This window comes from Stenotrophomonas sp. SMYL8 (genome assembly GCF_036320065.1).
Taxonomy (GTDB): Bacteria; Pseudomonadota; Gammaproteobacteria; order Xanthomonadales; family Xanthomonadaceae; genus Stenotrophomonas; species Stenotrophomonas maltophilia_A.
The window spans coordinates 67,947-125,617 of record NZ_JAWIRR010000012.1; the positions used below are offsets into that span (position 1 = coordinate 67,947).

39 protein-coding genes (2 of these 39 cut by a window edge) are annotated in these 57,671 nt (G+C 68.0%); 9 read left to right on the forward strand and 30 right to left on the reverse strand.

The annotated features are described in order from the left end of the window. Together V3B25_RS11625 and V3B25_RS11630 are read left to right on the forward strand one after the other, a co-directional pair. On the forward strand, positions 1-320 hold the 3' portion of the coding sequence (locus V3B25_RS11625; RefSeq protein WP_262083098.1) for an NCS2 family permease. It extends 997 nt beyond the left edge of the window; the window shows 320 of its 1,317 coding nt (coding positions 998-1,317); the start codon falls outside the window, past its left edge; its stop codon occupies positions 318-320. Positions 321-402: 82 nt separating this feature from the next. Continuing rightward, positions 403-1,407, forward strand: a complete 1,005-nt coding sequence (locus tag V3B25_RS11630; RefSeq protein WP_193391275.1) for a DUF4434 domain-containing protein — start codon at positions 403-405, stop codon at positions 1,405-1,407. On the opposite strand, the gene V3B25_RS11635 is transcribed toward V3B25_RS11630, so the two are convergent. The 8 genes from V3B25_RS11635 to V3B25_RS11670 all read right to left on the reverse strand — a co-directional run bounded on the left by V3B25_RS11635 (position 1,401) and on the right by V3B25_RS11670 (position 15,061). Next, positions 1,401-4,223, reverse strand: a complete 2,823-nt coding sequence (locus V3B25_RS11635) for a hypothetical protein (protein WP_329810698.1) — start codon at positions 4,221-4,223, stop codon at positions 1,401-1,403. The genes V3B25_RS11630 and V3B25_RS11635 overlap by 7 nt on opposite strands. Next, positions 4,220-6,367 carry a glycosyl transferase family protein gene (locus V3B25_RS11640; protein WP_329810699.1) on the reverse strand — a complete coding sequence of 716 codons (2,148 nt, stop codon included), beginning with the start codon at positions 6,365-6,367 and terminating at the stop codon, positions 4,220-4,222. The genes V3B25_RS11635 and V3B25_RS11640 overlap by 4 nt, the downstream gene beginning before the upstream one ends. A 6-nt stretch (positions 6,368-6,373) precedes the next feature. Next, positions 6,374-8,575 carry a hypothetical protein gene (locus V3B25_RS11645; RefSeq protein ID WP_329810700.1) on the reverse strand — a complete coding sequence of 734 codons (2,202 nt, stop codon included), beginning with the start codon at positions 8,573-8,575 and terminating at the stop codon, positions 6,374-6,376. Further along, positions 8,572-9,756 carry a UDP-N-acetylglucosamine 2-epimerase (non-hydrolyzing) gene (gene wecB / locus V3B25_RS11650; protein ID WP_049424979.1) on the reverse strand — a complete coding sequence of 395 codons (1,185 nt, stop codon included), beginning with the start codon at positions 9,754-9,756 and terminating at the stop codon, positions 8,572-8,574. Before wecB ends, V3B25_RS11645 begins: the two co-directional genes overlap by 4 nt. 266 nt (positions 9,757-10,022) lie before the next feature. Next, the gene (locus tag V3B25_RS11655) at positions 10,023-11,060 is read right to left on the reverse strand and encodes a fimbrial protein (protein ID WP_049424977.1); all 1,038 of its coding nucleotides are present in this window, start codon (positions 11,058-11,060) and stop codon (positions 10,023-10,025) included. Then, the gene (locus tag V3B25_RS11660; protein WP_329810710.1) at positions 11,051-13,615 is read right to left on the reverse strand and encodes a fimbria/pilus outer membrane usher protein; all 2,565 of its coding nucleotides are present in this window, start codon (positions 13,613-13,615) and stop codon (positions 11,051-11,053) included. The genes V3B25_RS11655 and V3B25_RS11660 overlap by 10 nt, the downstream gene beginning before the upstream one ends. Before the next feature lie 92 nt (positions 13,616-13,707). Next, the gene (locus tag V3B25_RS11665; RefSeq protein ID WP_032128056.1) at positions 13,708-14,436 is read right to left on the reverse strand and encodes a molecular chaperone; all 729 of its coding nucleotides are present in this window, start codon (positions 14,434-14,436) and stop codon (positions 13,708-13,710) included. A gap of 85 nt (positions 14,437-14,521) precedes the next feature. Beyond that, positions 14,522-15,061: a fimbrial protein gene (locus V3B25_RS11670; RefSeq protein WP_032128057.1), complete on the reverse strand. Its 540-nt coding sequence runs from the start codon at positions 15,059-15,061 to the stop codon at positions 14,522-14,524. 459 nt (positions 15,062-15,520) lie between these two features. On the opposite strand from V3B25_RS11670, the gene V3B25_RS11675 reads away from it, so the two are divergent. Further along, positions 15,521-15,886: a hypothetical protein gene (locus V3B25_RS11675; RefSeq protein ID WP_014645902.1), complete on the forward strand. Its 366-nt coding sequence runs from the start codon at positions 15,521-15,523 to the stop codon at positions 15,884-15,886. A gap of 10 nt (positions 15,887-15,896) precedes the next feature. Here the strand turns inward: V3B25_RS11675 and pncB are convergent, their stop codons facing one another. The 17 genes from pncB to purL all read right to left on the reverse strand — a co-directional run bounded on the left by pncB (position 15,897) and on the right by purL (position 43,922). Beyond that, complete coding sequence (pncB, locus tag V3B25_RS11680) at positions 15,897-17,075, reverse strand: nicotinate phosphoribosyltransferase (RefSeq protein WP_329810701.1); 1,179 nt, start codon at positions 17,073-17,075, stop codon at positions 15,897-15,899. A 108-nt stretch (positions 17,076-17,183) separates the two neighbouring features. Next, positions 17,184-18,023: a glycosyltransferase family 2 protein gene (locus V3B25_RS11685; protein WP_049398157.1), complete on the reverse strand. Its 840-nt coding sequence runs from the start codon at positions 18,021-18,023 to the stop codon at positions 17,184-17,186. Beyond that, a complete protein-coding gene (locus V3B25_RS11690; RefSeq protein ID WP_329810702.1) occupies positions 18,020-18,874 on the reverse strand; it encodes a glycosyltransferase in 855 nt (284 codons plus the stop codon). The genes V3B25_RS11685 and V3B25_RS11690 overlap by 4 nt, the downstream gene beginning before the upstream one ends. Positions 18,875-19,573: 699 nt before the next feature. Continuing rightward, the gene (gspD, locus tag V3B25_RS11695; protein ID WP_049424967.1) at positions 19,574-21,775 is read right to left on the reverse strand and encodes a type II secretion system secretin GspD; all 2,202 of its coding nucleotides are present in this window, start codon (positions 21,773-21,775) and stop codon (positions 19,574-19,576) included. A gap of 9 nt (positions 21,776-21,784) precedes the next feature. Next, a complete protein-coding gene (locus V3B25_RS11700) occupies positions 21,785-22,579 on the reverse strand; it encodes a hypothetical protein (protein ID WP_032130126.1) in 795 nt (264 codons plus the stop codon). Continuing rightward, positions 22,569-23,288: a type II secretion system protein GspM gene (gene gspM / locus V3B25_RS11705; RefSeq protein ID WP_201118164.1), complete on the reverse strand. Its 720-nt coding sequence runs from the start codon at positions 23,286-23,288 to the stop codon at positions 22,569-22,571. Before gspM ends, V3B25_RS11700 begins: the two co-directional genes overlap by 11 nt. Next, positions 23,263-24,408 (reverse strand): PilN domain-containing protein, encoded by a 1,146-nt coding sequence (locus V3B25_RS11710; protein WP_032130128.1) that lies wholly within the window; start codon positions 24,406-24,408, stop codon positions 23,263-23,265. The genes gspM and V3B25_RS11710 overlap by 26 nt, the downstream gene beginning before the upstream one ends. Further along, positions 24,405-25,268, reverse strand: a complete 864-nt coding sequence (locus V3B25_RS11715) for a general secretion pathway protein GspK (protein WP_049424963.1) — start codon at positions 25,266-25,268, stop codon at positions 24,405-24,407. The genes V3B25_RS11710 and V3B25_RS11715 overlap by 4 nt, the downstream gene beginning before the upstream one ends. Beyond that, on the reverse strand, positions 25,265-25,897 hold the full coding sequence (locus V3B25_RS11720) for a type II secretion system protein J (RefSeq protein WP_049424961.1): 633 nt from the start codon (positions 25,895-25,897) through the stop codon (positions 25,265-25,267). The genes V3B25_RS11715 and V3B25_RS11720 overlap by 4 nt, the downstream gene beginning before the upstream one ends. After that, positions 25,894-26,313, reverse strand: a complete 420-nt coding sequence (locus V3B25_RS11725; RefSeq protein WP_032130131.1) for a prepilin-type N-terminal cleavage/methylation domain-containing protein — start codon at positions 26,311-26,313, stop codon at positions 25,894-25,896. Before V3B25_RS11725 ends, V3B25_RS11720 begins: the two co-directional genes overlap by 4 nt. After that, the gene (locus V3B25_RS11730; RefSeq protein WP_032130132.1) at positions 26,310-26,804 is read right to left on the reverse strand and encodes a GspH/FimT family pseudopilin; all 495 of its coding nucleotides are present in this window, start codon (positions 26,802-26,804) and stop codon (positions 26,310-26,312) included. Before V3B25_RS11730 ends, V3B25_RS11725 begins: the two co-directional genes overlap by 4 nt. Positions 26,805-26,810: 6 nt before the next feature. Then, on the reverse strand, positions 26,811-27,254 hold the full coding sequence (gene gspG / locus V3B25_RS11735) for a type II secretion system major pseudopilin GspG (RefSeq protein ID WP_004142831.1): 444 nt from the start codon (positions 27,252-27,254) through the stop codon (positions 26,811-26,813). A 49-nt stretch (positions 27,255-27,303) separates the two neighbouring features. Further along, positions 27,304-28,524, reverse strand: a complete 1,221-nt coding sequence (locus V3B25_RS11740) for a type II secretion system F family protein (protein WP_110711005.1) — start codon at positions 28,522-28,524, stop codon at positions 27,304-27,306. A 24-nt stretch (positions 28,525-28,548) separates the two neighbouring features. After that, the gene (gene gspE / locus V3B25_RS11745) at positions 28,549-30,273 is read right to left on the reverse strand and encodes a type II secretion system ATPase GspE (RefSeq protein WP_032130134.1); all 1,725 of its coding nucleotides are present in this window, start codon (positions 30,271-30,273) and stop codon (positions 28,549-28,551) included. Between the two features lie 136 nt (positions 30,274-30,409). Further along, positions 30,410-32,263, reverse strand: coding sequence for a S8 family peptidase (locus tag V3B25_RS11750; protein ID WP_049424952.1), 1,854 nt, complete (start codon positions 32,261-32,263; stop codon positions 30,410-30,412). A 157-nt stretch (positions 32,264-32,420) separates the two neighbouring features. After that, positions 32,421-39,599: an ESPR-type extended signal peptide-containing protein gene (locus tag V3B25_RS11755; RefSeq protein WP_329810703.1), complete on the reverse strand. Its 7,179-nt coding sequence runs from the start codon at positions 39,597-39,599 to the stop codon at positions 32,421-32,423. Positions 39,600-40,037: 438 nt separating this feature from the next. Next, complete coding sequence (purL, locus tag V3B25_RS11760; RefSeq protein WP_329810704.1) at positions 40,038-43,922, reverse strand: phosphoribosylformylglycinamidine synthase; 3,885 nt, start codon at positions 43,920-43,922, stop codon at positions 40,038-40,040. A gap of 838 nt (positions 43,923-44,760) precedes the next feature. Between purL and V3B25_RS11765 the strand changes: the two genes are divergently transcribed. Next, a complete protein-coding gene (locus V3B25_RS11765; protein WP_329810705.1) occupies positions 44,761-46,860 on the forward strand; it encodes a glycosyl hydrolase family 18 protein in 2,100 nt (699 codons plus the stop codon). An 82-nt stretch (positions 46,861-46,942) separates the two neighbouring features. On the opposite strand, the gene V3B25_RS11770 is transcribed toward V3B25_RS11765, so the two are convergent. Beyond that, positions 46,943-47,728 carry a DsbC family protein gene (locus V3B25_RS11770; protein ID WP_132809150.1) on the reverse strand — a complete coding sequence of 262 codons (786 nt, stop codon included), beginning with the start codon at positions 47,726-47,728 and terminating at the stop codon, positions 46,943-46,945. A gap of 100 nt (positions 47,729-47,828) precedes the next feature. Continuing rightward, positions 47,829-48,806: a site-specific tyrosine recombinase XerD gene (gene xerD, locus V3B25_RS11775; RefSeq protein WP_329810706.1), complete on the reverse strand. Its 978-nt coding sequence runs from the start codon at positions 48,804-48,806 to the stop codon at positions 47,829-47,831. 56 nt (positions 48,807-48,862) lie between these two features. On the opposite strand from xerD, the gene V3B25_RS11780 reads away from it, so the two are divergent. After that, on the forward strand, positions 48,863-49,354 hold the full coding sequence (locus V3B25_RS11780; RefSeq protein WP_329810707.1) for an RDD family protein: 492 nt from the start codon (positions 48,863-48,865) through the stop codon (positions 49,352-49,354). A 54-nt stretch (positions 49,355-49,408) separates the two neighbouring features. On the opposite strand, the gene V3B25_RS11785 is transcribed toward V3B25_RS11780, so the two are convergent. Genes V3B25_RS11785 through lptF form a run of 3 tightly spaced genes read right to left on the reverse strand, consistent with a single transcriptional unit; the run spans position 49,409 to position 52,521 of the window. Beyond that, positions 49,409-50,281: a hypothetical protein gene (locus V3B25_RS11785; protein WP_049461828.1), complete on the reverse strand. Its 873-nt coding sequence runs from the start codon at positions 50,279-50,281 to the stop codon at positions 49,409-49,411. Between the two features lie 54 nt (positions 50,282-50,335). After that, positions 50,336-51,442, reverse strand: a complete 1,107-nt coding sequence (gene lptG / locus V3B25_RS11790; protein ID WP_049424937.1) for an LPS export ABC transporter permease LptG — start codon at positions 51,440-51,442, stop codon at positions 50,336-50,338. Further along, positions 51,439-52,521: an LPS export ABC transporter permease LptF gene (lptF, locus tag V3B25_RS11795; RefSeq protein ID WP_032128008.1), complete on the reverse strand. Its 1,083-nt coding sequence runs from the start codon at positions 52,519-52,521 to the stop codon at positions 51,439-51,441. The genes lptG and lptF overlap by 4 nt, the downstream gene beginning before the upstream one ends. A 104-nt stretch (positions 52,522-52,625) precedes the next feature. On the opposite strand from lptF, the gene V3B25_RS11800 reads away from it, so the two are divergent. From V3B25_RS11800 to V3B25_RS11815, 4 genes are all read left to right on the forward strand, one after another. Next, on the forward strand, positions 52,626-54,104 hold the full coding sequence (locus V3B25_RS11800; protein WP_329810708.1) for a leucyl aminopeptidase: 1,479 nt from the start codon (positions 52,626-52,628) through the stop codon (positions 54,102-54,104). An 81-nt stretch (positions 54,105-54,185) separates the two neighbouring features. Then, entirely contained in the window at positions 54,186-54,611 is a 426-nt protein-coding gene (locus tag V3B25_RS11805; RefSeq protein ID WP_049400292.1) for a DNA polymerase III subunit chi, read from the forward strand. A gap of 19 nt (positions 54,612-54,630) precedes the next feature. Further along, positions 54,631-54,822, forward strand: coding sequence for a YqaE/Pmp3 family membrane protein (locus tag V3B25_RS11810; protein WP_012510005.1), 192 nt, complete (start codon positions 54,631-54,633; stop codon positions 54,820-54,822). Between the two features lie 33 nt (positions 54,823-54,855). Next, positions 54,856-57,671, forward strand: partial view of a valine--tRNA ligase gene (locus tag V3B25_RS11815; RefSeq protein WP_201118152.1) — the 5' portion only. Its footprint extends 13 nt past the window's final position; 2,816 of the gene's 2,829 nt are visible here — the first part of the coding sequence; its start codon is at positions 54,856-54,858; its stop codon lies beyond the right edge, outside the window.

The following is a 57,671-nucleotide window of genomic DNA, read 5'->3' on the forward strand; positions in this document are numbered from 1 at the left end:
CGGCACTGTTCCTGGCCGCGCTGCTGTTCTCGCCGCTGGCGGCGATGGTGCCCAGCTATGCCACTGCGCCAGCACTGCTGTTCGTGGCCGGGCTGATGCTGCGTGAGCTGGTGGAAGTGGACTGGAGCGACCTGACCGAATCGGTGCCGGCCGCGCTGTGTGCGCTGGCGATGCCGTTCACCTACTCCATCGCCAATGGCCTGGCGTTCGGCTTCATCGCCTATGCCGCACTGAAGGCCGGTACCGGGCGCTGGCGCGAAGTGCATCCGGCGGTGTGGCTGGTGGCGGTGCTGTTCACCCTGCGCTATGCGTTGGAATAAGCGGTAGGTGATGCCGGCCAGCGGCCGGCACTACCGGGCGGTGGTTCACCTGCCGCGCACGGTGCTCTGGGATGATGCGGGCATGGTTCGGCCTGACCTTCCCGCGGATCCGTCTTCGCCGTTGCGCCGCCGGTTGCTGCGCGCGGCAGTGCTGGCACCGCTGGCCGCTGCGCTGACCACCCTGCCCGGCTGCTCGTTGCCGGTGCAGGTCGATGGCACCTTCCTGCAGCCGTGGCGCAGCCACCTGCAGTGGGGCCTGGCCGACTGGCAGCGATCCTTGAAGCTTGCACGTACGCTGAGCTGCCGGCAGCTGGTACTGCAGTGGACCGGCATCGTCGGCGGCAGCGATGGCGACTGGTCGTTGCCGGACAGCAGCCTGCGGCAGCTGTTCACCGCCGCCAGCGAGAACGACATCCGCATCCGTGTCGGCCTGCCCTTCCAGCAACGCTGGTGGCAGGCCATTGGTGCCGACGATGCCACGCTGCAGGCCTTCCTGGCCGACAGCCTGGCGCACGCACGCCAGTGGTTGGCACAGGCGTCCTGGGCGCAGCAACCCGCCTTCGGGGGCTGGTACCTGCCCTACGAACTGGAGCAGTACCACTGGGCCGATCCGGCACGCCAGCAGTGGCTGGCACAGTGGCTGCACGGCCTGGTACAGGCCACCAGCGCACGCGGCGGTGACTGTGCGATCTCCTGTTACTTCAGCCGCCTGCAGACCGATGGCAACCTGATCACGCTGTGGCAGGCGGTACTCGCGCACGCGGCCGTGCGGCCCATGGTGCAGGACGGCGTGGGGGTGGCCGGCGCCGGCAACGTGCAGCAGCTGCAACCGCTGCTCGATCATTTCCACGCACACGGCATCGGTTTCGATGCGATCGTTGAACTGTTCCGCGAACTGCCCGGCGGCCCTGCCGACGGCAGCGGATTCAAGGGCGAAACGGCCGATGCCGCGCGCATCCAGCGGCAGCTGGCCTGGGCACGCGACAGCGGTGCGCAGCACGTGCTGGTCTATGCGCTGGAGCCGTGGCTGACCCAGGACACGCCGCAGGCCGCGGCGCTGCGACGACGCTGGGGCCTGCCTCAGTAGTAGAGAATGGCGGTGGCGAACAGGCCCTTGGCGCGCTGCGTATCACCGCCGCCGATCGCAAAGCGGTACTGCACGGTCAGATCCAGGTAGGAACGCGGCGTGTTGTAGTGGTCCTCGCGGAACCAGTAGCGCACGCCGACGCCAGGCCCTGCGCCAAGTGACCAGCTGCGCTGCGTATCGTTGAGCGCGAACGACTGCGCCGGGAACGGCGGATAACGGATGTCGCGCACGCGCGAGCGCTGGTCCAGCCAATCGGCGCCAACCACGACATAGGGTGTGACCACCCAGTGCGTCTGCCCGGCACCGAAACGGAAGCTGCGCCCGGCGCGCAGTTCACCGGCAGCGAACCACTGTTCGCGATGCAGGCGCCCGTTGGCGTCGCCGATCCGCCGCACCGGCGTGCCGTTGGCATCGAGCGCGTCGAGGGTGAAGGTGGCACCGTTGTCGTCCCAGGTATATCCCCCCTGCGCATAGCCACTGACCATCCACCACTGGTGCACATCGGTGCGCAGATCGGTGCCGTGGTAATAGCCGTAGGTCAGGTAGGACATCCATCCACCGGAACCGCTGGCCAAGCGGTAGCGCGCCAGCGTGCTGGCTTCCAGTGGCCGGTTCAGGGCCAGCTGCAGGCGGCACTGCACCGCTGCCGATGCGGGGTAGACCTCGCCCTGGCGGGTGGCACTGCCCAGGAACTGGCGGCGCTCGATGCCGGCGCTCAAACCGGTCTGGCCAAAGGCGTAGCGCAGGCCGAACGAGGCGATGGTGGACGGCCAGCCGGTGGTCGAGCGCGAATGACTGAGGCGCTCGGCGCGTGCACGCGCATCCGGCGTTGATTCGCCGGTGCACGGATCCACCGCACGGATCGACTCGTAGGTGCCGCCCTCGTCGTACAGCGTGTTGAGCAGGCGTGCGTAGAGCTCCAGCGTGCCATGCTGGTCGTTGAAGGCCGGGAGCCGCCAGAACGCCTCCAGCGCACTGAACACCGAATCGCCGGGCGTACTGATCGCCGCACCGCCGACATTGGTTGCGGCCTGGCGCGCACCCCGGAAACCCGCCGAGGCGACCACGCCCCACTCGCGTGAATAGTTGGCGATGGCATTGCGTACGTTGTAGCGCTGATGCTCATCCAGCGGCAGCTCACCGACGTCGGCGCGGTCGATGGCGCTACGCAGCAGTGACACCGCCTGTGGATGATCGCCGTTGGCTGCGCTGGCGTAGGCCTGGTCGAGCACCACGCTTTTCGGTGCCTTGCCCGTGGCCTCGGCGGCACGGAAGTCGGCCAGTGCGCGCGCCGGTTCGTCGGCCTTCTGGTTGAGGTAGCCGCGTTGCATCAGCGCCCCCGCGTCATCAGGACGCTGCGCCAGTGCCGCATCCAGGCGCTGCCGTGCTTCGTCCTGCTGTGCGCGGTTGCCCGCTGCCAGCGTGGTGGTCAGCAGGGCTTGCAGGTTCGCGTCGTCCGGTGCGAGTTGCACGGCCTGCCGTGCCTCACCGATGGCATCGGTGTAATCCTGGCGCGCGTAGGCAGCATAGGCACGCTGTGCGGCACCGCCGTCGCCCTGCAGGTCGGCCGGCATCAACTCGCAGACATTGCCTGTGTCGCCCGACTGGCAGTGCTGGAACGGCGCCGGATAGGTCTGCGCGCTCATACGCGGAAGCTCGCGACTGGAGCGGATCGCCCGGCTGCGTTGCTCGATGCCCTGCTGCAGAAGCTGCCGTGTCCGTGCATCGCCTTCAGCTGGCGGTACCGCCGCCTGCAACGGTGCCAGCAGTGCAGCAGCGCGTACCCGATCACCTGCGGCCAGTGCCGCATCCACCGCCAGCAGTCGCACGTTGCGCTGCTGCGCGGTTGATCCCGGCGTGGCAAGCGCGGCGTCGAAATCTTCATTGGCCCGCAACGTGCTGCCCTGGCGCTGGCGCAGGTAACCGCGCATGACCCGTGCATTGAGGTCGTTGGCATCTACCTGCAATGCCTGATCAGCACTGTGCTCAGCGTCGGCCAGCTGATCGCCCTGCAGCTGCGCGGTGATCAATAGCAGCCGGTATGAAGCCACGTCGGGGGCCAGTTCCACGGCAGCGTGTGCCTGCTCAATGGCGGCGGCATCCTCGCCTCCGGACAGCGATTGATAGGCCTGCTGGGTCTGCAGCAGGGCGCGTTGGCGACCCAGTGCCACGCGCCGCGCGCGCAGCGCCTCGGCATTCGGTGCACCCAGCTGCAGCGCGGTGCCGATGGCGGCGTCGGCCTGTTCGGGCTGTTGCTGTGCCTCCAGTGCCGCCACCCACAGCAGGGCCCATGCGCCCTGTTTCGGCTGCTGCCGGAACGCCTGCTCGGCCTTGCTGGCGGCGATGCCCATCTGCCCGGCGCCGTAGGCCGCATAGGCTTCGGTTGCCAGCATGTAGGCCTGCCGGTTGTTGCGGTCGGCCGCTGTTGCGGGTGCACGCGGTACCGCTGCGCTACGCGCCGCACCTGTGGCCGTCCTGGGCGCAGCGGCGGCCAGCGCCGGCAAGGCCGGATCCTTCATCCCCGCGTCCAGCGCACGCCGCGCCTGCTGCTGCGCTTCTGCACCCCGCCCCAGTTTCTGCAGCGCATAGATCTGCAGCAGGCGCAGCCGCACCACGTCCGGGCGCAGCCGGATCGCTTCAGTGGACTGCTGGTAGGCCGCGGAGTAGTCACCACGCTCATAGGCGGCAAACGCCTGTTCGGCGATACGGTAGGCAGCTCCAGACAATGGCAGCTGCGCATCGGCCTGGGCCTGTACCGATACGCTGGCCGTGGCCAACGCGACGGCAATGACGGTGGACAGCAGCGTGGTCTTCATGCCGGCAAGGCTCCGGGAGGCGGTGACTGCAGCGCGGCCGCACGTCGACGCTGCTCCTGCATGGCCTGGGCCACGGCCTCCTCGGTGGTGATGCCCTGCTTGACCAGGTAATCGCCGATGCGGCCGTCGCGCTGCGGCATGTAGTCGTCCAGTGCGATCTCGAAGCGCGCGTGGTCGATCAGGCGCATCTCCACCAGCAGGTCGCCCAGCAAGGGCACGTTGTCCAGGTGCCACTGCCGGTCGCCACCGATCAGGCGCAGGCCCGCGTTGATTTCGCTTTCGCGGGCGATGCTCTGTTCGACGTGCTCGCTGCGGGTTTCCTGCTTCAGCAGCGCCAACGCCTCTTCGGGCAATGGGCTGGCGACGGCCAGCCGCAGGGTGCCTTGCTGGCGCGGTGGCAGCGGCAGCATGCGCCATTGCACGCAGGCATCGGCACTGACCGGGAACTGGCAGGCGCGCAGGTAGTCCACGTCGATGACCGCGCGTGGCAGGTCGCCCTGGAAGGCGATCGCCTCGGCCAGCGTTTCATCATCCAGCCAGCCCTGGGTGAGCAGGATGCGGCCCAACGGCTGCTGGCGGCCTGCCTGCTGCTGATCCAGCGCCTGCTGCAGGCGTTCGGGTTCCACCGCCTGCCAGGTGCTCAACAGCTCACCGAGCTGCTTGCGGGTCTGCACCAGCTGCGCCGCATCCGGGAAGTCGTGCATGGTCTTGTCCCAGACCATGCGCTTGCCGAACAGCAGGTAGGCCAGGAACACCTTCCACGCGCGTGGGGTGGCCATGAAATTGATCATGTTGCCGACCACCATGCGCGGGATCGACATCAGCGCATGCTCCCAGCCATACAGCCGGTTGACGAAGTAGAAGCGCTGCACGACGCGGGTGGCCAGCGCCGCCGTGGTCAGCAGCGCCACGTTCATCTGCCAGGTACCGGCCTGGAACACGCTGGGAAACTGCATCGTCCACAGCCCGGTCATCTTCAACAGCCAGAACAGCAGCAGCTGCAGGAAGATGACGTAGGCGATGATGCTGACGAACGAGGTGATGATGCCCTTGCGGTCGCGCGCCAGCAGGTACTTGGTGGCCAGCGAGCCGCGCCAGCCCAGCGACTCCCAGCTCTGCAGGCCGATGCCCAGCACCCACCGCGCCTTCTGCCGGTACGATGCGCGGAAGTTGTCGGGGAAGTACTCGCGCACGCACAGCGCCATCTGCTGGGTGCGCTCGCGTACCGGGCCCCAGCCGAACCAGGACGGGCGACGCACGCGGAACTGCACCGGGAAGCGCGCGAAGATCGACTGCATCCCCATCGCCGCCAGCCGCGCACCGACGTCGTAGTCCTCGGTGAGGCTGTCGGTGTTGAAGGGCTGGTTGTCGGTCTGCGCGCTCAGTGCCAGCAGCGCGCGCCGCGAGAAGCAGGTGCCGACGCCCGCCGACGGCACCATGCCGGAAACACTTTCACGCACCACCAGATCCTTGGCATGCCATTCGGCAAACTCGTCCATGTAGACGCCGGCCACCAGTTCGTACCACTCGCGGTCCAGCGAGGTGACCGGCAACTGGATCATGTCCTTGCGCGGCAGCAGGTAGTTGTAGAAGCGCAGTTCCATCGGGTGCAGCACGTCCTCGCTGTCGTGCAGGATCACCCCGGCGAACTCGATGTCGTGGCGTTTCTCGTAATCGAAGATGGCCAGGATCAGCCAGTTCAGGCAGTCGGCCTTGCTGGTCGGCCCGTCATGCGGCACTTCCACGCGGCGCAGGCGCTTGTAGCGGCGGCGCATGCGCTCCACTTCGTCGATGGTCTGCTGGTCGTTGGGATAGGTGCCGACGAACACCACGTACTCACGGTAGTCGAGCACGTTGATCATGTTCTCCACCATCTGCGCGATGACGTCGTACTCCATCCACGCCGGCACCATGATCGCCAGCGGCTGTTGCGGCCGCTGCATCAGGTCTTCCTGGGTCAGCGGCCGGTACGCCTCGCGACGCTTGATGGTGAGCGCCCGCCAGCTCTCGCGCACCCAGTACCAGACATCGATGAACAGGTCATCGAGGCTGGAGATCAGGATCAGCACGGCCACCGCCGCCGCCGTGGTTTCCAGGGCAGCGTAGTAGTTGGCCAGCTGGATGTTCCAGAACAGACCGTCCACGGTGGATCAGTGCCCTGTGTTGGCGGACTTGCGGCGGCGCACCTGGGTAACGCGGGCGGCCAGCAGCGCGAACACGATCACGCCGACCAGCAGCAGCAACCAGACCATGTGCCGTTCCCACTTCGATTGCGGATTGCCGTCCTGTGCGATACGCGTGCCATAGGGATCCTGGCGGTCGAATTCGCGCACGGCATCACTGCCGTCGAGCACGGCGAGATCGCCGCGCAGCAGCCGGAACGGCGCGCCGAACGACGGTGCCTGCGCACCGAGGTCGCTGTAGAGCACGCCCAGCTGGCCACCGGACGACACCACCTGCACCACGGCAGCACGATCCAGCCCGCTGACATCCAGCAGCGGCTGCGGCGTGCCGCCGATCAGCAGACGACCGTCCTTCAGGCCGGCCACATCGACACCCGATGGCGCCACACCGAACGCCAGCCACGGTGCGCCCGGGCTGACCGCCGCACCGGCATCGACCACCTTCAGTTCCGACGCCTCCGGCGAGGCACCCACTGCACTGGCCACCGCAATCACCTTGCGCAGCGATGCCGGTGCATCCTGCAGCCACGTGGCCGGCACGAACACCTGGTTGCCGCGCGACAGCTGACTGCTGGCGCCGACGAAATCACTGCCCAGCGACCGCTTGGCCAGGGTCAGGTGGCTGCTGGGCAGGATCGAGACCGGATAGGCGGTGGCCGGATCGTGGCAATAAGGTCGTGCCGGCTGGCGCAGGAAGCTGACGCGGATCTCGTTGCGCGCCGACAGCGCGTAGGCCGGCACCTTGGCCACCAGCCGTTGCGGCTGGCCATTGGCCGACAGCACCTTGCCGCCCAGCAGGTAATCGTTGAAATGGATCGTGGCCACCGCGCCCTGCCCGGCGGCGTTGGGCGCCGCCGAGACATCGATCACCACTTCCTCGGGCAGGCGCCCATCGGCCGACAGCACGCCGAGGTCGAAGGTGGCACTGCGGTCCGCGCGGGTGACCACATCCATCGTACCGGCGATGTTGCCGAGCCGGCTCAGCAGCACCTGGTCTCCGTCCAGCTTCGGTGTTCCCGCCGCGCTGACCTGCAGGCTGCGGCCCAGCGCATAGCTGCGCCACTGTTCGGCGAACAACCCGGCGACCTTGCCCGCCGCCGCCGGGTCGACCACCAGCGTCGGACGGCCAGCAACGGCGACCACGCTGACCGATGCGTTGGCCGTGGGCTTTTCCAGGCCGCCCATATCGGTACCGCGCCACGCGGCGAAGGCAGCGCCCGCATCGGCACCCGTAGCCGCAACCTGTACGGCCAGCGCGTCCAGTGCCGCGCGTACGCCGGCCCGCAGCGCATCACTGCCGATCATCACGTCAGCGGCCAAGGGCCCGCTGTCACGCAGCGACAGCAGCGCGCCAACTTCAGCCAGATCCTTGATCACATGCGCACGCTCGCCCGTCGCCAGCGCAGCGTAGGCCGGCACGCCCTGCAGGCTGGCCGGGATGCTGATGCCGGTCAGGTCGACACTGTCACCGACCTTGGGCAGCGCCACCACCTGCACCTGCTTGCCACCGCCCTGCAACGCGGTACCGATGCGCCAGGCGGCGTCGTAGGCGGGCGCCTGCAGCGCCTTGCCGTCCACCAGCAGGCGCACCTGCGGTGGCAGCGCGCCCCAGGCCTTGGCCACGGTGTCCACGGCGCGGCCGTCGAAGCGGTAGCTGAAACGCGAGTCCGGCGACAGCCGCAACACGTTGGCCGGCGCGCTCTGGTCGGCACATTGGTAGTCGGAGACGATCGACCACCAGCCGACGCCGACCCGCACGAAGCCGTTCTGGCGAGGTTCGCCATCAATGGCCAGCAGCTGGCTGGCGTCGCCCTGCGCATCGGTGATCGAGCGCGCGGCGATCGGATCGCCATCGACCGACCACAGACCGGAAGTGCGCCCGGCGTGGCCGCGCACATAGCGCCCGTCCAGCTGCAGCTGCGCATCGCGGGTGGCGACGCCGGCCGGCACCGGCAGGTAGACCTCGCGCTGGCTCTCCTGCCCGCTGAGCACCAGCGGCTGGCGGAAACCGAGTTCACGCAAGGTCATCTGCCGGTTGACCGTGCTGTCGCCGCTCCATTCGGCGAACTGGCCGGCGACGCTGTCGGCGGCATGGGCACTGGCAACCACGCCCGACAGGACGAACGCGGCGGCGGATGCAAACAGGGGAGAGCGGCCGGTCTGGGTCATGGCGTCACTTCGCGTGGATGGGAGTGGGCGGCACCGCTGTTGCGGAGGCCGGGCGAGAATTCGGGAAGGGGCGTGCCACGCAGGGCGGCGACGATGCGCGCGCTGGCACGGCCATCGCCGTAGGGGCTGGCGTCGGGATCGAAGCGGGTCGGGTGCGGTGGTTGTGCCAGTGCCGCGTTGACCGCCTCGACAATGCGCGAGGGCCTGGTGCCGACCAGCGTCACCACTCCGGCCTCGACCGCCTCCGGGCGTTCGGTGACGTCGCGCATGACCAGCACGGGCTTGGCCAGCGCAGGCGCTTCTTCCTGCACGCCACCGGAGTCGGTGAGGATGACGTCGGCGCGCTGCATCAGGCGCACGAAGCGCAGGTAGTCCTGCGGCGGCACCAGGTGCACGTTGTCGAGATGGCCGAGGTGGGCGTTGACCGGGCCCTGTACGTTCGGGTTGAGGTGCACCGGGTACAGCACCTGCAGGTCCGTGCGTCGCGCCAGCTCGGCCAGTGCGCGGCAGATGTCCTCGAAACCCTGGCCGAAGCTCTCGCGGCGGTGGCCGGTGACCAGCAGCAGGCGACGATCGGGGTCAAGCATGTGGAAGGGTTCGTCAGCCCGCGCACGCAGCGCCGGGTCGGCATCCAGCCGCTCTACGGTCTGCTGCAGGGCATCGATGACGGTATTGCCGGTGACCAGGATCTGCCCGCCCAGGTGTTCACCGGCCAGGTTGGCGCGCGAGCTGGGCGTGGGCGCGTACAGCTGGTGGCCGACCACATCGATCACCCGCCGGTTCATTTCCTCCGGCCACGGCCGGTTGATGTCGCCGGTGCGCAGGCCGGCCTCGACATGGCCGATCGGAATGCGGTGGTGGAACGCGGCCAATGCGGCGGTCATCGCCGTGGTGGTATCGCCGTGCACCAGTACCCGGTCCGGGCGAACCTGCGTGTAGAGCGCGTCAAGCCGTTCGAACAGCTTGGAACACAGGCCATTGAGGGTCTGGTTGGGCACCATGACATCGAGGTCATGGTCGGCGGTGATCGCGAACAGCGACATCACCTGGTCCAGCATCGCCCGGTGCTGGCCGGTGATGCAGACCACCGATTCAATGTCCGCAGCCTCCGCCAAGGCCCTTACCAGCGGCCCCATCTTGATCGCTTCCGGTCGCGTGCCGAACACCGACAGGACCTTCATCGCAGCGCTCCGAAAGGCCGGCGCGAGGGAATGCCAGGAGCTGTAGCCACGTCTGGATCCTTTCGGCGTTCCCGTCCAACACCCGCAGGCAGGAGACGGTCACCTCATGAGGAAACTCCAAAATCGCGACATACATCACATTCGAATGATGGTACGCGCGTCGTGGCATTGATCTTCATCGTTGGAAGATCAAGACGCAGTCAACGCCGCCCGTGGAACGGGCGACGTTGCGGTGGAACGCAGCAGTGGCGCGGCCTGCGGCCGACTTACTCGTACTGGATGGTGAAGGTGGCCTGGCCGTTTGCGACACCTGCACCCACCGTGCCGGCCTGGGTCTGCACGTAACGCGCGCGCAGCGGCAAGGTCATCGTGCTGGTGCCGGGCGTGGTGGTACCGACGTTGACAGTCTGGCCGAAACGCACTTCGCGCTCGGTGCTGCCATCACGCTGGACCATCTGGATGCCGATGCGGGTGGCACTGTTGGTGGCCGCGCTGAGCTTCAGCACGCCCGGCATGTTCGAGCTGTCCTGGTCGGCATCCAGGCGGATACCGATCTTGCTCTGATACTGCGCGACATTGCTGCCCTGGCAGTTCAGGCGGATCTCGAAATCGCGATCGACAGCCTTGGAACCGACACCGGTGAACGTGGTGTTGGGCACGCTGCCGAAATCGACGGCAATGTTGCGACTGCCCGCCTGCACTTCGCAGGTCGGGCTGACCACGGTGGTGCCCGAGCCCCTGAAGGTCGAGGTCAGCACTGGCTTGCTGGGACCATCACCATCAAAGTAATACGTAGTGAAGCGACCATTCGGCGCGATCACGCCCGAACCCGTCTGTGCGGCAGTCTTGATCAACTGGATGCGGAAGCGACCGCCGATCAACGTAACACTGCTGCCACCGCCGAAGCTCAGCTGATGGGGGTAGTAGACCTGGATCGATCCCGAATCACGGAACAGTTTGATGCCCACGCCAGGAACATCGGTTTCATACGTATCCGAGAAGCCCGGCACCGGGCGCTTCTGCGCGGCGTTGACGTACTCACCGATCGAACGGCCTCCGGACCAGTAGTCGCAGCTGGCAACCCGATCGCGCTGAGTGATCGATTCACTGATCTCCTTGATCACGCCGCCGACCGGGGTGCTGGGCAGAATCACGATCTGGCCCATGTCCATGGTGACGTCCTGTGCGGTGAACCAGCTTGAGCTGATACGGCACGCGGCGCTGGCCTGCTGCGCAAGCAACACGCCACCGAGCACGGCCATGGCAGCCAATGCCTTGCGGCCACGGGAAGAAATCATCGGCATGCTGCCTCCAGCGGGATGAAGCCGGTCTTGGACGCATCGGCGCCTGCCGGAACCTGGTAATCGACGGTGCAGCGCTGGTCGGCGCCGGCGCCCCACTCCACCAGCAGGCTGCCCTGGTTCTTCTCGCTGCGCACGTACAGGCGGCCGCCCTGGCTGACCATGCCCACCGGCTGGCCCTGCTCGTCCTTGACCTGCGCACCGAACGGCATGGTGCGGCCATTGGTGTTGCGCACCTGGATCAGCAGCGCGTTGCCCTTGCGGGTATCGAAGCGCAGGTAGCTGATGGCACCGGCGAACGGCGCGATCGACTGGCTGGTGCTTTCCAGCTCGACGTCGTGGGCCATGCCCTGCGGGTCGAGGGTGACGGTGTTGAGGCGGTACGGCGACACGTACGGGACCACCGCGTAGCCGCGGCCGTCGACGCGCAGGCCCGGGGCGTTGCTGACGATCGCATCGCGTGCGCCCGGCGCTTCCACCAGCACCATGGTGTCGCCACGCTGCGGGGTGAAGGTGAAGCCACCCGGATGCACGACCACGCTGCCGTTGGCACCGACCGACGCCTGGCGGAAATCGCGCGAGTGGCTGTAGGTCGCGTTCAACGCGCTGTAGCGGCTGCGGTACTCCGCACTGCCCACCGCGGTGGTGCCACCTTCGCGGGAGTCGGACAGCGCCACACCGTAGCTGAAGTTGTTGTCGATGCCGGTCGAACCGGTGATGCCAACGCGGCTGTTGTCGTAGCCACCGCGCTCGCGCACGCCGAGGTCGGCGCTGAACGACACCGGGTGCGAACCACGACCCAGCGGCACGCTCATCGACAGCAGGTACTGGGTATCCGAACGGCCGAGCACGCCCTCTTCGGTGCGCAGCGCCGAGAAGCCGTAGTTCACCGAACGCCAGGCGTTGTTGTAGCCCACCTGATACTGCTTGGAGGTGCCGGGGCGGTCGTAGAAGTCACGCACCGAGCCGGTCACGTACAGCGCGCCGCCGCGACGGCCCAGCGGCTGGTTCAGCGTTACCTGGAACTGGCTGCGCTGACGGCCACGGGTGGTCGGATCGATGCCGCGCTTGTCCGAATCACGGCCATACAGCGCGTCCTGCAGGCTGTAGAAGCCTTCGGTCGAATAACGGTAGGCGGCCAGGGTCAGGTTGGTCCCGGTCTCGCCGATCATGTTGCTGTAGCTCAAGCGCACGCTGGCACCGGTGTGGTTGCCGTAGTGGTCGAACGTCGTACGTGCGTGGGTGACGTCAGCGGCGAACGCGCCAACCGGCGTGGACAGGCCGACGCCGTACAGCAGCGACAGGTAGCCATCGCTCAGTGCACTGCCGCCGTACAGCGTCAGCTGGTTGCCGATACCGCGCTGGTAGGTGCCCTGCACCAGCCACGGCTCATCGGCCAGCAGCTTGTTGCGCACCTGGCCGGCCGTCAGCGAGTAGCGCGACACGCCTTCGCGCAGCATCTGCGGCACCGAACCGAACGGAACCTTGAATTCGCGGCGGCGGCCATCGGCCTCGATCACGCTCACTTCCAGGTCGCCGCCGTAGCCGGTCGGGTACAGGTCGTCGATGACGAAGCTGCCCGGCGACACGGTGGAGGAGTAGATCAGCTGCTCGTTCTGGCGCACTTCGATGCGTGCGTTGGTCTCCGCGATGCCGCGCACGACCGGCGCGTAACCGCGCAGCGAATCGGGCAGCATGCGGTCGTCGCTGGCCAGGCTGGCACCGCGGTAACCGATCGAGTCGAACAGTTCACCGGTGGTGTAGGCCTCACCGATGGTGAGCATGCCGCGCACCTGCGGGATGCCGCGCTGCGCATAGGTGGCGATGCTCTGCCAATGGCGGCCATCGCCCTCGGACCAGGTCAGGTTCGAATCGTGGCGGAACTGCCAGCCACCCAGGTTCAGGCCGGCGTTGAGGCCGAGGTAGGCACTGCGGTTGCGCTGGCCACCTTCGACACGGCTGTCGCTGTCGATGGCATTGAAGCTGTAGCCGACGAAGCCGGCATTGATACCGCGGTCCCACAGCGCCGGGTTGACGTAGCCGCGTGCCTCACGGCGCAGGAACACCTGCGGGATGCTCAGGTCGTAGCGCAGGTTGCCGCTGTCATAGACACCATAGGCATTGGCCATGCGCTGCTGGACCGGCACGCAGCTGGTCTTGTCGGTCGGCACGGACGGATCCTGCTGCAGCAGCACGGCTTCGCTGTCCACGCCCATTTCTTCCAGCATCGGCAGCGGCAGGCAGGCGTCGACACGGCCCTGCGCATCGGCCTTGAACTGCAGATCGCGACGGCCCTGCCAGGCACCGTTGACGTAGACGTCGACACGGTAGTTGCCGGCCACCATCGGGTTGCCGTTGCTGAAGGCCGCCAGATCGACCTGCTTGGCCTGGCCAGACAGGAAGCTGGAGTTGAACTGGGCCGATTCCGGTGCACGCGCATTGGCCGCACCACTCTGCGCCATCAGCGCCTGTTCGCCGAGATTGGCCGGGGCAGCCAGCGCCCATCCTGGGCAGGCCACGCCAGCAACCAACAGGCAAAGCGCCTGATGGATCGACAATGTCAATCTGTTTCCGATCACACTGACATTCCTTCAATTCGCCGCACAGCGGCGGTGGCGGGATGCGCAGGCCCAAGGCCGGCGCGGCGCGTTCAGCCCCCGGTGCTGCCGAGGCGGATGGTGTGTTCCACCCGGCCGCCGTAGTCGTTGATGGTGATGAAGCGGACCTGGTCGGTGCCCGCCGGTGCGGCGAACTCCAGGCTCTGCTTCGGCGCGACCATCGCGCCCTTGTCCTCGACGGCCTTTTCACTGCTGCCGGTCACGGCATGTACTTCGGCCAGAGTGACGTGGAAGGGGCTCGGGTTTTCCACCCGCAGACGGTCGCCCGTGCGGGTCCAGCGCAGCGCTGCCGGCGCGTCGTTGGCGACGCCCTTCAGGCCCTGCGGCCGGTAGAAGAGCTTCAGGCGCGAACGGAACGCGACCTGCAGGTAATTCTGTTCGCCGCTGTCGGCGTTGTCCGGGGACGGCGGAACATCCAGCACGTTGAGCCAGAACACCGACTCGCGGTCGGTCGGCAGCTGCGCGCCGGAGAAGATCAGTCGCAGCGCCTGGCTGCGGCCCGGTTCGACGCGCGCGATCGGCGGCGTCAGCACGAACGGGGCATCGCTGGTGTCGGCGGTCTGGTTGGCGTCGCCGCTGTCGATCCAGGCCTGCACCAGCGCCGGCGAATCGCCCACGTTGTCGACCTGCACGGTGACTTCGCGCGCCTGCGCCGGATAGATCACTCGCGTGCCATTGACCACCACGCCGGCCAGAGCGTTCTGGCAGAAGGGCAGCGTGAACGCTGCCAGCAGCAGCGCCCGGGGAAAGAATGCTTTCATCGGAAGTACTACGCTCGAGGTATGTGGCCAGGGGCCGCGATGCACTGGCCGGCGCGTACGCCGGCCAGTGCGGGTACGACTACGATCAGTTGTAGATGATCGTGTACTTGACGCTGCTGGTGACGTCGCCCGGGGTGGCGGCGGCAGTGGCGTAGTACTCAGCGTAGTAGTTCAGATCGGCCGAGCCGTCGGTGCCGACGGTGACCCACTGCGAGTTGGTCTGGGCCTGGCCAGCGCCTGCAGCCTTGATCGGCAGGACCTGGTTGTTCGAACCCAGCAGCTGCAGCTGCACGTTGGTGGCAGCGTTGGCCGAAGCCTGGTTCAGCAGGCGGCCGGTGTTGAAGTCAACGGTCGAACCCGGCTCGAAGTAGGTCGCGACGTTGCCGGCGCTGCACTTGGTCAGGTTGATGGCGAACGGGGTGCGACCGGCAACGTTACCGGCGGCGGCCAGGGTGTTCTTGGACACGGTCGGCAGGTTGACGGAGAAGTCCTTGCCGCCCGGGGTCGAGATGGTGCAGGTCTTGTCGGTCACCTTGCCGTTGAAGGTGATGGTGCCGTCGGCGGCGTTGGCGGCCAGCGGAGCGGCGGCCAGCATCAGAGCGGCGATGATATTGATCTTGTGCATTCGCTTTTACCTAACCCTACTGAAGAGATGAGAAGTAGAGGAGGAAGCAAGGAGCACTGCCGGGCTATCAAGACCCATCCTTGCGTCTCACCTGTGGCCGGACTCGGACATACCTTCCCCTGAATCCGTGACGCAAGTATAGGCACAACTGTGATGAAAGTCTCATTATTTTTCTGAACGCCAATTCATTGACGCCTCAAATGTGACGTGGTAGGCGGAATGAGAGCCCGGCGGGCGTGGGGGATTTGACGGCAAGGCGATCAGGTCACAAACGACCCTGCATGACGCTTCCCGTGGCGCGTTCGGCATGCGCGAAAACAGGCCTTTTTCAGGTAGAAATCGCCTTATTTGATGCGCATCACTCTTTCTTGGTGATGGCCCTAGCAGATTCGGATTTGTCCTATTAAAGACGGATCGAACCTGTCGCTAACTAGGACACACCGAACCAGAGAACGTGTCATGAGGAACTCCATTCTGCTGTGTGTGGCCCTGATGTCCGTCAGTGCGCTGGCCCAGGCCAGCAGCGGCAGCATCCGTTTCAGCGGCCGTATCGCCGAGCCGGGCTGCACGACGAACCTGTCCCAGGGTGAGCTGAGCCTGGCCGCCTGCCCGCCCTCGGCCAAGGGCTCGACGGTGGCCGTGACGGCGCTGGCCGATGGCCAGGCCGCGACGCTGCGCGACGGCAAGCGCCAGGGCCAGAAGCTGTCGGTGTCGGCCAGCGCGATGCGCGCCGGCGATATCGCCTTCTCCGAGCGTTACAGCGTGCAGGCTTCGAAGCAGCAGCCGCTGCAGGGCGCCTACCTGGTGGTGGTCGACTACCTGTAAGCCGACGTGTTTACGCCGGCGGCAGCTCGAACACCTGGCGTAGATAGGCCAGGTAGCCCGGGTCGTCGCACATGCTCTTGCCCGGCGAATCGCTGAGCTTGGCCACCGGCTGGCCGTTGCAGCGGACCATCTTGATGACGATGTTGAGCGGCGTTGGCCCCAGATCATTGGTCAGGTGGGTGCCGACGCCGAAGGCGACCTGGCAGCGACCACGGAAGTAGTCGTACAGGCGCATCACCTTGGCGATGTCGAGCCCATCGCTGAACACCAGCACCTTGCTGCGTGCATCCACCCGGCGCTGCTGGAAGTGCGCCAGCATGCGGTCGCCCCAGTCGAACGGATCGCCGGAGTCATGGCGGACGCCGTCGAACAGCTTGCAGAAGTACATGTCGAAGTCGCGCAGGAACGCATCCAGGCCGACCACGTCGGACAGCGCGATGCCGAGGTCGCCGCGATACTCGCGTGCCCACGACTCCAGTGCCGCCACCTGCGAATCGCGCAGGCGCGGGCCCAGCGCCTGGAACGCCTGCAGGTACTCATGGGCCATGGTGCCGTGCGGGGTCATGCCGTACAGGCGGGCGAAGTGCACGTTGCTGGTGCCGACCAGCTGCGGGCCGAGCGCATCGCGCAGCAGCGGCAGCAGACGGGCATGCCAGTCACGCGAGTAGCGGCGGCGGCTGCCGTAGTCGGCGATGCGGCACTGCTCGAACCCCGGGGTATCACGCAGCAGCGCGGCCTTGGCCTGCAGGCGGCGCTCGCCCTCGGCGAAGTCGGCGGTGGTGGTGTTGCGGAACCAGACTTCGTTGATGATCGCCAGCAGCGGCACTTCGAACAGAATGGTGTGCAGCCAGGGCCCGGTGATGTCCAGTTCGATCTCGCCGGGCACGGTCTTCGACGCGCGCAGCTGGATGTACTTGCGGTCGAGGTGGAACAGGCCGAGGAAATCGGCGAAGTCCGGCTTCACGAAGCGCAGGCCACGCATGTAGTCCAGCTCCGCGTCGCTGAAACGCAGGCTGCACAGGTGGTCGATCTCTTCGTTGATCTGGTCGATGTAATGGGCCAGGTCGATGCCGGGCGTGCGGCACTTGAACCGGTACTGCACCTGGGCGCCGGGGTGCTGGTGGAGCACCGCCTGCATCATGGTGAACTTGTACAGGTCGGTGTCGAGCAGGGACTGGATGATAGGCATGGGGCGGATTATGCGCCCGGCAGGGTGAACCGGGGTGCCTGCGGCCACACTCAGCTCACGGGAAACAACATTGGTAGATCCACGCCATGCGTGGATGCTCTTGCGGCGCTACAGCGCCTTGCGCAGCAGCTTCGGCACCAGCATCAGCGCGTGCGCCCAGATCGCGCCCCACACCGCTACCCGCACCGGCAGCGAACGCTGCCTGGCCTCGAACTTCTGGAAATAGCGCCACAGGCCCTTGTGCTTGTGCCATTCAACGAAGAACGGCCGCGAGCGGCTGGAGACGCCACGAACGTGGGTGACCTGCAGGTCATTGGCGATCGCCACCACTGCTCCGGCTTCGCGTGCACGCCGGCACAGGTCCAGGTCTTCGGCATGCAGACGATAGCCGGCGTCCCAACCTCCGATGCAGTCGAACAATGCACGCGGCATCATCAGCAGCGCACCGGACAGCGCCGGCACCCGCTGCAGCGCCTGCTGCGGGTCACGCGGCACCGCCAGCTTCGAGCCCTTGCCCGGCGAGCGCAGCATCATCAGGAAATCCGGGTCGCGGCGGCGCACGGCTTCGTCGGCATGGCCCTGCTCGTCCACCTGCTCGACACCGAGCAGGCAGTCGCCCAGTCCTTCCGCGCGGCTGCGCAGTGCGGCCAACGTCTCCGGTTCGACCATCAGGTCCGGGTTGATGAAGGCCAGCCATGGACTGTGCGAATCGGCCACGCCCTGGTTGTTGGCGGCGGCAAAGCCGGGATTGTCCGGATTGCCGACGAAACGCACGCGCGGGTCGTGGCTGGCATGGCGCTGCACGATATCCAGCGTGCCATCCATCGAGCCATTGTCGATCACCCGGATCTCGGCCACGTCCTGCGCCTGGCGCAGACGCGAGAGGCAGGCGTCGATGGTGCTGCCGCTCTGGTAGGTGACGACGATGGCGGCAATGGCAACATTCAAGCAGGAGGCTCCGGCGCGGAAGACGAGACGAACAGGTCACCCTGTTCCTTCGGCATTATCGCCTGCCGCATGCGCTGCTGCAGATCGACACGCAGGCCATGCAGCGGATCGTGCATGAGGAAGTCAGCCAACCGTGGCACCCACCCCGGCCAGCGCGCGGCCAGGGCCTCGAGATCGCCATCACGGCTGACCGCCTCCCCTGCCCGGCTGACGAAGGCGGTCTCGCACAGCACGTTGCGCCATCCCAGGCCAGCCATGCGCAGGCTCAGGTCCACCAGTGCCGCGTTCCAGCCGGCGTAGCTGTCCACGTCCAGGCCGCCGGCGCGGCGACGCGCGTTGCCGCGCACCAGTACCGCGTGGGTGACCGCCGAGGGCAGCTCCGGATGCAGCACCGGCAGCGTGGCACAGGTGTGTGCCAGCAGCGCCGGGTCCTCCGGTTCCGGATTGATCTCGCCCAGCCGCGGCCATGCAGCGGTTTCGCCGGCATTGCACCACGGGGTTGCGGTGGCGATGGCGGCGTCGCGGGCGAAGGCATCCTGCAGCTGCTGCAGCCAGCCCGGCGCGGGCACGCTGTCCGGCGCCAGCACCGCCACGTCCATGCCCTCGCAGGCGCGCAGCATCTCATCCAGATGGGCGACCTCGCCCAACGGCCGCGCGCGGCGGGTGTATTCGGCCTGCAGTGGCGTATGCGCCAACCAATGCTCCACCACCGCCTGCGCACGCGGGCCGGTCTGCGCGTCATCGGCCAGCCAGACCGCGGTACCCGGCGCGGTGCCGGCATCCAGCGCGGCCAGGCAGCGGTCGAGCGCGGCATCGTCCACGCACAGCGGCAACAACACGATCGCCCCCATCCCGCCTCCGTGGTTGTCGGTAGCCACAGCCTAGCACCGGGGGTATCGGCCGGGTTGCACCCGGCGCCCGCAGAGGCCAGAGCCGAAGCAACAGCAGAAGCCGGCTATCCGTGGCATGGCGGGGTGGGTCCGGTTGCGGGGGACGCCGTTAACCCCCCTCCGGGGTCCGGCCCAGCCGCTGGCGGCTGTGCGTTCGGGCGCTTGCGAAGCAGTGCTTCGCAAGCAAAGCGCCCTCACCCATGGGGGCTTGGCCGCGGCATCCATGCCGCGGACACCCCCGCAACCGGACCCACCCCGCCTTCGACAGTTTCCTGCGATCTGTCGGGCATTGCTTTCTGTAGAGCCGAGCCATGCTCGGCTCAGATCTCACAGATATCGAAATATTCGATTTCGATGGAGAGTCTTCCACGCATGGCGTGGATCCAGCGTGTCGACCAAGGTCGACACCTACCAACAGCAGCAGGAAACTGTCGAAGGCGGGGGGCGGGGGGGGGGGGGGGGGGGGGGGGGGGGGGGGGGGGGGGGCCGCCGGCCCGGGCGGGGGGGGGGGGGGGGCCCCGCCCCCCCCCCGCCCCCCCCCCCCGGCCCCCCCCCCCCCCCCCCCCCCCCCCCCCCCCGCCCCCCCCTCAGTAAACCCGCTGTTGCCGTTGCTCCAGCTCTGGCCTCTGCGGGTGCCGGGCGCAGCCCGGCCGTAACCCCTTACTTCTTTGCGCGCGGCTGGTTCAGCGGTTCCATCGCGCGGAAGCGCTGGCTGTACTCGTCGGTCAGGGTGCGTGCCTCCTGCCCGTTGCGCACGATGCTCGGCGTCAGCAGCACGATCACCTCTGAACGGCGGCTGGTGCGGCTCTTCTGCCCGAACAGTGCGCCCACCACCGGAATCCGGCTCAGGCCGGGGATGCCGCTGCTGCCATCGGTGCCCGTGTCGGTGATCAGGCCGGCCAGCATGATGGTGTCGCCGCTCTGCACCGCCGCTTCGGTCGACAGCTTCTTGGTGGAAATCCGCGGGTTGCAGTTGCGCTCCTGCGGGTTGCAGTTCTCCGGCACGTTCGAGGCGCTGCTCACTTCCTGCACGATGTCGAGGAATACCGTGCCGTCGCGGGTGACGCGCGGGCGTACCTTCAGGATCACGCCGGTGTCGATGTACTGTACCGAGCTGTAGCTGCTGGTGCCGATACCGGTGTTCACCGTGGTGGTATTGATCGGCACCTTGTCACCCACGTTGAGCGTGGCCTCGGCGTTGTTGCGCACGAACACCGAGGGGGTCTGCAGCAGGCGCACATCGGTGACCTTGTCCAGCGCGCTCACCACCGCCGCGCCATTGTGGCCGGTGAACGCCCAGCCCAGTCCTTCACCAGCGGTTGCAGCACCGGCGAAGCTGCTCCAGGAACCGCCGGCGGCGGCCGGCAGGGTCACGCCGGCCAATGCGCCGGTCAGCGCGCGCCCGGCCACCGCGTTGTCGAAGAACCAGTTCACGCCGTACTTCAGGTCCCCCTCCAGTGCGACCTCGGCCACCTGCGCTTCGATATGCACCTGCAGCGGCATCACGTCCAGCTTCTCGATCACTTCGCGGATCGAACGCCAGGCCTGCGGGGTCGAGCGCACCAGCAGGGTGTTGGTTTCCTCCACCGCCGACACGCCCACGCGATCGCCTTCCACTTCCAGGCTGACGCTGACGTTGCCGGACTGGCGCTGCGGCAGGTTCATGCTGCCGTTGCCGGTGCCACTGGAACCACTACCCGGCGTCGAACCGAAATTGCTGCTGTTGTTGCTGTCCATGCCACGATCACCGTCGCTGCCCAGCTGCGACGGCATTGCACCCGGTGCCAGCGAGGCCGGGCTGGAGCCGCCGCGGTTGCCGCTGCTGGCGAAGGCTTCACTGAGGCGTTCGGCCAGATCGCGCGCCTTGATGTAGCGCAGCTCATAGGAGAACAGGCGGGCGCTGCCACCGGCGGTGTCGATGCGGTCCAGCCACTGCTGGATCTGGTCCAGGTAACGCACCTGCGGGGTGATCACCAGCACCGCGTTGGCGTTTTCCAGCGGCAGGAAGCGGAACATGCCGGCGCTGGGCGTCTTGCTCTCCTCGCCGAACACCTTCTCCAGGTCGGCGGCCACCTGCTCGGCCTTGCCGGACTGGATCGGAAACACGCCCACCGACATGCCCGACAGCCAGTCGACATCGAAGATCTCGACGGTGCGCATGTAGTTTTCCAGCTCGGCGCGGGTACCGCCCAGGGTGATCACGTTGCGGCCGCTGTCGACGTTGACAATGGCGTTGGGGCGCGCGTACGGCTCCAGCACCTTCTTCATTTCAGTTGCGGAGATGAACTGCAGCGGGATCACCCGTACCTCGAAGCCACGCGCACTGGCTGCCGGCGCCGTGCTCGGCGCGACAGTACCGGCCAATGCCTGATCGGCGGCGACGATGTTGTAGCGGCCGCCGCTGTAGACCATGCGGGCATTGTTCCAGCCCAGCACCATCTCCAGCAGGTTCAACGCCTGCGCCGGCGACACCGGCTTGGGCGTGGCCAGGGTGACTGTGCCCTGCACCCCTGGTGCGATCACGTAGTTCTGGCCCAGCATGTCACCGAGGATGGCCTTGACCACCGCATGCACCGATTCGCCTTCGAAATTGAAGGTTGCTTCACCGGTGCTGGCGCCATGCAGTGCCGGAGCCGGTGCGCGTGCTGCTTCGCGGTTGATCATGGTGCCGGTGCCACGGCGGATCACCGCCTGCGGAGCGCCCTGGGCGTCACGGGCAGCATCAGCGGCGACTTCGGCCGCCTGGCCGGCCTCGGCAGTGGGCGACAGATTGCCCTTGCGCTGCACATGCGGTGCGGACACGGTGCTGCAGCCGACCAGCAGCGCGAGGGCAAAGGACCAGGGAAGGAAACGCAGGCTCATGCATTCACTCTATCGGTTGGTGCCATCGCCCGGGGGCGGCGACGGTTGTTGCTGCTGTTGTTGTTGCTGCAGCTGGCGGCGACGGGCCTGGATGCGTTCGCGGATGGCCTGCATCTGCGCTTCGCTGGGGCCGTTGTTGTTGGCAGGCGGTGTGGCGGCCGCCGCAGCCGAGGATGCTGGCGCACTGCCAGCAGGCGACGGCGATGCGGTTGCCGCAGCCGGCGGCGGTGCCGGCGGAGCGCCTGCCGGGGGCGGCACAACGATCGCACCGGCCGGTGGCGCACCGTTGGCGCCGCGCAGCACGGTCGGCGGTTCACCCCCCTGCCCGTTGAATACCGCCAGTTCCAGCACCTGGTTGCCACCGGGGCCGATCACGGTGGCCTGGCGCGGCTGCAGTGCGACCAGCTGCCAGCCGTCGACGGCTTCACCGTTGAGGCGCAGGCGCAGCGAGCGGTTCTGTTCGGTGGTGAAGGTGGCCATGCCGAAGTCGCCCGTCAGCAGCACGCCGGTCAGGCGCAGCGCGGCGCTGGCGGCGGGCTCGCTGCCGCCGAGCAGGTAGGGCTTCGGCCTGCGGTCCTCGGCGAACAGCGGTCGCTCGCCGATCGCGCTGTAGCTGTCGGCGCTGGCCATGCGTTCTGCGGCCAACGGCGGCAGCACCGGCAACGAAGGCACCGCATCGGCATCACCGTCCGCACCTGGCAGCTGGCTGCCCAGACCGAAGCCGGTGGCCAGCCAGACCGCTGCCGCCCAGCCGGCCAGTGCCAGCAGGAAGCCGGTGCGAAGGCTGATCTGCTCAAGCTTCATCGGCCACCTCCTGCCCTTCTTCCGGCGCAGCCGGTGCGGCGGCCGGTGAAGGTGTGGCCGAAGGCGGTTGCGGCGCCGCGCCCGGTTCGGCTGCAGGTGCCGGCGCAGCGCCATCGGCCGCAGCACCGGGCAGCAGGTAACCGGCCAGTTCGAACGACACGTCCAGGCCGAGCCCGGACTCGTTGGGCGACTGCTGGAAGCGCTGCGCGATCAGGTTGAGGTTGTCGACGAACAGGCGCGGGCTGCCGGTTTCCAGGCTGTGCAGCACCGTGGCCAGTTCGGCCACACCGCAACGCAGGCGCACCTGCATGGCCACGCGCACGAATTCGGCGTCACGGCGGTTGTCGGTCAGTGGCGTGCGGTTGCTGATGGTGCAGCTGCGGTTGCCCGGGCTGGCCATCGCCACCGCATCCTGCAGCCTCGCGCCCAGCGCAGCGGCCGCAGCTTCGGCGGTGGCTTCGCGCAGGAAGCCCGGCCGCTGCTGCAGTGCCTCGCGGGTGGCGCGCAGGCGCTGTTCGATCTGCGGCTGCTGCTGCAGCTGCGCCTGCACGCGCTGCTCGCGCTCGCGCAGGGCGGCCACGTCGGCGTCGATTTCGCGCAGTGGCTGGGTGAACCAGGGGTGCACCAGCAGCAGGTAGGCCAGGCCCAGCACTGCCAGCAGCAGCGCCAGTGCCAGCCAGCGGTCACGGCGTGCGCTTGGCATCGGCATCGGCCGCCTCCCGGGTCGGGGCCGCAGCCGGCAACGGCTGCAGTTCGGCGGTCATGGTGAAGCGGTCACGGCCACTGGCGGCGCCATCGGCCTGCAGTACGCCGGTCAGATTGACCTTGCGCCACTGCGGTGCGTCCTGCAGCAGCTGCACCAGCTGCGAGGCCTCGCGGCTCAGGCCGATCAGCTGCAGGTTGTTGTTCTCGATGGCCAGCTTTTCCAGGTAGGTGCCCTCCGGCAGGCGCCGGGTCAGTTCATTCCAGATTTCCACCGTTCCGGCGCGCTGGCTGCGCTGCTTTTCCAGGAATGCGGCACCATCGATCAGCGCCTGCAGCTGCGCACGTTCGCTGGCGACACCACGCGCACTGCGTGCACTGCGCTCGACCTGCGCACGCAGTTCGTCGGCGGCGGCGCGGCGGTTGTCGAGCAGCTGCAGGGCCGCCAGCACCAGCATCACCAGCGCGGCCACGGCCAGCAGCACATTCCAGCGCCGCGTCGGGTCTGCCCGCAGCTGACGCTGCCCCGGTGGCAGCAGATTCACCTGCAGGGGTTCACCCTCGGTGTCGATGGCATCGACACCGGCCAGTGCATCGGCCCATTCGCCTACGCTGGCCCGCCACGCCTCAAGCTGGCGCAGTGGCCAGGCGATCAGTTCGACCTGCAGCTGGCCCTCGGCGGCGCCCCCGAGTTCACGCACGTCATAGCTGACCTGGCTGGATTCGAACGGCGTCTGGCGGTCGATCTCGAAACCGACCACGGCGCGCAGCCGGTCGGCCGCAGCCGCAGGCAGGCGCAGATGACGACGCAGTACCTCGCTGGCCGGCAGCAGCCACACCCGCGGCAGGCTGCGCAGTCGCGGTTCCAGCACGCGGTCCAGTTCGGCCGGCGACAGCGGCCATGGCACGCTGGCAACTGCTTCGCGGCGTTCTCCGGCCTCTCGCCAGACCTGCAGCTGCTCACCCTGGCGCTGCAGCAGCAGGCGCGCCTGTGCCCAGCCCAGTGCCCACTGCCAACGTGCCGGCACCCAGGCCAGCAGCGATTGCCGCCACCAGCGCAGGAAACGGCCGGCGCCAGGGCCGATCCGGCCCTGCACCTGCCGCACACTGTCCTGCCATGCCGTCATCTTGCTGTCATTCCCTGCTCCCAGCGAAGCACTGTGTAGGACCGCCCGGGAACCCCGCCCGAGCCATTGCGTACCACTGCCTGCAACACCGACCGGCGTCCACTGCCGTCGGTTGCACGAGACTCGATACTATAGGTGCCGCTGCTGCTGGCAAGCGTTGTCGCACCGCCAGCGGTATCTGCGTCACGCTCCTGCTGTGCGCGCTGCGCCAGCACGGTATCCGCATCCAGGCCCAGTGCGGTCAGCACCGGCGCGCTGGCGAACTGGGGATCCGGGCGTGCCTGGCGGCTGTACAGGGTCAGGTGCGGCAGCATGGCCTTGTACAGCGGGCCGCGCATGCCCAGTACCCGCTGCAGTTCACCGAGCGTCTCGAAACGCTTGTTGCGTGGGCCATACGGCAACCCCGCCGCCGCATAGTCCGGGGCTTCGGCACCGCCGCCCGGCTGCAGCAGGCTGTCTTCATCACGCCAGTCGACAATGGCACCGGCCAGCTGCCGGGCTGCCCCTTCGTCTTCGCCGAGCGCCTTGAGGAACGCGGTCAGCAAGGTCACGTCGACCAGGTTCAGGTTGATCTTGCCGTTCTCGTCCAGCACCTTGATCTCGATGCTGGCGTCATCGAACTGCCAGCGGTAGGTTCGGCCATCAGCGCGCCAGGGCGCCCGCAGCGGATCGGCGGACAGGCGCAGCAGCGCGTACTCCAGGCCGGCGCGCGCCCGTTCCTGGCCGCGTGCATCGTCATCCAGCACCCGCTGCTGCAGATGCTCGACCCGTGCGCTCAGCGCGAACGCACCGACCAGCGCGGTCATCAATGCGATCAACCACAGCACCAGTACCAGTGCCGCACCGTGTTGCCGGTTCATCGCGCGCCTCCGCTGCCACCGTTGCGCGGCGCCACCACCAGTGTCGGCCAGGGCGCGCCCCTGGCCGGGACGATCCTGATCTCCACCAGCAGCGGCAGGCGGCGGGTATCGTCCCAGCGCGGCATCCAGTCGCTCACCTGGCCGGTACTGGCATCGATGCCGCGATAGCGCAGTTGTACCGACTTCAGGTTTTCCACAAGCACTTCCGGCGGGCGCGGCGGGTTCTCGGCGATGCGCTCGCCTTCCTGCAGCAGCACCAGGTCCAGCAGCAGGCGCTGCTGGCCATCGCGGCCGTCCACCTGCAGCGCGTGCAGGTAGGGTCCGCCGCGGCCGAGGTAGCCCGGCAGATCGGCGGCGAACAACATGCGCTGCTCTTCGCCCTGGAAGAAGATCGGTTCGCGGGTGGGATCGGGTACTTCCAGCGGCGTGCGCAGCGCACCGGCCAGCTGCCGCCGCAACAGCGCCTGCACCGCGCGCATGCGCTCACTCTCGGCCGCGATCTGCTCGCCACGCTGACTGACCGCCATTGCCGAGCGGACGCTGGCGAACGCCAGCGCCAGGCCACCGGCCAGCAGCACCGTGGCCAGCATCACTTCAACCAGCGTGAAACCTGCGGCGCGGCGCTTCATCGCGCGCTCTCCAGGTCCGGCGGCAGGAGGCGCAGGCTGCGCCAGCGCAGCTGCTCGCGTTCGCTGTCGCCCCAACGCACCTGCAGCTGCAGTTCGGCCAGCCAGGGGGCACCGGCCGACTGTGACTGCACGGCGTTGCCGGCACGTGGCTCCACCCACGGCTGCACCTGCAGCTCCCAGTGGTAGCGTCCCTGTTCCCAGTCGCCCTGCTGGCTGCCCACCTGCAGTGGCGTGGCGACACCGGTTTCGGCCAGCAGCGACTGCGCATGCAGTATCGCGCGCGTGCGCAGCTCGGCCTCGCGCACCTGCCTGGCACCACCGGACAGACTGCCCAGCAGCAGGGTCAGCGCCAGCCCGAGCAGGGCAAAGGCGATGATCACTTCCAGCAGGGTGAAGCCGCGAACGTGCCGCTTCATTGTGCCCGCCAGGGGCCGGAGCGGACCTCACCGGTCAGCCAGCCCACGTCGATGCGCCATTCGGCATCGTCACGCTGCAGCCGGATGCGGCCACCGCTGGAGCCACCATCGGGATGGAACTCGATCACGCCCTGCCCTGGCGCGGTGGCCAGCTGCGCGGCGCCTTCGAACTGCACCTGCAGCTGTGCCGGCACGTCACCATGGCGCTGGTTGGCGCCTTCCCAGCGCCGCTTTGCCGGTTCGATGACAAAGCGCTGCGGCTCGCCGCGGGCGATCGCCTGCGCGCGTACTACCCGCAGCTGGTTGGCGATGTCCTTGCCGGCGCTGCGCAGCTGCATGCCGGCGAAGCCGCGCGACAGGCCGGCGGCGGTAATCAGGCCGATCGCTGCGATCAGCGCGATCACCAGCAGCATTTCCAGCAGCGACAGGCCTGCTGCGCGCCTGCCGTGCAGGCGCGGGCGAGGCAGCCGGCGCGGCAGGAAATACGTCATGCAGGATTACGGCTGGTAGCGGATGTCGGCATCGACGCTGCTGCCGCCGGCCTTGCCATCCTTGCCGAGGCTGATCAGCTCGTACGGCTGGCCTTCGCCCGGCGCACGGTACTCCAGCGCGTGGCCCCACGGGTCGTTCAGGTCAGCCGGCTTGGCATACGGCCCCAGCCAGCCACCGACACCCGCCGGTGCGGTCACCAGATCGTTGAGCGAGCCGGGCAGCTTGCCGGTATCGATCTGGTAATTGTCGACCTTGGACGCAACGGTCTGCACCTGCGCCTTGGCGATGTTGGCCTTGCCGCGATCGGCGCCGCCCAGCACGCGGCTGGCGACCAGGGTCAGCACCGCACCGATCAGCACGATGACGATGATGATTTCCAGCAGGCTCATGCCCGACTGGTTGCGCGCGGCGGTGAAGGAAAGGCGGATCGGTCGACGGGAAGCAATCATGGTCGGTCCTTTCAGTTGCGGAGTGTCGGGGTTGCGTAGGGATCCATCGTCAACCGATGGCATTGGTCAGGTCGTACAGCGGCACCAGCACGGCCACGATCACCGCACCGACCACCGAGGCCAGCACCAGGGTGATCGCCGGCACCATCGCCGCCAGCAGGCGATCGATGCGCCGGGCACTGTCCTGCTCGAACGTGTCGGCGGCCTTCAGCAGCATGGTATCGAGGGCACCGGATTCCTCGCCGACCTGGATCATCTGCAGGGCCAGGCGTGGGAAACGCTTGCCGCGTGACAGTGCCAGCGACAGGCCGGCACCGTTCTTCACTTCGTCCGCGGCGGCTTCCACATCGGCAGCCAGCGCGCGGTTGCCCAGCACGTTGCGGGCGATGCCCAAGGCACCCAGCAACGGCACGCCATTGCGCAGCAGGGTGCCCAGCGTGCGTGCCAGCCGCGCGGTTTCCAGTTCGCCGAGCAGGCGGCCAATGCCGCGCCGCTGCAGCAGCCAGCCATCCAGCGCCAGCCGGAATGCCGGTTGCCGCGCCTTGCGTTCGAAGAACAACGCCACCAGCGCCGGCACCACCAGCAGCAGCACCCACCAGTCGCGCACGAACAGGCCCAGCTGCAGCACTGCGTTGGTGAACCACGGCAGCGCCACGTCCAGGCTCTCGTACATCTGCGCGAACTGCGGCACCACATAGCCGAGCAGGAACAGCAGGGCGCCGCCCACCACCACCAGCAGGATGGCCGGATAGACCAGCGCGTTGATGACCTTGCCCTGCAGCGCACGGCTGCGTTCCAGGTAGTCGGCCAGGCGCTGCAGGGTTTCGTGCAGGCTGCCGCCGGCTTCACCGGCACGCACCATGTTCACGTACAGGCGGGAGAACAGGCCGTGCTGGCGTTCCAGTGCGGTCGACAGCGGCGCGCCACCGCGCACCACATCGCGGATGTCGGTGATCGCGCGGCGCGAGCGTTCGTCTTCGGGCAACCCGAGCAGGATCGACAGCGCGCGATCCAGCGGCTGGCCTGCACCGAGCAGTGTCGCCAGCTGCTGGGTGAACTGCAGCAATGCAGCGCCCTGCAGCGGCCGTTGGCGGAACAGGTTGCGCCAGGTACTGCCACCGATCGCACCGCCATCGGCCAGCTGGGTCTCCATCGGCAGATGGCCCTGGTCCTGCAGACGCGCGACCAGCTCGGCCTCGCTGGCCGCTTCCATCTGCCCGTCGAAGATCTCGCCGTGCGGATTCAGTGCCTTGTAACGGTAGGTCGGCATGTCAGCCCCGGCGTCCTGCGCGCATCAGCTTTCCTCGGTGACACGCAGGACTTCCTCGATGGTCGTCTGACCACTGAGGGCCTTGGACAGGCCATCTTCGTACATCGTGCGCATACCGGCTTCGCGGGCAATGCGTTCGATCTCGCCCATGCCGTCGCGGCGCATCACCGCGCGCCGTAGCGCGTCGTTCATCACCAGGAATTCCATGATGGTGGTCCGGCCGAGGTAACCGGTCGGCGCCAGCGCGGAGGGCTTCGGGCGGTACAGGTAGATCGGTCCTTCCGGCTGCAGGCGGCGCAGCTCGAAGCGTTCGATCTCTTCCGGCGAGGCTTCATAGCGCTCGGCATGGGTCGGCTCCAGCCGACGCACCAGGCGCTGGGCCAGGATGCCGTTGATGGTGGAGGTGAGCAGATAGTCTTCCACGCCCATGTCGAGCAGGCGGGTGATGCCGCCGGCTGCGTTGTTGGTATGCAGGGTGGACAGCACCAGGTGGCCGGTCAGCGCCGACTGGATCGCGATGCGCGCGGTTTCCAGGTCGCGCATTTCGCCGATCATGATGATGTCCGGGTCCTGGCGCACGATGCTGCGCAGGGCGTTGGCGAAGTCCAGGCCGATCTGCGGCTTGGCCTGGATCTGGTTGATGCCTTCGATCTGGTATTCCACCGGGTCTTCGACCGTGATGATCTTGACGTCGGCAGTGTTCAGCTGGCTCAGCGCGGTGTACAGCGTGGTGGTCTTGCCTGAACCGGTCGGGCCGGTCACCAGCAGGATGCCGTGCGGCTGTTCCAGCACCTTGCGGAACTGCGGCAGGAAGGCGTCAGTGAAACCGAGACGATGGAAATCGAACACCACCGTTTCGCGGTCCAGCAATCGCATCACCACGCTTTCGCCGTGCGCGGTCGGCACCGTGCTCACGCGCAGGTCCAGCTCCTTGCCCTGCACGCGCAGCATGATGCGGCCGTCCTGCGGCAGGCGGCGCTCGGCGATGTTGAGCCGGGCCATGATCTTGATGCGGCTGATCACCGCAGCAGTGAGGTTGGCCGGCGGGCTTTCGCCTTCCACCAGCACGCCATCGACGCGGTAACGGACCTTCAACCGGCTTTCGAACGGTTCGACATGGATGTCCGAAGCGCGCAGTTCCACTGCACGCTGGATCACCAGGTTGACCAGGCGGATCACCGGCGCTTCCGAGGCGAGGTCACGCAGATGCTCGATATCATCGACCGCACCGCCCTCGCCATCGGCGGTTTCGACGATCGCGCCCATCGCGCTGCGGCCCTGGCCGAACCAGCGTTCGACCAGGTCATCAATTTCTGCGCGCATGCCCAGCACCGGTGTCACCGGCACACCCAGTGCCAGCTGCACGGCCTGCTGCGGATAAGGATCATGGGCATCGGCCAGCCACAGCCGGACCCCCTGTTCATCCAGCGCGAGCGGGCAGACATGGAACTGCTTGAGGAAGCGCAGCGACAACGGCAAGCCTTCCGCCAGCCCTTGTGGCGGTGCTTCCGGCAGCTGTTTGCCTTCCAGCAGCGGCAGCCCCAGCACTTCGGCGCTGGCCTGGGCCTGGTCACGCTCGGAGACCAGCCCCAGCCGCACCAGCAGGCCCAGCAGGCTGCCGCCGGCCTCTGCGTGCAGCGGCCGCGCACGTGCCAGATCGCCTTCCTTCAGCCGGCCGCGCGCCAGCAGCGCATCCAGGATGCGGCCTTCAGCGTCGTCGGCAGCGGCGGTAGCAGCAAGCGCGTTCACATGACTCTCCTGTCAATCGGCTCGACTTTAACAGTTAAGCCATGATTTCCGCCGCCCCTGCGCCACCTTTCGTAAAAAGACGAAGCCCGTCACATGGGATGACGGGCTTCGGCCATTCAACTACGACAGTTCAAGCTTACTGCGTGGCGAGAATGCTCACCCCGGTGTAGGCCGCTTCACCCACCACCTTGATGTAGTAGGTGGCCGCCACCGGCTTGGTCACCCGCACCGTCTCGGAGGTGCCCGGACGGGTCGACTTGGCGTCGTTGTCGCTGGCACTGGGCTCACGGCCTTCAGCCACGTAGACCGAAACGTTGCCGGTGCCACCGTAGGTGATCACGCTGAACTGCTTGCCGGCAGCCGCTTCGAAGCTGTAGAGCTTGCTGCTGCCGGCCGCACCGGACAGGCCACCGACGGCGGCCTTGTTGGTCAGCGGTGTGGCCACCGGCCCGCAGTTCTCGGTGCACGGTTCTTCCAGTGCCTTGGCCAGCGCAGCCTTGGCGTCGAGGATGCCGGTACCGATCGGGGTGGCCGCCGGGATGGCGACCGGGAACGGACGTGCGGTTTCCTTCAGCAGGGTACGCATCGCGGCCGGGGTCAACGGATCCTTGCCCTTGGCGATCAGCGCGCTCTGCACCAGTGCGGCAACGGCGGCCACATGCGGCGAAGCCATCGAGGTACCGCCCATGCCCATGTAACCCGGCGTGCCCGATTCCGGCGTGGTGGCCGCATTGGAGCCGGTCTGCCAGATGTAGCCACCCGGGTTGCCGTCGACACTGCCGCCGCCACCCGGACCGGACAGGTCCACGCGGGTGCCGTAGTTGGAGTAGTAGGTGATGCCGCCGGTGATGCGCGTGGCACCCACGGTCACCACGCCTTCGCAGCTGGCCGGACGGTACTTGGATGCGTTGTCGGCTTCATTGCCCGCCGCGACCACCACGGTGGTGCCACGCGAGATCGCGCCATTGATGGCGTCCTGGTAGGTGCTGCCGCAGGTACCGCTGCCGCCCAGGCTCATGTTGATGATCTCGGCCGGATTGGTGTTGGCCGGAATACCGGTCACCGTGCCACCCGATGCCCAGACCACCGCGTCGGCGATGTCGGACAGGTAACCGCCGCACTTGCCCAGCACACGTACCGGCAGCACCTTGGCCTTGTAGGCGACACCGGCCATGCCGACGCCGTTGTTGGTCTGCTCGGCCACGGTGCCAGCGACGTGGGTGCCGTGCCAGGAACTGTCCTCGGCCAGCGAGCCGTCATAGCACTCGTTGTCGTTCTCGACCCAGTCACCGTAGTCCTGCGCACCCGGCACACGATCGTTGGTCGGGCGCCGCGAGGTCTCCGCATCGCTGATGAAGTCGTAACCTTCCAGCAGGTTGCCGACCAGGTCCGGATGCTGCGGCAGGATGCCGGTATCGATCACCGCCACCACGATGCCCTCACCCTGCGAGACATCCCATGCCGCCGGTGCGTTGATGCCGCCGACGGCGTTGTGCAGGTGCCACTGGTTCTGCTGGTAGAAGGGATCGTTCGGCACCAGCGCCGGCTGTACGTCGCCGGCACGCAGCTCGGTGCGGCGCAGCTTGACGTCGGCTTCGGCGTACTGCACCGACGGGTCGGCCTGCAGTTCCTTCAGCACACGCTGCAGTTCGGCCGGGGCCAGGCGGCCCTGCACGCGGATCAGGTCCGCACCGGTAGCGAGCTTGCGTACCACCTGCGGGCCGAGGGTACTGGCACGTGAGGTACCGCCGGAGAGGCTGGCCCGGGTCAGCGCCGACTGCACGGTGGACAGCTTCGCCGAGCGGTCGGTGGCGGCGGCAGCGCCGGCCCGGTACTTGACGATGATGCGCTCGGCGCCCGGCTGGGCGGTGCTGGCCTGGCGCACCGGTTCGCGGGTCGGCAGGCCGGCGGCGTGGACGGCACCGACGGCCGTCATCGACAGCACGGCGGCGGCAAGCACATTGATGCGAAGGTTCTGCTTCTTGATCACGTCGAATTCCTCTTCTGGGTCATGGATCGAACCAACACTGCGGCCATCATTCCTTGACGACTCCCGGCCGGCCCAGCCGGGATTGCCGTGACCTCCCCCCAGGCCCTCATTGCAGGTGCTGCGCCGGCGTGGGTGGCCGCCGGCGCGATGGAGTGGCTTACCAGCCGAAGCCGGCACCGACGCCAACCGAGCTGTCGTCGCTGCTGAAAGCACCGCCGAAGGTCACCGTGGCGCGATCGCTGATCGCACGCTGGTAGCCCAGCGACAACGCCGACTCGCCGCCCTGGAAACCAATGCCGACGCCGACCCGGTTCTGGGTGCGGATACCGGCGGCACTGGTGGCCATGTTGAGCATCGCCGCGCTCATCGCACCCTGGCGGTCGATGCGGCGATCCATGTGGCGCAGGCGTCCGTCGATCTCGCCCTTGAACACATCGAAGCTGTCGGCGACGGCCTGGACGCGGCTGTCGGTGTAGCTGTTGGCCGTGGCCATGCCACGGTCGAGCTGGCCCTTGTTGACCGCATCGGTGGCCGTGGTACCCGCCGCCACATTGGTGACCTGGCGCTCGTTGCCTTCACTGCCCACCGAGACCGTGTTGGCACGATCGGCAACCGAGCCCTGGCCCAGCGCCACGGCATTTGCCGCAGTGGCATTGGCGCCCTGGCCGATGGCCGTGGACGAAGCGCCACTGGCGACGGCGCCCTCGCCCATGGCGACGGCATTGAAGCCCGTCGCGGGAGTGCCAACCGGAATCCCGGCACCGGCGGCAGCAGCGGTCGGCGTGCCCTGCACACGCGCGGTGCTGGCCGGTGCCGCGTCGGCCGTTGCAGGTGCATCAGCGGTGCTTGCCAGCGGGCTCTCATCCAGCGAGGCACTCATCGCGCGCAGGTTGGCAGTCCCGGCACGCGAGCCACCGGCGGTTCTGCGGTCGATCTCGCTGACCTTGCGGTCCAGCGCGCCGAGCGCATCGCCGACGTTGCTGTAGGTGGCGCCCTGGATCACGTAGTTCGGGGCCACGAACACACCCTGCATGCCGACGCTGGCACCACCGCCGAGGAAGCTGGCGGCATCGCTGAGCGACTGGAACAGCTGGCCGCCGTTGATCGCCTGGCGACTGCCCGCGGCAATGCTGCCGGCACCGACGTTGTCGATGGTGGTGCCCTGGAAACCGGACAGGGTCAGGCGGTCACGGCTGGCGTCGTCGTAACCGACCGCGCTGGCCGCGGTGGTTTCCACGGTGGCGATGCGCGAATCGAAATCGCCCACGCGCGTTTCCACCGCGCCCACCCGCTGGTTGGTGACGTTGAGCTGGGAGCCGGTGATGGCATCGCTGCTGCCGGCGGCGATGCGGCCATCGGCCACATTGACGATGCGGCGCGTGGCTGGACCATCGGTGCCATTGCCACCGCCGACCGACACCACGTTGGCATCGAGCGCACGCGAGCCTGCACCCAGCGCCACCGAGTTGGCACCGGACGCGCCGGCACTGTTGCCCAGTGCAAGTGCACCGTTGCCGATCGCCATCGCGTTGGCGCCCAGCGCATTGCTGCGCGCGCCGCTGGCACTGGCCGCCGAACCGATCGCGGCGGCATCACCGCCGCTGGCGCTGGCGATACCTGCGCCGGTGGCCTTGACGTAACGTGCCGTGCCATCAGCGGTCGCTGCGACCGCATCAAGCTGGCCACGATTGACCGCATCGGTGCGCTCGGTACCGGCAGCGACGCGGGTGATCTGACGATCACTGGTACTGCTGCCCACCGACACGGTGTTGGCACGGTCGGCCACCGAGCCTGCGCCCAGTGCGATGCTGCCGGCCGCCGAAGCGTTGGCACTGACACCCACCGCGGTGGCATTGGCGCCGGTGGCCTTGCTGCCGTAACCCACTGCAGTGCCAAGGCGACCACTGGCTTCGGCATAGCTGCCCAGCGCCGAAGCGCCGTCGGCCGAAGCATTGGCGCGGAAACCACTGGCCTGCGACTGGGTGCCGCTGGCCGTGGCCTGCGCGCCGCTGGCAGTGCTGTAAGCGCCCTTGGCCTGGGCGCCGGCGCCGGTAGCACTGGCGCCGAGTTCGCTGGCGCTGGCGCCACTGCCCACGGCTACGCTGTCGACACCAGCAGCCTGCGCCGCGTTGCCGAGCGCCGCCGCATTGTTGCCGGTGGCCAGCGCATCGAAGCCCACGGCCGTGGCATTGCCGGCCATGGCATTGGCACCACTGCCCAGCGCGGTGGCGCCGTTGCCGATGGCGTTGGCCGCGTTGCCGGCGGCCAGTGCGTTGTCACCGTCCACCAGGGCACCGGCCTCGCCATCGGCATTGCCGCTGGCCTGGAACTGCCGGCTGGTCTTGTCGGCGACGCTGGCGACTGCATCCAACTGGCCCTTGTTCACCGCATCGGTGGCTTCGGTACCGCCTGCGACATGGGTGACCTGGCGCTCACCGCCCGCCTTGCCGACGGCCACAGTGTTGTCACGGTCGGCCTTGGATCCGGCGCCGAGCGCGACGCTGTTGTTGCCATTGGCGGTGGCGTTGGCACCCAGCGCGGTGGCGCTGCTGCCTGCCGCCCACGAATTCCAGCCAATGGCGGTCGCGTAGTCTTCGGTGGCCCATGCACCGGCGCCGAACGCCGCGGCACCGGTGCCACTGGCACGCGACGGGATCAGGCCGAAGAAGGTGCTGCCGCCGATGGCCACGCTCTCCTCGCCACTGGCCTCGCTGGACTGGCCCACCGCTACGGCACCGGTACCGGCCGCAGCGGCACCGAAGCCGACTGCAGTGGTGTTGGCACCGCTGGCCGCCGAGCCGTAGCCCAGCGCCGTGCCGAGCCGACCGCTGGCTTCGGCATAACCGCCGACAGCGGTAGTGCCATCGGCGGACGCGGCGCTGCGGAAGCCGCTGGCCAATGCCTGGGTGCCGCTGGCATTGGCTTCGGCGCCGCTGGCGGTGCTGTACGCACCACTGGCCTGCGCACGCGCACCGGTGGCTGTGGCGCCCAGTTCACTGGCGCTGGCGCCGGTACCGAGCGCCAGGCTGTCTTCGCCAGTGGCCTGTGCCGTGCTGCCCAGGGCCGCCGCGTTGCTACCGGTGGCCAGCGCATCGATGCCCACGGCGGTGGCGTTGGCGGCCAGCGCATTGGCACCACTGCCAAGCGCGGTGGCACCGTTGCCGATCGCATTGGCCGCGTCACCGGCCGCCAGCGCGTTGTCACCCTCGACCAGCGCCCCGGTTTCGCCATCGGCATTGCCACTGGCCTGGAACTGCCGGCTGGTCTTTTCCGCTGCCGCGGCTACGGCATCGAGCTGATTCCTGTTGACCGCATCATTGCCCTGGATGCCGTCGGCCACATTGGTGATCTGGCGGGTATTGCCACCGCCGCCCACCGATACGGTGTTGTCACGGTCGGCAATCGAGTCCGCACCCAGCGCCACGCTGTTGGCACCACGCGATTCGGCGGCGTTGCCCAGTGCGGTGCTGTTGATGCCCCCCGACCAGGCGCCACCACCCACCGCAGTGGAGTAGTTGCCCGATGCCTCGGTGGCCAGCAGACCGAACAGCGAGCCGCCAACGGCGACACTGTTGGTGCCGGTGGCCAGGCTGCCCTGGCCGGTGGCGGTGCTGTAGGCGCCGGACGCTTCCGAGTCGCCACCCACTGCCACGCTGTTGGAGCCGGAGGCGTTGGCGAAGTTGCCGAACGCGGTGGCATTGAACGCCGAGGCCTGCGCGTAGCCACCGATGGCGGTGCTGTAACCGCCGCTGGCTTCGGCACCGATACCGAAGGCCGCCGACGCCGTACCACTGGCTACGCTCTCGCTACCGACAGCGGTGGCCGCGTCACCACTGGCATTGCTGAAGTAGCCCACGGCCACGGCCTCTTCGCCGGACGCTTCGGACAGCACGCCATTGGCAGTGCTACCGGCGCCGCTGGCGATGCTGGCCGCACCGAACGCCGCGCTCTGCTCGCCGCTGGCTTCGCTTTCCGCGCCATGCGCGGTGGCGTACTCGCCCGTGGCCTGTGCGTTGGCACCAACAGCGCTGGCGTTGGCTGCGGTCGCCAACGCATTGAAGCCCAGCGCCTGTGCGTTGCTGGCCAGCGCGTTGGCGCCGCTGCCCAGTGCGGTGGCGCCATTGCCGATGGCGTTGGCGGCATCACCGGCCGCCAGTGCGTTGTCACCTTCCACCAGCGCACCGGCTACGTCATCACCGTTGCCGCTGGCCTGGAAGAAGCGGCTGGTGGTGGTGGCCGTGGTCGCCACCGCATCCAGCTGCGCCTTGTTCACCGCATCGGTGGCCTGGGTGCCGGCGGCGACGTTGGTGACCTGGCGTTCGTTGCCGGCGCTGCCCACCGACACCGTGCGCGCGCGGTTGGCGACCGAACCGGCACCCAGCGCGACCGTATTGCTGGCGCTGGCATTGCTGCCCGCACCCAGCGCGATCGCGCTTTCACCACCGGCTACCGTGTTGGTGCCGATGGCGATGCTGTTGATGCTGTTGCCCAGCGCCTGGAAGCCCAGCGCCACGCTGTTGTCGCCATAGCCGAAGGCACCACGGCCGACCGCTGTGGAGCTGGCGCCGTTGGCCCAGCTGTTGTAACCAATGGACGTTGCGCCGCTGCCACTGGCCCAGGCCGCGTTGCCGAACGCCGAGGCATTGGTGGCAGTGGCCCATGCACCCGAACCGAATGCTGCTGCGCCACTGGCAGTCGCCCAGCTGTAACCGCCTACTGCAGTGCTGTCATCGCTGCTGGCGAATGCGCTGTCGCCGACCGCAACCGCATAGCTGCCGGTGGCGCGCGACTTGCCGCCTGCGGCGAAGCTGTTGTCACCACTGGCCTTGGCCGCGTTGCCGAAGGCGCTGCTGGCAGCCCCGGTGGCCTGCGCGCCGCTGCCGACTGCGGTGGCATCGGCAACAGCGGTGGTGCCCACCTGCTGCGCCGTGCCATCGGCACCGATGATCGGCTGGTTGAACTCGTCGTAGGCCTGGCCGAGGCCACCGATGGCGACACCGCCATTACCGGTGGCCGCGCTGTTGCGGCCCACGGCCACGCTGTCATCGCCGATGGCCGACGCGGCAGCACCATGTGCAATGGCACCTGCGCCGATCGCATTGCTCGACGAACCCACAGCGATGGAGCCTTCGCCATCAGCCAGTGCGCCAGCATCACTGCCCGCCTCCGGCTGTGCCTGGAAGAAACGCGCGGTGGTGTCGGCAGTGCTGGCCACGGCGTCGAGCTGGGCTTTGTTCACCGCATCGGTGGCTTCGCTGCCTGCAGCAACACTGGTGATCTGCCGCTCGTTGCCGGCGCTGCCGACGGCCACGCTGTTGGCGCGCACCGCTTCGGAATTCGCGCCGAGTGCCACACTGTTCGCGCCGCGTGCGGTGGCGTAGTAACCCACGGCAGTGCTCTGCGCTCCGCTCGCCCAGGTCTGCGCGCCGAGGGCACTGGCGTTCTCGCCCGGTGCATAGGCGAAGTAGCCGACCGCGGTCGCTTCGGCGCCGGAGGCTTCGCTGAGGCTGCCGTTGGCCACGGCACGGTCGCCACTGGCGATGGCACCGGCACCGACGGCGGTGGCGGCTTCGCCACTGGCCTGGGTCTGCACGAAGAAGCCCAGGCCGGGGATCAGGTCAGCCGGACCACCGATGGCGACGCTGCTGGTGCCCGTCGCGTTGCTCTGCGTACCCAGCGCGGTGGAATAATCGCCGATGGCATTGGCCACGGCGCCGAAGGCCGACGCCTGCGCACCGGCCGCATAGGCGCCGACGCCGTAGGACGACGCCGCAAAACCACTGGCTTCGGCACTGGCGCCGACCGCAGTGCCGCCGACGCCTGCGCTGGTTGCGCCGGTTTCCACCGGCACGCCGCCGCTGGTGATCAGCGGGTTGCCGTCGGCATCCACCGCAGCGCCACCCACGGCAACGCTGCCCGGACCGTTGGCCTGCGCGTTGTTGCCGAACGCGGCACTGTTCTGGCCCGAGGCCAGCGCGTTGTTGCCAACGGCGGTGGCGTTCTGCGCGACGGCGGTGGCGCCGGCACCGACTGCAGTGGTGCCGTTGCCGATGGCATTGGCGGCCTCGCCGGCCGCCAGCGCCTCGTCGCCCTCGGCCAGTGCACCGGCATCGCTGTTGCTGCTGCCATTGGCCTGGAAGCGCTTGGCGGTGGCATCGGCCACGGCGGCGACGTCCTTCAGCTGACCGACATTGACTGCATCGTTGTCTTCGGTGCCTGCGGCCACGCTGGTGATCTGCCGGGTCAGCCCGTATTCGGCGGCACCAACGGACACGGTATCGACGCGGTCGGCCAGCGAGCCCGCGCCGAGCGCCACGCTGCCGGTGGCCACCGCCGCGGAATTCGAGCCCAGCGCGGTGCTGTATTCACCGACGGCGGTGCTGAACGCACCCACCGCGATCGATGCTTCGTTGGCGGCGGTAGCGCCGCGGCCCAATGCGGTGCTGCCCGGGCCCATCGCCACGGCACCGCCGCCGACAGCCGTGGCGCCATCGGCAGTCGCTTCGGACAGCGCACCCAGCGCGGTGGCCGCGCCGTTCTCGCTGGCGGCGGTCGCGCTTGCGCCAACCGCGGTGTCGCCGAGACCGAAGGCCGCAGCGCTCTGCCCGACCACCACGCTGGCATCGCCGATTGCCAAGGCGCCCTGGCCGAACGCGCTTGCGCCCAGGCCCGCAGCAATGGCCTGGGTTCCGATGGCAGTGGTGGCATTGGCCAGCGACTGTGCGCCGGCACCGGCCGCGACTGCGCCCTGCCCGTCGATCTTCGCCGCGTCGCTGTCATCGCCTGCGCCATCGGCCTTGAAATAACGGTTGCCATCTGCGGCAACGTCGGCCAGCGCAGCCTGGGTGGCGCGCGCCTGCGCGTCCAGCTGCGCCTTGTTCACCGCATCGGTGGCCTGGCTGCCTGCGGCAACATTGGTGATCTGCCGTTCCTTGCCGGTATCACCCACGGACACCGTGTTGGCACGCGTGGCCTTGGAGCCGGCGCCCAGCGCTACGCTGTTGGCCGCACTGGCGCTGCTGTTGCTGCCGATCGCCACCGCGTTGCTGCCCTTGGCCGTGGCCGAGCCTTCGATCAGGCACTTTTCGAGCAGCTTGCCGCTGAATGCCACGCAGGTGGCGCTGCCGCCGATCTGCACCGACTGTGCTGCGGCGATACCGCTCATGCCCAATCCCAATACCAGGCCCAGTGCCATCGCCAACCTTGCGGGCGCAGCCTGCGTTGCATCGCGGCGCTGGTCGACGACCCCGCCGCCGCTGTCGGAGGAGGCCAGTTCCGAGGCCACCACCAACTGACCCAATGCTTTGTTCCAGACCTTGCGATAAATCCGATTCATCGGTACGGCTCCTGATTGGACTGGTTTTGGGCAAAGCAACGCCACCGCTGGGCTTTCCGGCCCAACGTCCCCTGGGGGCGTTTATTCGCGTGATTTACTGCGGGGTATTGCCGAACGGCGCGCAGCGACAGAAAACCGAGCGCGTGCGCCAAGCGGTTACTGCGAAATGAATGATTCTGAAACGGGGTTCAAGTGTTAACGGCAACTTTGCAGATCGTCAAGACTTTGACACAGCAAATCCTATTGCCGTGAAGCACATCACTATTTCACGTGTTTATGAAAGGATTTTGTTATGCATGCGTGACGATTCCTCGACGCGTGAAAATGCATGTAACTAGCGGTCGCGACTGGAGTTTCAAGCGCGCAAAGAAAAACCCGCCGATCAACGGCGGGTTTTTCCGTACGCAGCGGCACTGCAGCCTGCGCAGAACGATGCGATCAGCCGCACCACACCCGCGCGTTGCGGAACATGCGCATCCACGGCGAGTCCCCCTGCCACTCGGCCGGAGCCCAGCTCAGGTTGAGCGCGCGCGGGGTGCGTTCCGGGTGCGGCATCATGATGGTGACGCGGCCGTCACTGCTGGTCAGGCCGGTGATGCCGTCCGGCGAACCGTTCGGGTTCAGCGGGTACTGGCTGGCGACGTTGCCATTGCCGTCGATGTAGCGCAGCGAGACGCGTGCGGCGGCCTGGTCAACGGCGTTGTCGAACACCGCCTGGCCTTCACCATGCGCCACCGCCACCTGCAGGCGTGATCCGGCCATGCCACGCAGCAGGATCGACGGCGATTCCACCACTTCCAGCAACGCAGTGCGGGCTTCGAACTGCTCGCTGGCGTTGCGACGGAACTGCGGCCAGTGCTCGGCACCGGGGATGATGCCCTTCAGCTGGCTCATCATCTGGCAGCCGTTGCACACGCCCAGCGCGAAGCTGTCCTCGCGGGCGAAGAACGCAGCGAAGGCATCACGCAGCGCGCTGCGCTCCAGGATCGAGGTGGCCCAGCCACGGCCGGCACCGAGCACGTCGCCGTAGCTGAAGCCACCACAGGCGACCAGGCCGGTGAAGTCCTGCAGGGCCACGCGGCCTTCGATCAGGTCGCTCATATGCACGTCGAACGCGCGGAAGCCGGCACGTTCGAAGGCGTTGGCCATTTCAATCTGGCCGTTCACGCCCTGCTCGCGCAGCACGGCCACGCGCGGGCGCGCACCGGTGCTGATGAACGGCGCCGCCACGTCCTCGTTGAGGTCGAAGCTGAGCTTGGGCTTCAGGCCCGGCGCCGTGAAGGCACGCGCAATCTCGCGCTCGGCGTCGGCGTTGGCCGGGTTGTCGCGGCGCTTCTGCATCGCATGGGTGACCGACCACCAGGCGTCGAACAGCGCGTCCCAGCGCCACTCGGCCAGGTTCTCGCCGCCCAGCGACACGCGCACCACCGGCGCGGTGGTCGGCTTGGCGATGCGCTGTGCGCATTCGGTCAGTGCGTGGCGTTCGACCAGGTCGGCGAACGCAGCACGGTCTTCGCGCGCGATCTGCACCACCGCACCCAGTTCTTCATTGAACAGGCTGCGGAACGGATCATCGCCCCAGGCATCGAGGGTGATATCCAGGCCCAGGCGCGAGGTGAAGGCCATTTCGCACAGCGCAGCGAAGGCGCCGCCGTCGCTGCGGTCGTGATAGGCCAGCAGCAGGCCGGACTGGCGCGCATCGCGGATCAGCTCGAAGAAACCACGCAGGCGCTGCGGGTCGTCCAGGTCCGGCGCGGCACCGGCGAAAGCCGGCAGTTCGCCGTGGTCGGCATGCACCTGGGCCAGGATCGAACCGCCCAGGCGCTGCTTGCCGGCGCCCAGGCCGATCAGCCACAGCTCGCTTTCCACGTCGCGGTCGAGCAGCGGCGTCAGCTGCTGGCGCACGTCAGCCACCGGCGCAAACGCCGAGATCACCAGTGACACCGGCGACACGCTCTTGTGCGCTTCGCCCTGGTCGTGCCACTGCGCCTGCATCGACAGCGAGTCCTTGCCCACCGGGATGCTGATGTCCAGCTGCGGGCACAGTTCCATGCCCACCGCCTTCACTGCGTCGTACAGCAGCGCGTCTTCGCCCGGGTGGCCGGCCGCGGCCATCCAGTTCGCCGACAGCTTGATCTCATCCAGCGCATCGACCGGGGCCGCGCACAGGTTGGTCAACGCTTCGCCCACCGCCATGCGCGCCGAAGCCGCCGCATCAAGCAGGGCCAGCGGGGTGCGCTCGCCGATCGACATTGCTTCGCCGGACACGCCGTCGAAGTCGGCCAGGGTGATCGCCACGTCGGCCACCGGCAGCTGCCACGGGCCAACCATCTGTTCGCGCGCGGTCAGCCCGCCGACGCTGCGGTCACCGATGGTGACCAGGAAGTTCTTCGAAGCGACCGTCGGGTGCGCCAGCACGCGCAGGCCAGCCTCCTGCAGGTCCAGCCCGCCGGTCTTCAGCGCCGGCCAGCGCGGGGCCGGCGGATGCGCGGTGTCGCGGTGCATCTTCGGCGGCTTGCCGAACAGCACATCCATCGGCAGGTCGATCGGCGCATCGGCCGGGGTGTGGCCCGGCACGGCACCGTAGGCCACCACCAGGTGCTCCTCGGCAGTCGCCACGCCAACCGCGGCGAACGGGCAGCGCTCGCGGGCGCACAGTGCGGCGAACTCGGCCAGGCGCTCCTGGGCCACGCCCAGCACGTAGCGTTCCTGCGACTCGTTGCACCACAGCTGCATCGGCGACAGCGACGGATCATCGGTGGGCACCTTGCCCAGATCGATGACACCGCCGACCTTGGAGTCGTGCAGCAGTTCCGGGATGGCATTGGACAGGCCACCGGCACCGACGTCGTGGAAGAACTTGATCGGGTTGTTGGCGCCCATCGCCACGCAGCGGTCGATGACCTCCTGGCAGCGGCGTTCCATTTCCGGGTTGTCCCGCTGCACGCTGGCGAAGTCCAGATCCTCGGCACTTTCGCCGGAGGCCACCGAGCTGGCGGCACCGCCTCCCAGGCCGATCAGCATTGCCGGCCCCCCCAGCACGATCACCGCATCACCGGCCTGCAGCTGGATCTTGTCGACCTGCACGCGATCGATCGCGCCGAGGCCACCGGCCAGCATGATCGGCTTGTCGTACGCGCGCACCAGATCGGCGCCTTCCGGCAGCTCGAAGCTGCGGAAGTAGCCGAGCAGGTTCGGGCGGCCGAACTCGTTGTTGAACGCGGCGCCGCCAAGCGGGCCGTCGGTCATGATTTCCAGCGCCGGTGCCATGCGCGGGTTCAGCGCGCGCGGCGCTTCCCACGGCTGCGGCAGTTCCGGAATGCGCAGGTGCGAGACCGAGAACCCGGACAGGCCCGCCTTCGGCTTGCCGCCGCGGCCGGTCGCGCCTTCGTCGCGGATCTCGCCACCGTTGCCGGTCGATGCACCCGGGAACGGCGCGATCGCGGTCGGATGGTTATGCGTTTCCACCTTGATCTGGAACGCGCTGGGCACCTGCGGCTCGCGGCGGTATTCGCCGCTGGCCGGATCCGGGCGGTAACGCGACGCCGGATGGCCTTCGATCACTGCGGCATTGTCGCTGTACGCGCTGAGCGTGTGCTGCGGGGTCTGCTGGTGGGTGTTCTTGATCATCCGGAACAGCGAGCGGTCCTGCTCCTGGCCGTCGATGGTCCAGCTGGCGTTGAAGATCTTGTGCCGGCAGTGCTCGGAGTTGGCCTGCGCGAACATCATCAGCTCGACGTCGGACGGCGCGCGGCCGAGCGCGGTGAAGCGTTCGCGCAGGTAGTCGATCTCGTCCTGGGCCATGGCCAGGCCGAGGCGCTGGTTGGCAGCCTCCAGCTGGTCCACCGGCACGCGTTCCAGTTCACCGCGGGCCGGCGCCGAGAACAGCGCCTGGCCCTGTTCCACGGTCTCCAGCACCGACTGCGTCATCGGGTCGTGCAGCGCCTTGACCAGCGCCTGCTGGGCGGCGGCATCGGCCGGCCAGCCCTGCACGTCGATGCGCAGGCCACGCTCGACCCGGCTGACCGGCTGCCCGGCACCACGGACCAGTTCGGTGGCCTTGCTCGACCACGGCGACAGCGTGCCCAGGCGCGGCACCACGATGCGGCTGACCGCGCCCTCGGCCACGGCCTCGGCCTGCGGCGCGGCTTCGAGGATGCGGCACAGGGTGGTCAGGTCGGGGGCGGCGCTGCCTTCGGGCTGCACGAAGTAGACGTGCCAGGCACCGCTGATGCGCAGGGAGGGAGCGATGGACTGCAGGCGGGATTCAAGACGTTCGCGGCGGAACGGCGACAGGGCGGGCGCGCCCTCGAGGACCATCATGTCCGGGGAACCGTAGTTGGGAAACGGGCCCGACATTGTACCGGAAGCGGGGGAAGGGCTTTGGCCGGGCGGCGCCCGGCACCCGCCGAGGCCAAGGCAACGGCAACTGCCAAAGCAAAAGCGGGGTTCCCGTGGGATGGCGGGGTGGGTCCGGTTGCGGGGGACGCCGTGAATCCGTCCATGGAGGCTCGATCGCCGCATCCATGCGGCTCACGCCCCCGCAACCGGACCCACCCCCCCCCCCCCCCCCCCCCCCCCCCGCCTTCGACAGATTTCCCCGATCTGCGGTAGATCCGCGCCATGCGTGGATGCTCCCCGGTAGTGCCGGCCGCTGGCCGGCAACCAGGGAAATCTCAGAAGTCAGGCATTGAAGAGCGAAGCGATCGGCTTCTGCTTTTGATTTTTTGTTCTGTCTTCCGTGGCTGGCCGCGCAGGAACCTGTCCGTGGCCGGGCGGGGGGGGGGGGCCGGGGGGGGGGGCGCGGGGCTGCCGGGCGCGCGCTTACATGGACGTACTTGCAGCGTCCCCTGCGCAGCCCACCCACCCGGCCAACCCTCAGAAACCCGCTTTCAGCGACCCACTCCAGCCACGAGGGGCTCCGCCGATGGCCGCCGACCGCGCGCCAGCGCCGCTCTCCGCCAAATCCCCGAACCATGCGCTTGCTCACGGATTGACCACACGATTGATGACAACGTTGTCCCTACCTGGTGCCGGACTCTCTCCCCGGCCTCCCAGGTACCTCCGTCCGCCCCCTCCGTCGCCTTCCCGGGCGACGCCCGGACCTGCGTCACGCGCGGCGCCATCGGGGCCCGCGCGCCCTTTGATCGGAGACTTACCCATGTACGACCCGATTGTGCGCAGTGCCGAACGTTCGACCCGAAGCTGTCGTCCCCGCCGCCTGGCCTGGCTGCTTGCCCTGGCCGCCGGTACCGCCGCCCTGCCCGGCCTGGCGCAGGCCGCCAGCTGTGCCGGCGTGGCCCAGTGGGACCAGGCCAAGATCTACCGGGCCGGCGATACCCTGCAGAAAGGAGGCGTCCTCTATCGGGCGAACCAGGACATCTGGAACGCGCCACCGGACCATCCGGCCGGTGCGCCCTACTACACCAACCTCGGTGCCTGCGATGGCAGCGGCAGCAACCAGCCGCCGGTGGTCAGCCTGACCTCGCCGGCCAACGGCGCCACCTTCAGCGCCGGCAGCACGGTCAACGTGACCGCCAACGCCAGTGATCCGGACGGCAGCGTCGCCAAGGTCGAGTTCTTCCGCGATGGCAGCACGCTGGGCGTGGCCACCAGTGCGCCGTACGCGGCCAGCTGGGCCAATGCCAGCGCCGGCAGCCACACCCTGCGTGCAGTCGCGACCGACAACAACAACGCCACCACCAGCACCGCGACCATCACCATCACCGTCAACGCCGCCGGTGGCGATACCACCGCGCCAAGCGTGCCCGGCGGGCTGGCCGCCGGAACGCGCACTGCCAACAGCATCACGCTCAGCTGGAGCCCATCCACCGACAACACCGGTGGCAGCGGCGTGGCCGGCTACGACGTGTACCGCAACGGCAGCCTGGTCGGTTCACCGTCCAGCGCCAGCTACATCGATGGCGGGCTGACTGCCTCCACCACCTACCGCTACCGGGTTCGTGCCCGCGACAACGCCGGCAACGCCTCGGCCCAGGGCACCGAGATCAGCGCCACTACGCTGGCCGGCGACGGCGGCACCACCGGCAAGCGGGTGATCGGTTACTTCACCCAGTGGGGCATCTACGGCCGCAACTACCGGGTCAAGAACATCGACAGCAGTGGCTCGGCCGCACGCCTGACCCACATCAACTACGCGTTCGGCAACGTGCGCAACAACCGTTGCGAAGTGGGCATCACCCAGCCGTCGGATCCGAACAGCGGTGCCGGTGGCGATGCCTTCGCCGACTACACCAAGGCCTTCAGTGCCGCCGAGAGCGTCAGCGGCAGCGCCGATACCTGGGACCAGCCGTTGCGCGGTAACTGGAACCAGCTCAAGCAGCTCAAGGCCAAGTACCCGGGCATGAAGGTGCTGATCTCGCTGGGTGGCTGGACCTGGTCGCGTGGTTTCTCCAGCGCGGCGCGTCCGGAAAACCGCCAGGCCTTCGTCGCCTCGTGCATCGACGCCTACATCAAGGGCAACCTGCCGGTGACCGACGGTGCCGGTGGCGCCGGTGCCGCACTGGGCGTATTCGACGGCATCGACATCGACTGGGAGTACCCGGTGGCCTGTGGCATCGAATGCGGCAAGCCGGAGGACAACGCCAACTTCACCGCGCTGATGGCCGAGTTCCGCCGCCAGCTCGATGCGGTGCGTCCGGGCCTGTTGCTGACGGTGGCGGTGGGTGCCGGCATCGACAAGATCCGCGTCACTGATCCGGCCGCGTACCACCCGTACCTGGACTACATCAACGTGATGACCTACGACTTCCACGGCGCTTGGGATGCGAAGACCAATCACCAGTCGGCGCTGTTCGATTCGCCGAATGATCCGTCCACCGGCGACCAGAAGCTGTACAACAGCAACGACGCCATCGAGGCCTTCATCAGCCGTGGCGTGCCCGCCGCCAAGCTCAACCTGGGCATCGGCTACTACGGGCGTGGCTGGACCGGTGTGACCAACGCCAACAACGGCCTGTACCAGACCGCGACCGGCGCCGCCCCGGGCACGTATGAAGCCGGCATCGAAGACTGGAAGGTGCTGAAGAACCTGGCGTGGCCGGGCTACACCGACAACACCGCCGGTGCCACCTGGATCTACAACGGCAGCACGCTGTGGAGCTTCGATACCCCGGCCAACATCACCCGCAAGATGGGCTACGTGAAGACCCAGGGCCTGGGCGGCGCGTTCGTCTGGGAGTTCAGCGGTGACGATGCGCAGGGCACGCTGACCAAGGCGGTCAGTGATGGCCTGAAATAAGAGAAAAGCCGGGGATGCGACACGCATCCCCGGCCTCGTTCGATTGATGCATCCGCCGGGCATGGCCCGGCGGCATTCCCGGTCAGCGCTTGGCCGACAGCTTTTCCAGCGCCGCACGCAGCTGCGCCGGCGGCAGGTAACCGCCCAGCTGGGTGCCATCCGGCGCGAAGATCGCCGGCGTGCCGTTCACGCCCAACTGCTGGCCCAGCGCGTACTGCATCGCCACCGGGTTGGTGCAGTTCTTGGCCGGCACACTGCCACCGCGCTTGGCGTTGGTCAGGGCCTGGCGGCGATCCGCTGCACACCAGACCGAAATCATGTCGGTGTAGTCCTTGCTGCCCAGGCCCATGCGCGGGAATGCCAGGTACTCGACCGAGATGCCGTTGCGGTTGAGCTCCGCGATGTCCTGATGCAGCTTGCGGCAGTAGCCGCACTCGATGTCGGTGAACACGCTGATGGTGTACTTGGCGTTGGGCGCAGCGAATACGATGCGGTCGCCGTGGTTGGCCTTGGCCAGCAGATCGCGGCGGTAGCCGAGCAGGCCTTCGCTGTTGGCCGGGCCCTTGGCACGCGTGTCGTAGGGCTGCGACTGGAACAGGTAGCGGCCATCGTCGGACACGTACAGCAACTGGCCGGAGACCACGACCTCGCGGAAGCCGGGGAACGGCGCAGCGCCGATGTAGTCCACCTGGAAGCCGGGATTCAGGGCGGTCAGCGCGGCGCGTACGGCCTGGTCGGCCGAAGCGTTGGCGGCCGGGACGGCCTTGGCCGCAGCCGCGGCGGGTGCCTTGGCGGCCGGCGGAGCCGGCTGGGCGCAGGCGGTCAGGCTGAGCGCACCGAACACGGCGGCGATGGCAAATCGGAGCATGGAGCGGTCCGCGACAGAAGAAGACCCCGGATTCTGACACAGCCGCCGCTACCGGGCCGCGACACCGCCCACCGTCCGAGGCCGGGGTTCAGGCCGCTGCTCAGCCGCGCGGATGGTGGCGCGCGTGCAGCTTCTGCAGGTGTTCGCGGGCCACCAGGGTGTAGATCTGGGTGGTCGACAGCGAGCTGTGGCCGAGCAGCATCTGCAGCGCGCGCAGGTCGGCGCCGCGGTTGAGCAGATGCGTGGCGAAGCTGTGGCGCAGGCCATGCGGGCTGATCCGCACCGGATCGATACCGGCCACCTGCGCGTGGCGCTTGACCAGATGCCAGAACGCCTGGCGGGTCAGCGCATGCAGCGTCGGCTCGACAAACAATGGGGTCTGCCCATCGGCCAGCGCCTGCACCTTGCCCTTGCCGACCAGCTGCGGGCGCGACGCCTGCAGATAGCGCTCCAGCCAGTGCTGCGATTCCTCGCCCAGCGGCACCAGCCGCTCCTTGCTGCCCTTGCCCGTGACCCTCAGCACGCCCTGGCGCAGGTTGACTGCCGTGGCCGGTAGCAGCACCAGCTCGCTCACGCGCAGGCCGGCCGCATACATCAGCTCCAGCATGGCACGGTCGCGCAGGCCCAGCGGACTGTCGATGTCCGGCGCCGCCAGCAGTGCGTCGATCTGGCTTTCGGCCAGCGCCTTCGGCAACAGCCGCGGCAGCTTCGGCGGGTCCAGCAGTGCACTGGGGTCCTCGCTGCGTTCACCACGGCGCACGCCATCGGCGAAGAACGCGCGCAGCGCCGACAGCAGGCGCGCATTGCTGCGCGGCGACCAGCCATGCCGGGTGCGCCAGGCCAGGTAATCGAACAACCCCGGGCGCTCGATGCCGGCCAGGCCACCGTCGCGTCCATCCATCCAGCGCGCCAGCCCTTCCAGGTCGCGCCGGTAGCTGTCGAGGGTGGCGCGGGCCAGGCCGTTCTCGGCCCAGATCGCATCGAGGAAGCGCTGGATGCGCGCGCTGTCGTCGGCGCGCAGCTCGGGCAGTTGCTGCACCAGCTGGCGGCGTTCGGCGGGGTTGGAAACAAGGGCCATGGGTGCAGGATACGAGGGCCACTGCGGGCGCGGCCAGCTTTGCGTATGCTCGGCGCATGTCCCGCCCCGCCACCGACACGGCCCCTGCGGCCGCTACCGAAATGCTCCGCCCACGTGCCTTGTTGGCCTGGCGCGTGCTGGCGATGGTCTACGACGCACTGCCGGTGCTGGCGCTGTGGATGCTGGCCGGCACGCTGTTCACCCTCGCCTACACCTTCAGCGGCCACGCGCAGCGCGAGAACATCGCACCGTTCAGTGCCTGGCAGTGGCTGCTGTGGGCGGTGTGCTGGGTGATCACGGGGGGGTACGCCACGGCCAGCTGGCGACGCGGCGGGCAGACGCTGGGCATGCGACCGTGGCGGCTGAAACTGCAATCGAGCGATGGCACGCCGCTGCGGCGCAGCCAACTGTGGCTGCGCTTCGCGGTGGGCACGCTGTCACTGCTGCTGGGCGGGCTGGGATTCTGGTGGGCCTGGGTCGACCGCGACCGCCTGACCTGGCACGACCGCGCCAGCGGCACCCGCCTGATGCGCATGCCGAAGCGGTGATGCACCACGTGTAGAGCCGAGCATGGGCTCGGCTCCACACGATCAACGCAGCGATCAGCCAGCAGGCGCCGGATCCGGCAGGATCACCGCCGGCTGCGTCCAGAGGTCGAAAAAGGCGGACGCAAACGCATTGGCCTGCACATCGTCAGCCGCCGGCGACTGTCCGCTCAACTGCGCACGGGTCTTCACGAACTCCTGCCACAGTTTCAGGCTGGCCTTCTTCAGGCGCTTCTGCTCGCCTGCATCGGTTGCGGCAAGGTACTGCGCGTACAGCTCGCGCATCGGTTTGCCCTGGGCCTCATAGGCCGCCGGAAGCGGCGGCAGCTGGGCGGCAGTGAAAGCCACCGATGCTGCCGGCGGCCGGTAGCCATCCGGCCCGAAAGCCTCCTTCAGCTCGTCCCCGGCATCCAGGTATTCGAAGAAGCCAGGCACGTTGTAGAGCTTGGTCCGGTAGTCGGACGAGGTATCCGGGCTGCTGGAGACCACCGTGTCAGGCAGCTCGCCCTTCAGTCCTGCGTCCCAACGGCGCGGAATGAAGAAGCCGGTCGCCTTCACGTAGGGACCCTCGATCTCCACATCGTTCAGTTCGATCTTCGATGCCAGGTTGCCGGTATTGGTTTTGCTGGTGACGTACTGCTCGGTGACGATCACGTACTCGGCCATGGCCGGGTTGATCAGCCCGCCGATCCCGTCGGCGTAGACAACCATGCGTACGCTGCCGATCTTCTCGCTCTGCAGCCGGTACTGGCCCGGCTCCAGGACCAGGGGCATGGAGGTGTGCGGCGGCAGGGTATGCACCTGCTGGTCGACCGACAAGGTCAGCGGTGCATCCGTCGGGTTGTCGATCTCGAAGTCGACGGTGGACCGGCTGCAGCCGGCAGAAAGCAGCACGGCCGCGATGTACGGCAGAAAGCGTTGGAAGCTCATGTTCGTCCTTGAAGTGAAACGGAAACAGCAGGGCCTTGCCCGGCTCCCTGGGAATCAACCCGATTTGCGCCGGAACAGCAATCCAGACACCGCCAGCATCACGATCGGTGGCAGCGCATAGGCAATTCGGTAATCGAACTTCAGCGCGCCGGCCATGCGCCCGAAGAACAGCTGCAGCAGCCAGAAGCCCAGCGCGAACAGGATGCCCAGGAACAGGCGCTTGCCCATGCCGCCGCTGCGCAGCGAGCCGAACGCGAAGGGCACCGCCGCCAGGCACAGCGCCAGCACGTTCAACGGGTAGAACCAGCGGCTCCAGTACACGTCCTCGAAGTCACGCGCGTCCAGCCCGTTGCGCTGCCGGTAGGTGATGCTGGTGCTCAGTTCGGCCAGGCTGAGGTTGCGCGGCTTGGCGATGCCGGTGGCCAATGCGGCCGCATCCAGCTTCGAATTCCACGGTTCGCGCGCGATTTCCTGGCGGGTCGCCGAGCGCTCGCCGAAGGTATCGCGACGTACCCCGGTCAACACCCAGCCATCCCTGTCATGCTCGGCGGTGTCGGCATGGGTCAATGAGGCGATGCCCCCATTCTCGGCGATGCGGTACAGGCGCACGTCGCGCAGGATCAGGCGCGTGCCCTTGTCGCCGACCAGCTGCTCCTCGCCGCTCTGCGCGTTGAGGAAGGTATCGCCCTCGCGTGCCCACAGGCCCGAGTAGCGGCTGGTGGCGATATCCCGCCCCCACTTGGCGCTGGACTTCAACGCATCGGCGCGGTCCTGGCCCCAGGGGCCCAGGGTCTCCGCGCTGAACACCATCACCGCGGTCAGCAGCGACAGCGCAATCGCCACTGAAACGCTCAGGCGCTTGCGCGACAGGCCCAGCGCACGCAGCGCGGTCAGCTCCGAGGTCGCTGCCAGCTGGCCCAGGCCCATCAGTGCACCGATCACCGCGGCGGTGGGGAACATGGTGTAGGCGCGGCGTGGCACCGTGTACAGCACCCATGCGGCGGCATGGCCCAGCGTGTAGCCGTTCTTGCCGATGTCCTTGAACTCGCCGGAGAACGCCATCACCACGTCCAGGCCAACCAGCACGGCCCAGGTCAGCAGCACCGTGGTGAACACCGACCGGCCCAGGTACAGGTCGAAACGCATCGGGCGCAGCCTCATGCGCGGGCTCCCTTCGGGCGGCCCAGGCGGCCATCACGTGCATACATCCAGATTGCCAGCGCCAGCAACGGCAGGGTCAACCACCACAGGCCGAGCGCTGGGGGGATCTTGCCGTTGGCGATCCAGCCGCTGCCGATGAACATCAGATTGGTACCGACCATGTAGGCCATCAGCGCCAGCATCATGCGGCCGTAGCGCTGCTGGCGCGGCGAGCTGCGGCCCAGCGGCACGGTCAGCAGGGCGAACGCCAGCGCGATCAGCGGCGGCGCCAGGCGGCGGTGCAGCTGCGCCTGCGCCTGCGGACGCTCATCGCCGATCAGCTGCAGGGTCGGCATCAGTTCCGGGTCATCCTCGGTGCGGGTCTGCGCGCCATCGGGCAAGGCCACGTCATTGCGGGCGAAGGTCGCCAGGCGGTAGTCCAGGCCACCGGCCACCGGCCCTTCCACCTGGTGGCCGTCATCCAGCTCCAGGAAGCGCTGGCGGGTACCTTCGAAGAACATGCGGCCGCCATTGGCCGACACCACTTCCAGGCGGTCATCCTTCTGGCGCTGCAGGAACACCTTGCCCAGCTGGGTGCCATCGGGCGAGATCGAGGACAGGTAGACCACGCCGCCATTGGGCAGCGGGGTGAATCGGCCCGGCTCCAGACCGGCCATCAGCACGCTGCGGTTGGCCTCGATGATCATCTGCTCAGCCACCCGGCCGGCCCACGGGCCCAGCCACAGCGAGCAGGCACCCACCAGGGCCACCACCGGCACCACCAGCATCAGCAGTGGCCGCAGCAGTCGCTTGGGGCCGACACCAATGGCGGTGATCACTGCCATTTCCGAGTCGCGGTACAGGCGCGCGATGGCCAGCAGCAGGCCCAGCATCAGCGCCAGCGGCAGGATCAGCGGCAGGTAGGCGATGAACTGCAGGCCCAGCTGCGAGAACAGCAGCTTGGCCGGCAGGCGCCCGTCGGCGATGTTGCCGAGGATGTCCACCAGCACGCCGCCCACGCTGACCACCAGCAGGACGATCAGGGTAGCCAGGAAACTCTGGACGAAATCGCCCAGCAGGTATCGGTCGAGCTTCAGCATGGGGCGGTGGTTTAAACTCTGGGGTTCGTTCGCGGTGCCGCCCAGTCTACTGTCTGGGCGTAAACGGCCTGCGATTGTACGGACTCGCCAATGGAATCTGCTCAATGGCCCTCGAATTCACCCTGAACCACGTTGCTCCGGCCGCCGCCACCGTCGATTGCCTGGTGGTTGGCGCGTATGCCGACCATACCCTGACCCCGGCCGCACAGGCCCTGGACGCCGCCAGCGGTGGCCGCCTGGCCGCCCTGGCCCAGCGCGGCGACCTGTCCGGCAAGACCGGCGCCACCACCCTGCTGCATGACCTGCCGGGCGTGACCGCCCCGCGCGTGCTGGTGGTCGGCCTCGGCGAAGTCGCCCGTTTCGGCGTGCCGCAGTACCTGAAGGCCGTCGGCGACGCCGTGCGCGCGCTGAAGGCCGGTGCTGCCCGCAGCGCACTGTTCACCCTGTCCGAAGTGGCGGTGAAGGACCGCGACGCGGCCTGGGCGATCCGCCAGGCGGTGATCGCCGCCGATCACGCCGCGTACCGCTACACCGCCACCCTGGGCAAGAAGAAGGCCGACGACGCCGGCCTGGCCCAGCTGGCCATCGCCGGTGACGACGCGCAGGCCCTGGCCCAGGGCCAGGCTATCGCCGCCGGTGTCGAGTTCGCCCGCGAGCTGGGCAACCTGCCGCCGAACTACTGCACCCCGGCCCATCTGGCCGAAGTGGGTGTGAAGTTCGCCGGCGAGCACGACGGTGCCGAAGCCGAGATCCTCGACGAGCACCAGATGGAAGCGCTGGGCATGGGCTCGCTGCTGGCCGTGGCCCGTGGTTCGGCCAACCGCCCGCGCCTGGTCGTACTGAAGTGGAACAATGGCGGCGACGCCAAGCCGTACGTGCTGGTCGGCAAGGGCATCACCTTCGATACCGGTGGCGTCAACCTGAAGACCCAGGGCGGCATCGAAGAGATGAAGTACGACATGTGCGGTGGCGCCAACGTCATCGGCACCTTCGTCGCTGCGGTCAAGGCCAAGCTGCCGCTGAACCTGGTGGTGGTGGTGCCGGCGGTGGAAAACGCCATCGATGGCAACGCCTACCGCCCGTCCGACGTGATCACCTCGATGTCGGGCAAGACCATCGAAGTGGGCAACACCGACGCCGAAGGCCGCCTGATCCTGTGCGACGCGCTGACCTACGCGCAGCGCTTCGAGCCGGCCGCGCTGGTCGACGTCGCCACCCTGACCGGTGCCTGCATGGTCGCCCTGGGCCACCAGACCGCCGGCCTGATGAGCAAGCACGACGACCTGGCCAACGAGCTGCTGGCCGCCGGCGAGCAGGTGTTCGACCGCGCCTGGCGCCTGCCGCTGTGGGACGAATACCAGCCGATGCTGGATTCGACCTTCGCCGACGTCTACAACATCGGCGGCCGCTGGGCCGGCGCGATCACCGCTGGCTGCTTCCTGTCGCGCTTCGCCGAAGGCCAGCGCTGGGCCCACCTGGACATCGCCGGCGTGGCCAGCGATGAAGGCAAGCGTGGCATGGCCACCGGCCGCCCGGTCGGCCTGCTGAGCCAGTGGCTGCTGGACCAGGCCGCCCGCGCCTGATGCCGTACCCGACCCTGGCCGGCCCCGCCGGCCAGGGCCTCGCCCGGCACTGCCGGGCCCCTGCCTGACCCGGACCCTGCCATGCCCCGCGCCGACTTCTACCTGATCGCCAAGCCCCGCTTCCTGACCGAGCCGTTGCGCCTGGTCTGCGAGCTGGCGCGCAAGGCCAACGACGCCGGGTTGTTCACCCTGGTGCTGGCCCGCGACCAGGCCCAGGCCGAGGAGCTGGACGAACTGCTGTGGGCGTTCGACAACGATGCCTACATCCCGCACCAGATCGCCGGCGAGGACATGGACGAGGAAGAAGCCCTGGTGCTGATCGCCGTGCCGGGCACCGAGGCACCGGCGCGCCCGCTGGTGATCAACCTGCGTGATGAACCCTGGCTGGGCGAGTGCGAGCGCGTGCTGGAAGTGGTTCCGGCCGACCCGGAAGCGCGCGAACCGCTGCGCGAACGCTGGCGCCAGTACAAGGCCGCCGGTTACGACCTGAACAAGCACGACATGTAAGTCCAGCGAGGACCCCTTGATGCGCCTGTTGATCGCCCTGATTCTTCCCTGGCTGTCCTTCTTCACCATCGGCCGGCCGTTTGCCGGCATTGTCTGCCTGATCCTGCAGATCACCCTGATCGGCTGGCTGCCCGCCGCCATCTGGGCCGCCTACGCGGTCAGCCAGTACCACACCGACCAGAAGATCCGGCGCGCCCTCGGGCCGCGCTGATCTCCCTTCCGCCTTGATTACCGGTTCCCCCGCATGACCCAACTCGCCTCCAGTTACGACCCGAAGTCCTTCGAGACCGACCTCTACGAGGCCTGGGAGAAGGCCGGCCACTTCAAGCCGTCCGGCACGGGCGAGCCGTACACCATCCTGCTGCCGCCGCCGAACGTGACCGGCACCCTGCACATGGGCCACGCCTTCCAGCAGACCCTGATGGACGCGCTGGTGCGCTACCACCGCATGCGCGGCTACGACACGCTGTGGCAGGTCGGCACCGACCACGCCGGCATCGCCACCGAAATGGTGGTCAGCCGCAACCTGGCGCTGGAAGGCAAGGGCGAGACCCGCGATTCGCTGGGCCGCGAAGGCTTCATCGGCAAGGTCTGGGAGTGGAAGCAGCAGTCCGGCGACACCATCGAACGCCAGATGCGCCGCCTCGGCACCTCCGCCGACTGGTCGCGCAGCACCTTCACCATGGACCCGCAGCCGTCGGCGGCGGTCAACGAGGCCTTCGTGCGCTGGTACGAGCAGGGCCTGATCTACCGCGGCCAGCGCCTGGTCAACTGGGACCCGGTGCTGAAGACCGCGATTTCCGACCTGGAAGTGGAAAGCGCCGAGGAAGACGGCTTCCTGTGGTCGATCGCCTACACGCTGGATGAGGGCCTGAGCTACGAACACGTCGAGCGCGATGCCGACGGCGTGGAAACCCTGCGCGAAACCCGCGACTACCTGGTCGTCGCCACCACCCGCCCGGAAACCCTGCTGGGCGATACCGCGGTGATGGTGCACCCGGAAGACGAGCGCTATGCGCACCTGATCGGCAAGAGCGTGGTGCTGCCGCTGACCGGCCGCCGCGTCCCGGTGATCGCCGACGACTACGTGGACCGTGCGTTCGGCACCGGCGTGGTCAAGGTCACCCCGGCGCACGATTTCAACGACTATGAAGTGGGCGTGCGCCACAGCCTGCCGATGATCAACCTGTTCACCCCGGTGGCGGCGCTGAACGAAAACGCGCCGGAGCGTTTCCAGGGCCTGGACCGCTACGCCGCGCGCAAGGCCGTGCTGGCCGAGCTGGAAGACCTGGGCATCCTGGTCGAGACCAAGGCGCACAAGCTGCAGGTGCCGCGCGGCGACCGTACCGGCCAGGTGATCGAGCCGTACCTGACCGACCAGTGGTTCGTGAAGATGGACGACCTGGCCAAGCGTGGCCTGGAGCTGGTCGAAGACGGCAGCATTTCCTTCGTGCCGCCGAACTGGATCAACACCTACCGCCACTGGATGAACAACATCCAGGACTGGTGCATCAGCCGCCAGCTGTGGTGGGGCCACCGCATTCCGGCGTGGTTCGACGAAGCCACCGGCAGCTGCTACGTCGGTCGCAGCGAAGAGGAAGTGCGGGCGAAGCACAACCTGGGCAGCGACGTGGTGCTGAACCAGGAAAGCGACGTGCTGGAGACCTGGTTCTCCTCGCAGCTGTGGCCGTTCTCCACCCTGGGCTGGCCGAACGAACAGGCCATGGCCGAGCGCGGCTTCGACCGCTACCTGCCGTCGTCGGTGCTGATCACCGGCTTCGACATCATCTTCTTCTGGGTGGCGCGCATGATCATGGCCACCGACAACCTGGTCGGGAAGATCCCGTTCAAGGACGTCTACTTCACCGGCCTGATCCGCGACGGCCAGGGCCAGAAGATGTCCAAGAGCAAGGGCAACGTGCTCGATCCGCTGGACATCATCGACGGCATCACCATCGACGATCTGGTCGCCAAGCGCACCGGCGGCCTGATGCAGCCGAAGATGGTGGAGAAGATCGAGAAGGCCACCCGCAAGGAATTCCCGGACGGCATTGCTGCCCACGGTGCCGATGCGCTGCGCTTCACCATCGCCGCGCTGGCCACCCACGGCCGCGACATCAAGTTCGACATGAACCGCGCCGAGGGCTACAAGAACTTCTGCAACAAGCTGTGGAACGCCAGCCGCTTCACCCTGATGAACACCGAGGGTGCAGCGTTCACCGGCATGCCGACGCCGCGCACCGATGCCGAGCGCTGGATCCTGGCGCGCCTGGCGGCGGTGTCCACCGAGGCCCAGGGCCACTACGCCAACTACCGCTTCGACCTGCTGGCGCAGTGCCTGTACGAGTTCGCCTGGAACGAGTTCTGCGACTGGTTCCTGGAGTTGAGCAAGCCGGCACTGAATGGTGCCGATGCCGCCGACGCCGAAAGCACCCGCCACACCCTGCTGTACGTGCTGGAAGCGCTGCTGCGCCTGCTGCACCCGCTGACCCCGTTCATCACCGAACAGCTGTGGCAGCAGCTGGCGCCGCGCCTGGGCCTGGCCGAAACCACGCTGTCGCTGCGCCCGTACCCGACCGCCGCCGAGTTCGAAGGCGATTTCGCCCAGGCTGAAGCCGACGTGGAATGGTTGAAGGCGGTGATCAGTGCCGTGCGTCGCGTGCGCAGCGAACTGAACGTGGCCCCGTCCAAGCTGGTGCCGCTGCGCCTGCAGGCCGGTCTGGAGCAGGACCGCGTGCGCATCGAACGTTTCAGCGCCTCGCTGTCGTTCCTGCTCAAGCTGGACAGCATCCAGTGGCTGGCTGAAGGCGAAAGTGCACCGCCGGCTGCCGCCGCGATCGTCGGTGAACTGAAGCTGCTGGTGCCGCTGGAAGGCCTGGTCGATCTCGATGCCGAGCGTGCCCGCCTGGACAAGGAGATCAAGCGCGTGGAAGGCGAGCAGGAGAAGAGCGAAACCAAGCTGGCCAAGTTCACCGACAAGGTGCCGCCGGCGGTGGTCGAGCAGGAGCGCGTGCGCCTGGTCGACTGGAACACCCAGCTGGCCGGCCTGCGCGAGCAGCG

Coding starts and splice junctions, on each gene's coding strand:
- V3B25_RS11630 (WP_193391275.1), top strand. CDS start 403: ATGGTTCGGCCTGACCTTCCCGCGGATCCGTCTTCGCCGTTGCGCCGC.
- V3B25_RS11635 (WP_329810698.1), bottom strand. CDS start 4,223: ATGAAGACCACGCTGCTGTCCACCGTCATTGCCGTCGCGTTGGCCACG.
- V3B25_RS11645 (WP_329810700.1), bottom strand. CDS start 8,575: ATGACCCAGACCGGCCGCTCTCCCCTGTTTGCATCCGCCGCCGCGTTC.
- wecB (WP_049424979.1), bottom strand. CDS start 9,756: ATGAAGGTCCTGTCGGTGTTCGGCACGCGACCGGAAGCGATCAAGATG.
- V3B25_RS11655 (WP_049424977.1), bottom strand. CDS start 11,060: ATGCCGATGATTTCTTCCCGTGGCCGCAAGGCATTGGCTGCCATGGCC.
- V3B25_RS11665 (WP_032128056.1), bottom strand. CDS start 14,436: ATGAAAGCATTCTTTCCCCGGGCGCTGCTGCTGGCAGCGTTCACGCTG.
- V3B25_RS11670 (WP_032128057.1), bottom strand. CDS start 15,061: ATGCACAAGATCAATATCATCGCCGCTCTGATGCTGGCCGCCGCTCCG.
- V3B25_RS11675 (WP_014645902.1), top strand. CDS start 15,521: ATGAGGAACTCCATTCTGCTGTGTGTGGCCCTGATGTCCGTCAGTGCG.
- pncB (WP_329810701.1), bottom strand. CDS start 17,075: ATGCCTATCATCCAGTCCCTGCTCGACACCGACCTGTACAAGTTCACC.
- V3B25_RS11690 (WP_329810702.1), bottom strand. CDS start 18,874: ATGGGGGCGATCGTGTTGTTGCCGCTGTGCGTGGACGATGCCGCGCTC.
- gspD (WP_049424967.1), bottom strand. CDS start 21,775: ATGAGCCTGCGTTTCCTTCCCTGGTCCTTTGCCCTCGCGCTGCTGGTC.
- V3B25_RS11700 (WP_032130126.1), bottom strand. CDS start 22,579: ATGAAGCTTGAGCAGATCAGCCTTCGCACCGGCTTCCTGCTGGCACTG.
- gspM (WP_201118164.1), bottom strand. CDS start 23,288: ATGCCGATGCCAAGCGCACGCCGTGACCGCTGGCTGGCACTGGCGCTG.
- V3B25_RS11710 (WP_032130128.1), bottom strand. CDS start 24,408: ATGACGGCATGGCAGGACAGTGTGCGGCAGGTGCAGGGCCGGATCGGC.
- V3B25_RS11715 (WP_049424963.1), bottom strand. CDS start 25,268: ATGAACCGGCAACACGGTGCGGCACTGGTACTGGTGCTGTGGTTGATC.
- V3B25_RS11720 (WP_049424961.1), bottom strand. CDS start 25,897: ATGAAGCGCCGCGCCGCAGGTTTCACGCTGGTTGAAGTGATGCTGGCC.
- V3B25_RS11725 (WP_032130131.1), bottom strand. CDS start 26,313: ATGAAGCGGCACGTTCGCGGCTTCACCCTGCTGGAAGTGATCATCGCC.
- V3B25_RS11730 (WP_032130132.1), bottom strand. CDS start 26,804: ATGACGTATTTCCTGCCGCGCCGGCTGCCTCGCCCGCGCCTGCACGGC.
- gspG (WP_004142831.1), bottom strand. CDS start 27,254: ATGATTGCTTCCCGTCGACCGATCCGCCTTTCCTTCACCGCCGCGCGC.
- V3B25_RS11740 (WP_110711005.1), bottom strand. CDS start 28,524: ATGCCGACCTACCGTTACAAGGCACTGAATCCGCACGGCGAGATCTTC.
- V3B25_RS11755 (WP_329810703.1), bottom strand. CDS start 39,599: ATGAATCGGATTTATCGCAAGGTCTGGAACAAAGCATTGGGTCAGTTG.
- purL (WP_329810704.1), bottom strand. CDS start 43,922: ATGATGGTCCTCGAGGGCGCGCCCGCCCTGTCGCCGTTCCGCCGCGAA.
- V3B25_RS11765 (WP_329810705.1), top strand. CDS start 44,761: ATGTACGACCCGATTGTGCGCAGTGCCGAACGTTCGACCCGAAGCTGT.
- V3B25_RS11770 (WP_132809150.1), bottom strand. CDS start 47,728: ATGCTCCGATTTGCCATCGCCGCCGTGTTCGGTGCGCTCAGCCTGACC.
- xerD (WP_329810706.1), bottom strand. CDS start 48,806: ATGGCCCTTGTTTCCAACCCCGCCGAACGCCGCCAGCTGGTGCAGCAA.
- V3B25_RS11780 (WP_329810707.1), top strand. CDS start 48,863: ATGTCCCGCCCCGCCACCGACACGGCCCCTGCGGCCGCTACCGAAATG.
- V3B25_RS11785 (WP_049461828.1), bottom strand. CDS start 50,281: ATGAGCTTCCAACGCTTTCTGCCGTACATCGCGGCCGTGCTGCTTTCT.
- lptG (WP_049424937.1), bottom strand. CDS start 51,442: ATGAGGCTGCGCCCGATGCGTTTCGACCTGTACCTGGGCCGGTCGGTG.
- lptF (WP_032128008.1), bottom strand. CDS start 52,521: ATGCTGAAGCTCGACCGATACCTGCTGGGCGATTTCGTCCAGAGTTTC.
- V3B25_RS11800 (WP_329810708.1), top strand. CDS start 52,626: ATGGCCCTCGAATTCACCCTGAACCACGTTGCTCCGGCCGCCGCCACC.
- V3B25_RS11805 (WP_049400292.1), top strand. CDS start 54,186: ATGCCCCGCGCCGACTTCTACCTGATCGCCAAGCCCCGCTTCCTGACC.
- V3B25_RS11810 (WP_012510005.1), top strand. CDS start 54,631: ATGCGCCTGTTGATCGCCCTGATTCTTCCCTGGCTGTCCTTCTTCACC.